General features: G+C 72.3%; 48 protein-coding genes and 3 pseudogenes (1 of these 51 running past the window's edge). 28 read left to right on the top strand and 23 right to left on the bottom strand.

Annotated elements, in window-relative coordinates:
* Positions 1-1068: the 5' portion of a CdaR family transcriptional regulator gene (locus KUM32_RS11160; protein WP_217141689.1), read on the bottom strand. The gene continues 183 nt to the left of window position 1, outside the view; only the first 1068 of its 1251 coding nucleotides appear in the window; the start codon lies at positions 1066-1068; its stop codon lies off the left edge, out of view.
* A 362-nt stretch (positions 1069-1430) separates the two neighbouring features.
* On the opposite strand from KUM32_RS11160, the gene KUM32_RS11155 reads away from it, so the two are divergent.
* On the top strand, positions 1431-4181 hold the full coding sequence (locus KUM32_RS11155) for a LuxR family transcriptional regulator (RefSeq protein WP_217141688.1): 2751 nt from the start codon (positions 1431-1433) through the stop codon (positions 4179-4181).
* A 74-nt stretch (positions 4182-4255) separates the two neighbouring features.
* Here the strand turns inward: KUM32_RS11155 and KUM32_RS11150 are convergent, their stop codons facing one another.
* Positions 4256-4870, bottom strand: a complete 615-nt coding sequence (locus KUM32_RS11150; RefSeq protein WP_217141687.1) for an FMN reductase — start codon at positions 4868-4870, stop codon at positions 4256-4258.
* Positions 4867-5952 carry an LLM class flavin-dependent oxidoreductase gene (locus tag KUM32_RS11145; protein ID WP_217141686.1) on the bottom strand — a complete coding sequence of 362 codons (1086 nt, stop codon included), beginning with the start codon at positions 5950-5952 and terminating at the stop codon, positions 4867-4869. Before KUM32_RS11145 ends, KUM32_RS11150 begins: the two co-directional genes overlap by 4 nt.
* Between KUM32_RS11145 and KUM32_RS43395 the strand changes: the two are divergent.
* Positions 5855-6358: pseudogene (locus KUM32_RS43395) on the top strand (hypothetical protein); the annotation flags it as partial. The gene KUM32_RS11145 and the pseudogene KUM32_RS43395 sit on opposite strands and share 98 nt — an antisense overlap.
* Positions 6359-6552: 194 nt before the next feature.
* Entirely contained in the window at positions 6553-6783 is a 231-nt protein-coding gene (locus tag KUM32_RS44955; RefSeq protein WP_308408639.1) for a DUF397 domain-containing protein, read from the top strand.
* On the opposite strand, the gene KUM32_RS11135 is transcribed toward KUM32_RS44955, so the two are convergent.
* On the bottom strand, positions 6674-8206 hold the full coding sequence (locus tag KUM32_RS11135) for an IucA/IucC family protein (RefSeq protein WP_308408638.1): 1533 nt from the start codon (positions 8204-8206) through the stop codon (positions 6674-6676). The two genes, KUM32_RS44955 and KUM32_RS11135, sit on opposite strands and share 110 nt — an antisense overlap.
* A gap of 102 nt (positions 8207-8308) precedes the next feature.
* Between KUM32_RS11135 and KUM32_RS11130 the strand changes: the two genes are divergently transcribed.
* Positions 8309-9823 carry an IucA/IucC family siderophore biosynthesis protein gene (locus KUM32_RS11130; RefSeq protein WP_217141683.1) on the top strand — a complete coding sequence of 505 codons (1515 nt, stop codon included), beginning with the start codon at positions 8309-8311 and terminating at the stop codon, positions 9821-9823.
* A 49-nt stretch (positions 9824-9872) separates the two neighbouring features.
* Here the strand turns inward: KUM32_RS11130 and KUM32_RS11125 are convergent, their stop codons facing one another.
* A complete protein-coding gene (locus KUM32_RS11125) occupies positions 9873-11324 on the bottom strand; it encodes an amidase (RefSeq protein ID WP_217141682.1) in 1452 nt (483 codons plus the stop codon).
* Positions 11325-11451: 127 nt separating this feature from the next.
* Between KUM32_RS11125 and KUM32_RS11120 the strand changes: the two genes are divergently transcribed.
* The 5 genes from KUM32_RS11120 (at position 11452) to KUM32_RS11100 (ending at position 16774) form a co-directional block, all read left to right on the top strand.
* Positions 11452-12078 (top strand): TetR/AcrR family transcriptional regulator, encoded by a 627-nt coding sequence (locus tag KUM32_RS11120; RefSeq protein ID WP_217141681.1) that lies wholly within the window; start codon positions 11452-11454, stop codon positions 12076-12078.
* Between the two features lie 238 nt (positions 12079-12316).
* Positions 12317-13849, top strand: a complete 1533-nt coding sequence (locus KUM32_RS11115; protein WP_217141680.1) for a hypothetical protein — start codon at positions 12317-12319, stop codon at positions 13847-13849.
* Between the two features lie 40 nt (positions 13850-13889).
* Positions 13890-14627, top strand: coding sequence for an NUDIX hydrolase (locus KUM32_RS11110; protein WP_217141679.1), 738 nt, complete (start codon positions 13890-13892; stop codon positions 14625-14627).
* A 75-nt stretch (positions 14628-14702) separates the two neighbouring features.
* A complete protein-coding gene (locus KUM32_RS11105; RefSeq protein WP_217141678.1) occupies positions 14703-15968 on the top strand; it encodes a VWA domain-containing protein in 1266 nt (421 codons plus the stop codon).
* Positions 15968-16774 carry a hypothetical protein gene (locus KUM32_RS11100; RefSeq protein WP_217141677.1) on the top strand — a complete coding sequence of 269 codons (807 nt, stop codon included), beginning with the start codon at positions 15968-15970 and terminating at the stop codon, positions 16772-16774. The genes KUM32_RS11105 and KUM32_RS11100 overlap by 1 nt, the downstream gene beginning before the upstream one ends.
* A 41-nt stretch (positions 16775-16815) precedes the next feature.
* Here the strand turns inward: KUM32_RS11100 and KUM32_RS11095 are convergent, their stop codons facing one another.
* Entirely contained in the window at positions 16816-17457 is a 642-nt protein-coding gene (locus KUM32_RS11095; protein WP_217141676.1) for a helix-turn-helix domain-containing protein, read from the bottom strand.
* An 87-nt stretch (positions 17458-17544) separates the two neighbouring features.
* On the opposite strand from KUM32_RS11095, the gene KUM32_RS11090 reads away from it, so the two are divergent.
* Positions 17545-18753: a pyridoxal phosphate-dependent aminotransferase gene (locus tag KUM32_RS11090; RefSeq protein WP_217141675.1), complete on the top strand. Its 1209-nt coding sequence runs from the start codon at positions 17545-17547 to the stop codon at positions 18751-18753.
* Positions 18754-18790: 37 nt separating this feature from the next.
* On the opposite strand, the gene KUM32_RS11085 is transcribed toward KUM32_RS11090, so the two are convergent.
* The gene (locus tag KUM32_RS11085) at positions 18791-19270 is read right to left on the bottom strand and encodes an ATP-binding protein (protein WP_217141674.1); all 480 of its coding nucleotides are present in this window, start codon (positions 19268-19270) and stop codon (positions 18791-18793) included.
* A 157-nt stretch (positions 19271-19427) separates the two neighbouring features.
* Between KUM32_RS11085 and KUM32_RS11080 the strand changes: the two genes are divergently transcribed.
* Both KUM32_RS11080 and KUM32_RS11075 read left to right on the top strand, forming a co-directional pair.
* Positions 19428-20282, top strand: a complete 855-nt coding sequence (locus tag KUM32_RS11080) for a helix-turn-helix transcriptional regulator (RefSeq protein WP_308408637.1) — start codon at positions 19428-19430, stop codon at positions 20280-20282.
* Positions 20282-20485, top strand: a complete 204-nt coding sequence (locus tag KUM32_RS11075; RefSeq protein ID WP_217141673.1) for a DUF397 domain-containing protein — start codon at positions 20282-20284, stop codon at positions 20483-20485. Before KUM32_RS11080 ends, KUM32_RS11075 begins: the two co-directional genes overlap by 1 nt.
* 67 nt (positions 20486-20552) lie before the next feature.
* On the opposite strand, the gene KUM32_RS11070 is transcribed toward KUM32_RS11075, so the two are convergent.
* Both KUM32_RS11070 and KUM32_RS43385 read right to left on the bottom strand, forming a co-directional pair.
* Positions 20553-21161, bottom strand: a complete 609-nt coding sequence (locus KUM32_RS11070; protein ID WP_374227501.1) for a DUF4291 domain-containing protein — start codon at positions 21159-21161, stop codon at positions 20553-20555.
* A 40-nt stretch (positions 21162-21201) separates the two neighbouring features.
* A pseudogene (locus KUM32_RS43385) lies at positions 21202-21620 on the bottom strand (transposase); the annotation flags it as partial.
* Between the two features lie 249 nt (positions 21621-21869).
* Between KUM32_RS43385 and KUM32_RS11065 the strand changes: the two are divergent.
* The 7 genes from KUM32_RS11065 to KUM32_RS11035 all read left to right on the top strand — a co-directional run bounded on the left by KUM32_RS11065 (position 21870) and on the right by KUM32_RS11035 (position 27441).
* Positions 21870-22952, top strand: coding sequence for a hypothetical protein (locus KUM32_RS11065; protein WP_217141672.1), 1083 nt, complete (start codon positions 21870-21872; stop codon positions 22950-22952).
* 202 nt (positions 22953-23154) lie between these two features.
* Positions 23155-23814, top strand: coding sequence for a 1,4-alpha-glucan branching protein (locus tag KUM32_RS11060; protein ID WP_217141671.1), 660 nt, complete (start codon positions 23155-23157; stop codon positions 23812-23814).
* Between the two features lie 146 nt (positions 23815-23960).
* Positions 23961-24788 carry a hypothetical protein gene (locus tag KUM32_RS11055; RefSeq protein ID WP_254405371.1) on the top strand — a complete coding sequence of 276 codons (828 nt, stop codon included), beginning with the start codon at positions 23961-23963 and terminating at the stop codon, positions 24786-24788.
* Positions 24789-25110: 322 nt separating this feature from the next.
* Complete coding sequence (locus KUM32_RS11050; RefSeq protein ID WP_217141670.1) at positions 25111-25710, top strand: histidine phosphatase family protein; 600 nt, start codon at positions 25111-25113, stop codon at positions 25708-25710.
* Positions 25711-25747: 37 nt separating this feature from the next.
* Entirely contained in the window at positions 25748-26401 is a 654-nt protein-coding gene (locus tag KUM32_RS11045; RefSeq protein WP_217141669.1) for a hypothetical protein, read from the top strand.
* Positions 26402-26454: 53 nt separating this feature from the next.
* On the top strand, positions 26455-26877 hold the full coding sequence (locus KUM32_RS11040; RefSeq protein WP_217141668.1) for a thioesterase family protein: 423 nt from the start codon (positions 26455-26457) through the stop codon (positions 26875-26877).
* A gap of 204 nt (positions 26878-27081) precedes the next feature.
* Positions 27082-27441 carry a hypothetical protein gene (locus tag KUM32_RS11035; protein WP_308408636.1) on the top strand — a complete coding sequence of 120 codons (360 nt, stop codon included), beginning with the start codon at positions 27082-27084 and terminating at the stop codon, positions 27439-27441.
* Positions 27442-27514: 73 nt separating this feature from the next.
* Here the strand turns inward: KUM32_RS11035 and KUM32_RS11030 are convergent, their stop codons facing one another.
* The 8 genes from KUM32_RS11030 to KUM32_RS10995 form a co-directional block, all read right to left on the bottom strand.
* A complete protein-coding gene (locus tag KUM32_RS11030) occupies positions 27515-28903 on the bottom strand; it encodes a nucleobase:cation symporter-2 family protein (RefSeq protein WP_217141667.1) in 1389 nt (462 codons plus the stop codon).
* Positions 28904-29184: 281 nt separating this feature from the next.
* Positions 29185-30573, bottom strand: coding sequence for an 8-oxoguanine deaminase (locus tag KUM32_RS11025; protein ID WP_217141666.1), 1389 nt, complete (start codon positions 30571-30573; stop codon positions 29185-29187).
* Positions 30574-30643: 70 nt separating this feature from the next.
* Complete coding sequence (locus tag KUM32_RS11020) at positions 30644-32056, bottom strand: nucleobase:cation symporter-2 family protein (RefSeq protein WP_217141665.1); 1413 nt, start codon at positions 32054-32056, stop codon at positions 30644-30646.
* Positions 32057-32119: 63 nt separating this feature from the next.
* Positions 32120-33055 carry a factor-independent urate hydroxylase gene (gene pucL / locus KUM32_RS11015; RefSeq protein WP_217141664.1) on the bottom strand — a complete coding sequence of 312 codons (936 nt, stop codon included), beginning with the start codon at positions 33053-33055 and terminating at the stop codon, positions 32120-32122.
* Positions 33056-33062: 7 nt separating this feature from the next.
* The gene (uraH, locus tag KUM32_RS11010; protein WP_217141663.1) at positions 33063-33464 is read right to left on the bottom strand and encodes a hydroxyisourate hydrolase; all 402 of its coding nucleotides are present in this window, start codon (positions 33462-33464) and stop codon (positions 33063-33065) included.
* Between the two features lie 2 nt (positions 33465-33466).
* Positions 33467-33976 carry a 2-oxo-4-hydroxy-4-carboxy-5-ureidoimidazoline decarboxylase gene (uraD, locus tag KUM32_RS11005; RefSeq protein WP_217141662.1) on the bottom strand — a complete coding sequence of 170 codons (510 nt, stop codon included), beginning with the start codon at positions 33974-33976 and terminating at the stop codon, positions 33467-33469.
* A gap of 170 nt (positions 33977-34146) precedes the next feature.
* The gene (locus KUM32_RS11000) at positions 34147-34515 is read right to left on the bottom strand and encodes a helix-turn-helix domain-containing protein (protein WP_217141661.1); all 369 of its coding nucleotides are present in this window, start codon (positions 34513-34515) and stop codon (positions 34147-34149) included.
* Positions 34512-34763: a thiamine-binding protein gene (locus KUM32_RS10995; protein ID WP_217141660.1), complete on the bottom strand. Its 252-nt coding sequence runs from the start codon at positions 34761-34763 to the stop codon at positions 34512-34514. The genes KUM32_RS11000 and KUM32_RS10995 overlap by 4 nt, the downstream gene beginning before the upstream one ends.
* A 139-nt stretch (positions 34764-34902) precedes the next feature.
* Here KUM32_RS10995 and KUM32_RS10990 point away from each other — a divergent pair, with 139 nt between their 5' ends.
* From KUM32_RS10990 to KUM32_RS10970, 5 genes are all read left to right on the top strand, one after another.
* Entirely contained in the window at positions 34903-35760 is an 858-nt protein-coding gene (locus KUM32_RS10990) for a TIM barrel protein (protein ID WP_217141659.1), read from the top strand.
* 39 nt (positions 35761-35799) lie between these two features.
* The gene (locus KUM32_RS10985; RefSeq protein WP_217141658.1) at positions 35800-36690 is read left to right on the top strand and encodes a 2-hydroxy-3-oxopropionate reductase; all 891 of its coding nucleotides are present in this window, start codon (positions 35800-35802) and stop codon (positions 36688-36690) included.
* A 176-nt stretch (positions 36691-36866) separates the two neighbouring features.
* Complete coding sequence (locus KUM32_RS10980) at positions 36867-38345, top strand: catalase (RefSeq protein ID WP_217141657.1); 1479 nt, start codon at positions 36867-36869, stop codon at positions 38343-38345.
* A gap of 509 nt (positions 38346-38854) precedes the next feature.
* Entirely contained in the window at positions 38855-39112 is a 258-nt protein-coding gene (locus KUM32_RS10975) for a hypothetical protein (RefSeq protein WP_217141656.1), read from the top strand.
* A 66-nt stretch (positions 39113-39178) separates the two neighbouring features.
* Positions 39179-39793, top strand: a complete 615-nt coding sequence (locus KUM32_RS10970) for a TIGR04222 domain-containing membrane protein (RefSeq protein ID WP_217141655.1) — start codon at positions 39179-39181, stop codon at positions 39791-39793.
* Positions 39794-39871: 78 nt separating this feature from the next.
* On the opposite strand, the gene gcl is transcribed toward KUM32_RS10970, so the two are convergent.
* The 3 genes from gcl to KUM32_RS10955 all read right to left on the bottom strand — a co-directional run bounded on the left by gcl (position 39872) and on the right by KUM32_RS10955 (position 44733).
* Positions 39872-41656, bottom strand: a complete 1785-nt coding sequence (gene gcl / locus KUM32_RS10965; protein ID WP_217141654.1) for a glyoxylate carboligase — start codon at positions 41654-41656, stop codon at positions 39872-39874.
* Positions 41657-41926: 270 nt separating this feature from the next.
* A complete protein-coding gene (locus KUM32_RS10960; protein ID WP_217141653.1) occupies positions 41927-44140 on the bottom strand; it encodes a trypsin-like serine protease in 2214 nt (737 codons plus the stop codon).
* A gap of 50 nt (positions 44141-44190) precedes the next feature.
* Positions 44191-44733 carry a hypothetical protein gene (locus KUM32_RS10955; RefSeq protein WP_254405369.1) on the bottom strand — a complete coding sequence of 181 codons (543 nt, stop codon included), beginning with the start codon at positions 44731-44733 and terminating at the stop codon, positions 44191-44193.
* 665 nt (positions 44734-45398) lie between these two features.
* On the opposite strand from KUM32_RS10955, the gene KUM32_RS10950 reads away from it, so the two are divergent.
* On the top strand, positions 45399-48812 hold the full coding sequence (locus tag KUM32_RS10950) for an ALF repeat-containing protein (protein WP_308408635.1): 3414 nt from the start codon (positions 45399-45401) through the stop codon (positions 48810-48812).
* A gap of 241 nt (positions 48813-49053) precedes the next feature.
* Here KUM32_RS10950 and KUM32_RS10945 read toward each other — a convergent pair whose 3' ends face one another.
* Complete coding sequence (locus KUM32_RS10945; protein ID WP_217141652.1) at positions 49054-50727, bottom strand: AMP-binding protein; 1674 nt, start codon at positions 50725-50727, stop codon at positions 49054-49056.
* Between the two features lie 260 nt (positions 50728-50987).
* On the opposite strand from KUM32_RS10945, the gene KUM32_RS10940 reads away from it, so the two are divergent.
* The 3 genes and pseudogenes from KUM32_RS10940 (at position 50988) to KUM32_RS43380 (ending at position 55523) form a co-directional block, all read left to right on the top strand.
* Positions 50988-53855 carry an AAA family ATPase gene (locus tag KUM32_RS10940; RefSeq protein WP_217141651.1) on the top strand — a complete coding sequence of 956 codons (2868 nt, stop codon included), beginning with the start codon at positions 50988-50990 and terminating at the stop codon, positions 53853-53855.
* Between the two features lie 501 nt (positions 53856-54356).
* On the top strand, positions 54357-55250 hold the full coding sequence (locus KUM32_RS10935; RefSeq protein ID WP_217141650.1) for a polysaccharide pyruvyl transferase family protein: 894 nt from the start codon (positions 54357-54359) through the stop codon (positions 55248-55250).
* Positions 55250-55523, top strand: a pseudogene (locus KUM32_RS43380) (DUF3040 domain-containing protein). Before KUM32_RS10935 ends, KUM32_RS43380 begins: the two are co-directional and overlap by 1 nt.
* 64 nt (positions 55524-55587) lie before the next feature.
* Here the strand turns inward: KUM32_RS43380 and KUM32_RS10925 are convergent.
* On the bottom strand, positions 55588-56484 hold the full coding sequence (locus KUM32_RS10925; protein ID WP_217141648.1) for a glycosyltransferase family 2 protein: 897 nt from the start codon (positions 56482-56484) through the stop codon (positions 55588-55590).
* Positions 56481-57527, bottom strand: coding sequence for a glycosyltransferase family 2 protein (locus KUM32_RS10920; RefSeq protein WP_217141647.1), 1047 nt, complete (start codon positions 57525-57527; stop codon positions 56481-56483). The genes KUM32_RS10925 and KUM32_RS10920 overlap by 4 nt, the downstream gene beginning before the upstream one ends.
* Between the last annotated feature and the right edge of the window lie 144 nt (positions 57528-57671).

Here is a 57671-nt window from a genome sequence, read left to right as displayed (position 1 = left end):
GGCGTTCTCGAGGAAGCACCGCAGCGTGTCCCGCAGCCGGGGGCCGCCATGGGCCTCGGTCAGGGTGCGCAGCGGCTTCGGGATCAGCGACTCGTTCAGGGCGTGCTCCGGTAGTTGCAGGAGCACGGCGAACTCTCCCAGCTCCGCCCAGTCGCCCACGCCCTTCAAGGCCGGCAGCCGACGCCCCGCACGGATCGCGACGAGTGCCTGCTCGTACGAGGTCCACGCGTCGGCCAGACCGGTCTGGAGGCCGCCGACGCCGACCACAGCGGGGGACGACTCGTCGAGGAAGGTGCTGAGTGTCTCGATGACACGTCTGGACTGCTCGCCGAGTTCGTTCGGGTCCGGGGGCCGGTCGCACACCTGGAGCAGGATCGCGCGGTCCTGCTCGATCGCCATGATGCCGTGCGCCGAACGCGTCTGCAGGAACCCTCCGACCGCGCCCCGGAGGGCTACCTCGATCTGCCCCGGAGGCTCCTGGCCCCGGGACACCTGGACGACGCTGACCACGGTGTACGGCGTGTCCCTCAACAGCCCACTGTCCAGTGCCCGCTGTCGCGCCGCGTCGCGCGCTGCCGGGCTGCCGCCGAGCAGTTCGAGCAGCAGGTCGCGCGCCTCGCTCTCCTCGGTGTCGGCCGCGAGGTGCTCCGCGTACATCTGCGCGGTCATGGGGCGGACCGCCCGCGCGACGACCTCCCTCTCCTGATCGGTCAGTACCTGTTGGGGCACGACGATCATCATCAGGCCGAGGAGGTGGCCGCGCTCCCGAAGCGGCACGACATAGCGGGGCAGCAGCCCGACATCGTCCCGGCCGTCGATGAAACCAGGCTTGGACCACTGGGCCACGCCCTGCGCGAGGACGTACCGGATGACCTCCCCGTCGGCGCGGCCCTGCAGCAGCGCGCGGACGCGCACGGGGTCCTCGTCGCCGAAGTGCCGGCTCGTGCAGATCATTCTGACCAGCGGGTCGTTGATCGCCACGGACCGGCCGAGTTCCTCCGCGAGTTCGTCGACGAGCCCCTGGAGCGCCTCACTGCCGGGGCGGGCTCGCTGGAACCGTTCGGTCATGCGGAGAACCTCTCCCCAGGCGAGCGGTCCCCCTTGCCCGGCGGCTTCACGACCACGTACCCGTCCTCGTCGCCTCGGCGGGCGGGCACCGCGGCAGTGGTGAGCGGGTTGCCGGCGAAGCCGTCTTCATCGGGTGGCGGTGCGCCTGGCGTCATGGTTCCGGCCTTTCAAACATGCAAGCACTTACGGCTCCAGCCTGGGACCGGCCCGTGTCCGGGGCATCGGCACGATGACTGCGAAGTGACTGTGGTCGTGGGGCTCGGCGTCCGCCGGGCTCCCACCGCGAGCGCCCCCGCTCTCGACATACGGCGCACATACAATGTTTTCGCTGCTCATACGCACTGAGGCCTGGGGGTCATCGGATGTCAGGCCACGATCTGTTCGGCAGGGACAAGGAGCTCGCCGCTCTGGACGCGCTCGTCGACGGGCTGCCCGAGGGCGGCAGAGCGCTCGTGGTCCGCGGTGCTCCCGGCATCGGCAAGTCCGCGCTTCTGTCCCGGGCCGAGCGGCGGGCAGAGAGCTCGGGAGTCACCGTGCTCACCGCGTCCGGGGTGGAGACCGAAACCCATCTGCCCTTCGCCGGGCTGTACGAACTGACGCGGACGATGCTGGACCGAGTTCCGGATCTGCCACCGGCGCAGGCGGAGGCGCTGCTCGGGGCCTTCGGAATGGCCGAGCCACCCCCCGCCGGACATACCCCGCAGCTCTTTCTGATCGCCCTGGCCACGCTCAACCTGCTCGGCGAGGCAGCGAGCCAAAGGCCCGTGCTGCTGGTCGTCGACGACGCGCAGTGGCTCGACTCGCCGACCATGGACGTTCTCCTGTTCATCGCCCGGCGGCTCGGGACCGAACCCCTGGGCATGCTGTTCGGCGTCCGCGACGGGCACGCGACCCCCCTGGACGCCCTCGCGCTGAGCGAGCTCCGGCTCCACCCTCTCACCACGACCGATGCCGGGGCCCTCCTGGACGCCACGCGGCCGCAGCTGGAACCGCCGCTCCGGCACCGGGTGCTCGACGCGGCCGCGGGGAACCCTCTGGCGCTCATGGAACTGCCCGCCGCGCTGCGCGAGCGGGGAGCCCCGGCCGAGGCCCTGACCTCCTCGGCCATTCCCCTCACCTCGAGACTCGAGAAGGCATTCGCGTCCCGGCTGCGCGACCTGCCGGTCGACACGCGGAACGTGCTGCTCGTCGCGGCCTCCGACGACGAAGGCGCGCTGGGCGAGGTCCTCGCGGCCGGTTCGGTCCTGGCGGGCTCCGACGTCTCTCCGGAAGCCTTGTCTCCCGCGGTGGAGATCGGCCTGGTCACGGCGGACGAACACCGGATCCGGTTCTGCCACCCCCTCGTGCGGTCGGCGATCCTGCAGACCGCCTCGCTCGCCGAACGCCTCGCGGCGCACGGCGCGCTGGCCGCGGTCCTGGACGGTCAGTCCGACCGTCGGACCTGGCACAGGGCCGCGGCCAGCGGTCGGCACGACGAATCCGTCGCCGTGGAACTGGACGAGACAGCCGCCAGAGCAGAGGCACGAGGCGCGCCGGCCGTGGCCCTGGCGGCCCTGGAGCGGTCCATCGCACTCGGCGACATCCCGTCGCGCAAGGGAAGGCGCCTGCTCAAGGCGGCGGAACTGGCCCTCGAACTCGGCAGGACGGATCAGGCCGCGACCCTTCTCCATCTGGCAGCACCGCTGAAGCTCGACGTACTGGAGCGGGCCCGCGCGGTGCTGCTGCGCGAGGGACTCGAAGTCGATGTGTCGAACAGCATCCCGCGTCTGCGCCTCCTCATCGCCACGGCGGAGGATGCGGCAGACTCCGGTGATCCCGAACTCGCACTGCGGCTTCTGCGCGTGGCAGCGCGACGATGCTGGTGGGCCGATCCGGGGCGCGCCCTGCGCGAGAGTGTCGTGGCCGCGGCCGAGCGGCTGCCCGTTCCGGAGCTGCACCCCGATCTGGTGTTCATCCTGGCCGCCGCCACCCCGCTCGAGCGCGGCGCGACGGTGATCGAACGGTTCGAGCGCCTGGAGTGCGAGGGCGGCTACGACGCCCTCGCCGCCGCCACGCTCGGTACGGCGGCCACGACGATGGGTGGCTACGACCATGCGGCGGGATTCCTCCGTCACGCGGCGGCCGGCCTGCGGGCCCAGGGACGGCTGGGGCTGCTCGCCCAGGCCCTGGTGTCCCTGTCGCACACGTCGGCGCACATCGTGGACTGGGAATCGGGCCTGCCGAGCGTGGCCGAGGCCCTGCGGCTCGCGGAGGAGAACGCCCAGCCCCGCTGGGTCACCGGTGCACTCGTCGCGAAAGCCCACCTCTCGGCGGTGCTCGGGGACCTGGAGACGGCGCAGACCGCCATCGAACAGGCTGAACGCCACATACTCTCCGTGTCGAACTCCTCCAACCTCGCCTTCATCCAGATCGCGCGAGGCATGATCGGACTCGCGGCCGGCCGTCACGCCGAGGCGTTCGCCTGCGTGTGGCGGGTCTTCGACGCCACGGACCCCGCGCATCATCCGTATCTCCAGACCGTCGCCATCCCGGTGCTCGCGGAGGCCGCTGTGAGCGACGAGGACAGGGCCCTGGCGCGCGACGCCCTCGGCCGGCTCGACGCGTCGGCCGCGGCCGCGACGGCTCGGATGATCAGGGCGAACCTGGGGTTCGCGCATGCCCTCCTGGCCGGCGACGAGGACGCGGAGGCGTCGTTCCGGTCGGCGCTCGACCTGGATCTGTCCCGGGATCCCTTCACACGGGCCCGCCTTCTGCTCGCCTACGGCGCCTGGCTGCGGCGTAGGCGCCGGGTGATGGAGTCCCGGGCGCCCCTGCGGATCGCCAGGGAGACCTTCGCCTCGTTGGGGGCGCGACCGTGGCACGAACGCGCCTGCCAGGAACTCCGCTCGGCGGGCGAGGGGGGCACGCAGACGATGCCCACGGACTGGGATCTGCTCACGCCGCAGGAACTGCAGATCGCGCAGCTGGCCGCGACGGGGCTCTCCAACCGGGAGATAGGCCAGCAGCTCTTCCTCTCCCACCGCACCGTCGGAGCGCATCTCTACCGGATCTATCCGAAGCTGGGGATCACCTCCCGCGGCCAGCTGCGGGAGAAGCTCCAGCCTGCCAGATGAGAGCGTTCGAGCACGCAGAGTCCCGGGCCGGTCGGTGGATCCGCGTCCCGGTTCTGTGGCTCTCCGGGGCCGCCTCAGTCGAAACGCAGGTCGGAGAGCTGCCGTTCGAGCGCGGTGACGTCGTCCTCGGGCGTCTCGTCGACCGGGCGGGCGGCCATGAGGGCGGACAGCTCGCCTGCCGCCCGCCGGATGCGCGCGGGCAGCCCCTCGGTGTACTCGTCGCCACCGGACCCCCAGTCCTCGGACGCCGCGTACACCGCTGTGGGGACGACCGTGGCGCGCAGATACGCGAAGAGCGGGCGCAGCGCGTGTTCCAGGACCAGGGAGTGGCGGGCCGTACCGCCCGTGGCCGCGACGAGGACCGGTTTCCCGGTGAGGGCGTCCGGGTCGATCAGGTCGAAGAAGGACTTGAACAGCCCGCTGTAGGAGGCGGTGAACACGGGGGTCACGGCGATCAGGCCGTGGGCGCCCGTCACCGCCTCGATCGCGGCGGCCAGCCGGGGGGACGGGAAGCCGGTCACGAGGTTGTTGGCGACGGCGACGGCCACTTCACGCAGCTCGACGACCTCGGTCTCGACGTCGTGGCCTTGAGCGGCGAGTTCGCCACGGGCCGACTCGGCAAGGCGGTCGGCCAGCAGGCGTGTCGAGGACGGGGTGCTCAGCCCCGCGGACACGGCGACGAGCTTCATGCGGCGGGCACCTCCTGGACGGCTCGCAGGGACCGGTGGGTGGGCGCGTCCGGCACGGCGGCGCCGCGGCCGATCGCGAACTCCTTCCGCAGCACGGGCACGACCTCTTCGCCGAGGATGTCGAGCTGTTCCAGGACGGTCTTCAGCGGCAGTCCTGCGTGGTCCATCAGGAACAGCTGCCGCTGGTAGTCGCCGACGACCGTGCGGAAGGACAGCGTCCGCTCGATGACCTCCTGGGGAGAGCCCACCGTCAGCGGAGTCTGCTCGGTGAACTCCTCCAGCGAGGGCCCGTGCCCGTACACGGGCGCGTTGTCGAAGTACGGGCGGAACTCCCGCACGGCGTCCTGCGAGTTCTTCCGCATGAACACCTGCCCGCCGAGGCCGACGATGGCCTCCTCGGGCCGGCCGTGACCGTGGAAGGCGTACCGCCGCCGGTACAGCTGGACCATCTGCCTCGTGTGATCGGCGGGCCAGAAGATGTTGTTGTGGAAGAAGCCGTCGCCGTAGAAGGCGGCCTGCTCGGCGATCTCCGGCGAGCGGATCGATCCGTGCCACACGAACGGCGGTATGCCGTCCAGCGGACGGGGCGTGGACGTGAACCCCTGCAGGGGTGTGCGGAACGTGCCCTCCCAGTCGACGACGTCCTCGCGCCACAGCCGACGCACCAGCGCGTAGTTCTCCTTGGCGAGGTTGATGCCCTGCCGGATGTCCTGGCCGAACCACGGGTACACCGGGCCGGTGTTGCCGCGCCCCATCATCAGGTCGACCCGGCCGTCGGCCAGGTGCTGGAGCATCGCGTAGTCCTCGGCGATCTTCACCGGGTCGTTGGTGGTGATCAGCGTCGTGGCGGTGGAAAGGATCAGCTTCTCGGTACGGGCGGCGATGTAGCCCAGCATCGTGGTCGGCGACGACGGCACGAACGGCGGGTTGTGGTGCTCACCGGTCGCGAAGACGTCCAGGCCGACCTCCTCGGCCTTCAGCGCGATGGCGACCATCGCCTTGATCCGTTCCTGCTCCGACGGGGTACGGCCGTTGGTCGGGTCGGGGGTCACGTCCCCCACCGAGAAAATACCGAACTGCATGGGTGCCTCGTTCCGGCGACTGTGTAGGTGCCGGAAATGTAGGCATCGGCCGGGCGGTCGTCGTGCCTGTCCGCGCAGAGGAGCTTGCCCGTCAGCGTCCTCTCCCGGCCGGCGTGGGGGCCGCAGCCCGCGCGACCGCACGTGCGCGGCATGGACACGCGACTGCCCGACCGGAATTCCGGTCGGGCAGTCGGAGTCGTCGGACAGCCTGACGGCATTCGGCGAGGTCGTCAAGGCGTTCCGGCGGTGGCCCCGCTTCGAGGCGGAGGCGGTGAGCCTCGGCTTCATCGGGGAACAGGCAGTTCTGGAACGACACACCGGCGGCGAGGAGGTGACACGGGAACTGTACGACCATCTGCTGGACATCATCGAGCGGCACCGGAGCGTGGAGTTCCAGCTGTTGCCACTGCGGCGGCCGGTGCATGCGGCTCTGGATGGGCCCATGCAGTTGGCCGAGACGCCGACAATCGGTGGTGTGCGTATGCGGAGGGCCAGGAGAACGGTCGGCTCATCACCACCTCGCAGGAGATCAGTCACCTCCACCAGCGCTATGCCTGGAGAAGCACTCACGGCAGCGGAAGTCAGGGCGACTGCGTCGAGGTGGCGACCTGCCCCGAGACCGTCCACGTCCGCGACTCGAAGGCACCGCAGGACGCGCAACTCGCCGTCTCCCCGGCGGCGTGGACCCGTTTCCTCAGGTACACCGCCGCACCGCCGAACCTCACACCCCCAGCAGCGGATTGGCCAGCGGCCGGTAGCGCGCCGCCGCGCCGTCCGCGCCGGTCCAGCGGAGCAGGAGGTTGGTCTTGGCGGGGAGGGCCGGGGCGGTGAGGAGGGCCGGGATCTCGGGCAGGTCGTGGCGGGCCAGGGCGGCGCGGGCGGCGGGCCAGGGGGCGAAGCCCGGGTGGTGCTCGGTGAGGGCGCCGGCGATCTCCAGCAGGTGGTTGACGACCAGGCAGTACACGAGCCGTTCCCAGCCGGCCGTGCGGGGCGTGTCCGGGAGGAGTTTGACGCCCTCGGCGTCCCGGAACAGGGCCTGGACCGGGGTGCCGTCCGCGTCCACGGCGACCAGCGTGTTCTGCAGGTGCGCCTCCAGGACGACGCCGTCGTCCGCGAAGGCGGTCAGCACGGGCGGGACGACGGCGGCGAGGTACGCCTCCCACCAGGCCGCCGGGTCCGTGGTGGCCGCCAGCGGGTTGTCCGGGAAGCCCTCCACGAGCGCGGCGGCGAGGAGAGGGGTCGCGCCGGGCAGGGCGCGGTCCCGCAGTCCGTCGCGGACGACGACGGCCAGTTCCTCGAAGGCGAAGTCCGCGGTGCGGTAGCCCCGGTCGCCGAGCCAGGTGGCCGGGGACCCGATGGCGTCGAAGGCCTCGGTGACCGCCGTGTCGGTGCGGCGCAGTTTCAGCAGGTCGTGGCGCCACAGGCGGCGGATGTCGTTGGTGATGCGCACGTCGAGGCTGAACTTCAGGAACAGGTCGTGCCCCGGAAGGTACTCGGGGGCGTACACCGTGCGGATCGCGGCGGTCGGCCAGGTGGGGAAGGCGGTCGTGCCCAGCCGGACGAGGCGGCCGTCGGCGAAGGCGGGGGCCAGGGCGGTCGCCGTCAGGTCGAGCTGCCAGGGGTGGGCCGGGAGCAGCCGGTAGCCGGGCGGGGCGTCGCCGAGGGCGTCCAGGGCGGCGGTGTCGCCCTCCTCGACGACCGTGTCCGCGCGCACGGCGAGCAGCGTCAGCGGGAAGCGGGCGTACGCCTCGGGCGCGTACGGCAGCCAGCCGGCGTGCGGGCCGCCGCCGCGCGCCTTGGGGGCGGGGTGGTGGGTGTGGCCGGTGAGAAGGGACTGCTCGGAGCGCAGATACGGGTCCTCGGGCGGGGTCGCACGCGCGCGTGCCGTCAGCAGCGCGGCCACCGCGTCCCGGCTGTCGGTCATCTCGGTGGGCAGTTCGTGGTTGGTCAGGCCGGTGTGCCGGCGCAGTTCCTCGGCGACCAGTTTCACCAGTTCGGTGTGGCCGACGCGGTGCCAGTCGCCGTCCGCCGCCCGGACCTCCGGCTCGGCGGGCCGCCGGCCCCCGCGCACGCGCAGCAGTCGGCCGCCGGGCAGCCGGTACACCGGCCGTTCGCCGGGGCCCGGCAGCGGTTCGGCCACCTCCCGCAGCAGGCAGTTCAGCAGCGGCACCGCCGCGCAGGCGTCGGCATGATCGGCGACGTCGTCCTGGAGGGCGGCGTCGGTGGGCGGGGGCAGGCGATCCACGCGTTCCACTCGTTCCCTACGGTCGGTCCATGGCGGAGATGGCGGGACGATCAGTATGTCTGTCGTCGCCCCTGCCCCGTGACGTCCCACTCGTACCCGAGGAGCCCGCCCGTGCATCGTCCCCCCAGCGCAGAGGCCGAGGTCGCCGACGAGCTGGCGGCCGTCCGTCCCGGTCTGGTCGCCCGGTTCACGGCCGAGCTGCCCGGTGCCCGTGCGGCCGTGCTGTCCCGGCTGTGGCGTGCGCTCGCCCATGAACCGCTGCCGTGGATCGCGGGCCGGGACTCCGTCCGGGACGGACTCGTCCTGCGCCTGCGGGACGGCCGCCGGCTGACCGGTCCGGCCGCCGACCCGTACCGCACGGACGCCTACGTCCGCGTCGTACGGCTGGACAAGGTGGCCTACGACGATCCGGCGCGGCTGATGGCGGGCCTCGGCGTACCGCACTCGGCGGGGTTCGGCGCCGAACTCGGGCACAGTGTCGCGTCGTTGGCCCTGTCCCGGGCAGGGCGGGAGAATCACCCGGACGAGTGGCCGGACAGCGACTGGGCCTGGGAGCAGCGGGTGGTCGACGGGCACCCGTACCACCCCAACTGCCGTTCCCGGCCGGGCTTCTCGGTGGCGGAGCAGCTCGCGTACGGGCCCGAGCACCAGCCGGTGGTGGGGCTGGGCCTGCTACCGGTGCCGGCGGACGAGTGCCTGGTGACGGGGATGTGGTCACGGGACCTGCGGGACGGGGCGCAGGTGCTGCTCCCGGTGCATCCGTGGCAGGCGGCGCACGTGCTCAAGAGGCCCTGCGAGGAGCGGCTCGCCGGGCATCCGCTGATGTCCCTGCGGACACTCGCCGTCTCCGGCGGGCCGCACGTCAAGACCGCGCTGAGCACCCGGCTGACGTCCTCGGTGCGGGACATCTCGGTCGCCTCGGTCGCCGCGTCGGCGGCCCTGTCGTCCCTCGGGGAGGAGCTGGCGGCGCGCATGGACGGCCTGCTCCACGTGACCCGCACGCTGGGCGCGGCCACCGCCCACTCCCCCGACCTGGCCGCCGTACTGCGTGAGTCGCCGCGGGTGTACGCGAACCCCGGCGAGCACGTGGTGCCGGTGGCCGCGCTGGCGACCACCGGGCTGCCGCGCTCCCCGGCGTGGCTGGCCGCCCTGGCCCGTCTCGCGCTCACCGTCGGACTGCGCGCGCTGGAGCTGGGCGTGGCGCTGGAGGCTCACGGGCAGAACCTCCTCGTCGTGCTCTCCCCGGCGGGCGATCCGCTGCGCCTGGTCTACCGCGACCTGGCCGACATCCGGGTCGGCCCGGCCCGCCTCGCCCGCCACGGCGTCCCGGTCCCCGAGCTGCCCTCCCGGATGGTCACGGACGACGCCACCGTCCTGCGCCGGAAGCTGTTCGGTTCGCTGGTGGGGGGTGCGCTGGCGTCGGTCGCGGGCTCGGCTCCGGTGCTGGGCGCCGCGCTGGAGGAGGCCGTACGGGAGCTGCCGCGCACCGAGGACCTGCGCGCGCTGTGCGCGGCGCCGCTGCCGGTGAAGGCGTTGACGGTGATGCGGCTGGCACCGGACCGTACGGGGGACGTCTGGACCGTGCTGCCGAGTCCGTTGACGGCCGGACTGCCGGCGCCGGGCTGATACCGGGCACGACGGGGGCGGCGGGCCGCGAGGCGGCTGCGCCGGGGGTTCAGGGGCGCGTGGGGTTCCCCGCCCACACCGCCGGGGTCCGGGACGACCACGGGCTCGCCTGTTCGAGTTGTCCGGCGAGGCGGAAGAGGAGGCCTTCGAGCCCGTGACCGGCGGCGAACTGCATGCCGATCGGGAGCCCCGTCCCGGCGTCGGCCGTGACGGGCACGGACATCGCGGGCGTACCCGCCACGTTGAACGCCATGGTGAACGGCGAGCGGTCGTTGAGGCGGTCGATCCAGCCGAGGCCGTCCAGCGCCTCGGCGCCCTCGGCATACGCGCCCAAGGGCATGGGGAGCTCCGGCAGGGTCGGGGTGAGCAGTACGTCGTGGGCGTCGAAGTACCGTGCCAGGCTCCGGGCGACCCGGTTGCGGATCGCGAGGGCGTCGACGAACTGGGCACCGCTGACCCGCTGCCCGTAGTGATAGCCGGCGAGGGTCGCCGGTTCGAGGGTCGTGGTGTCGACGGGCCGCCCGAAGGCGGCGGCCAGCTCGTCGACCGAGGCCGCGAGGTTCACCGTGAACAGGCGGGTGCAGGCCAGGACGAACTCCTCCCAGTCGGCTCCCAGGCCGGCCTCGGCCTCCGCCACCTGGTGGCCGAGGGATTCGAGCAGCCGCACGGTGCGTGCGAGCGCGTCGGCCACGGGTGCGGTGGTGCGGCGTCCGCCCCACCCCTGGGGGAGGACGCCGATCCGCAGCCTGCCCGGGTGGCGGGTGACCTCCTCGGTGTAGGGACGGGACGGCTGCGGGGCGGCATAGGGGTCGCCCGGTTCCGGGCCGCGCATCCGGTCGAGCAGCGCGGCGCTGTCGCGGACGGTGCGGCTGACGCTGCCGTGCACGGCCAGGCCGCTGAAGATCTCGTCGGCGTCGGGGCCCATGGAGATCCGGCCACGGGTGGGCTTCAGCCCGAAGAGGCCGTTGCAGGCGGCGGGTATGCGCAGGGAGCCGGCTGCGTCGGTGGCGTGGGCGATGGGGACCACCCCGGCGGCGACGGCCGCGCCCGCGCCCCCGCTGGATCCGCCCGCGCTCCGCTCCGGGTCCCACGGGTTGCGGGTGGGGCCGTGGAGCGCCGGTTCCGTCGTGATGCTGTAGGCCATCTCCGGTGTGGCGGTACGCCCGATCGTCACGAGGCCGGCGCGGCGGAAGCGCGTCATCAGGGAGGAGTCGGCGCCGGCGACGTGGCCGGCCGCGAGCCGGCTGCCCAGCTCCATCCGCCGGCCGGCCATGGCGACACCGATGTCCTTGATCAGGAAAGGGACCCCGGCCAGCGGTGTGCTGCCGGGGGTGGGCTCGTCGTCGGCCGGCCAGGTCTCCACGACCGCGTTGATCCGCGGACCGACCGCGCGGACGGCCTCACGTGCGGCCGCCTCCAGTTCGGCGGGGGTCACCTCGCCCTTGGCCACCAGTTCCGCGAGCCCGACCGCGTCGAAGGTCACGTACTCGGTCACTCTCACTGTCACTCCCGGGGGGAAGAAAGGTACCGTCGAGTCCCGCACGATACCGATCGGTATCACACGGGACGGATTGGTACCGTAGCAGAGGGCACAGGGCCGCCCGCCGACCGAACGACACGGAGCCGTCATGACATCGACCGCCGGCAGGCCGAGCAGGGTGGCGAAACTGCCGCCCCGCGAGCGCATCCTCGACGCGGCGGAAGAGCTCTTCCAGAGCGAGGGGATCCGACGGGTGGGCGTCCAGGCGATCGCCGAGCGGGCCGAGACCACCAAGATGGCGATCTACCGGCACTTCGAGACCAAGGACGCGCTGGTCGCGGAGTGGCTGCGGATCCTCGCCGCCGACTACCAGGCGGCCTTCGACCGGGTCGAGGCCGAGTACCCCGGCCGCCCCAGGGAGCAGATCCTCGGCGTGGCCCGCTTCATCGCCGAGGGGTTGCCGACCCTCTCGCACCGGGGCTGCCCGTTCATCAACTCCCTCGCCGAGCTGCCCGACCGCTCCCATCCCGCACGGCAGGTGATCGAGAAGCACAAGGCACGGCAGACCCGCAGGCTGGTCGCCCTGTGTGCCGAGGCCGGCCTGCCCGACGCCGAGCAGGCCGCCGCCGAGATCACCTTCGTCCTCGAAGGCGCCCAGGTCAGCATGCAGAACGGCAGCATCGACCGGGTGGGGGACCGGCTGATGAGAATCGTCGAGGACATCGTCGACCGGCACCACTCCTCCCCCGGCACGCCCCGGGTGACCGACCGGTGACCTCCGGCTGACCGCTGCGGGCCCGTGCCCGACCCAGGCGGTCCAGAGGGGGTCACCTCCGGACCGTGACCGCCGATTACCACCTCCGGACCGGGACCTTTGATTACGAGTCACCTTCGGACCGCGACCGTTGATTACGAGTCACCTTCGGTACGGAAAAAGACTCATGGGCCCCGGCGCCGCAGCCCTACGGTGTACCCCCTTGGGGTTACCGGACGTGAGAGTTGCGAGGCGGGACATGACTGACGTCGAGAACAGCGACGGCCTGATGACGCCGATCCGCCCCGATCAGTTGGAGCCGGGGGCGGTGATCGCGCAGTCCCTGGACAACCAGTGGGTACCGGACCAGCTCACGGCGGACATGATCGAACAGGGCAAGTCCCTGGACGAGGTTGCCCGTAGACGCGAGAGGGAGGTGCGAGCCGAGTACTTCCGCAGCCTCATCAACGCGAGCCAGGTCGTGATCAACCGCGCCTACTTCTACAACAACCCCGCCATCAGCTGTGACCTGACGGAGGAGGGCGAGGCCCGCACCGCGCACCGGAACCTCCTCGCCTCGGGCGCCATCGCCCCCTTCCTGCTCAACGAGCGGCACCCGGCCGAGGAGCCGCCCGCTCATCTGCACGTGCGGCGCGAGGGGTTCACCGCCTGGCAGGAGACCCTGGAGGGCATGCCCGCCACCGAGCGCGTGCGCTGTGTGCGCATGGCCTGGGGCGACCCGCACGATGACCGGGAGAACCGGGAACACACCCGGATCCGGCTGTTCCAGCCGTTCACCGAGAAGGTTCAGGGACTGACCGCCAAGAACATCGACGCCCTCGCGTCCCACGTCGGGGTGGCCCCCGAGGACACCGACGCGTTCGCGCGGCGGCTCGGTGAGGTGGTCAGCTACAGCAACGGCCTCAGCGTCCGCCGGCAGCCCGTCGTGCGCAACACCCTGTACGAGGAGTTCGTGTCCGTGCCCGGCACGAACGTCGCCGAGGGGAGATACGACCGGGACAAGCCCTTCGCCAAGGAGATCAAACAGCTCCTCGACCTGATCTACAACGTCAACCTGGCCGACGCGCTGGGGCGTTACCCGCTCACTCCGGCCGACAGCCTGCGGCGCGTGGTGCTGCAGGAGGCCCGCGAGGCCCGGACCACCCCCGGCTTCGTGGACGATCCCGAGCAGTTGCTGACGTTCCTGCGGCGGCAGGCCTTCGCGGCCGTCCAGGACCACCTGACGCCGGCCGCGGTGAACTCGTTGAGCCTGCACGACATATGGCGGCTGCGGCAGACCCCCGTCTGGAACGGCTACATCCGCTCCTTCGAAGCCCTGACCGCCGCTCCGGAACACTTCCACGAGGCCGCCGGGCAGGTCTTCGACCGCTACGTGCGGCTCAACTCGGAGATCCTCAAGCTGGCGCAGGAGCGCAGACAGGCCGGCCCGAACCGCTGGCGCCCCGTCGTGGAGGTCGTCGTCACCCTCACCGCGGGCACTTTCTCGGCCATCAGCGGCTCGGGCCTGTGGGATCTGACCGGCGCGCTCCTGCCGTCCGTGTCCGGGCCGGTGACCGGGTCGGTACAATTGATGCTGCGCAACCGGGAATCCGGGCGGCAGGAACAGAGGTTCGCCCGGGAGATCGCCGCCGTCCGACTGGCGAGTGAGCGAGAATGGCGGCAGTTCCACGACCTGGTGCAGCGCCTGCCCGGTTACCGGGAGGAGGGCGCAGGGTCGTCCGGCAACGCCTCCACCACCACCCAGGACGACGAAGGCCCCGAGTACTACTGACCATCCGCTGGAGTACCGTGCACTGCCTGCGAGGCGCCCGATGAACCGGTACAAGGCCCTGCGCCGGGACGTTCCGGAGTGGTTCCGCAACGACCCCGGAGGGATCGAGATCCTGGCCGATCCACCGCTGGTCCGCAAGGCCCGCCGGTCGGCTGCGCCGAGGGCGCGGCGCGGCCTGCCCGGCTCTCTCTGGGCGGGACTGAGGGCGGTACTGCGGCCGGTCCCGGTGGGCGTGGTGTCGGCCAACCGTTACGTGTGGTATCTGCGCGATCCGGTGCGCTTTCCCGACGGCCGGCTGGGTCTGTACGACCGTCTCCTGCCGCCCCCGGACTCGTCCCCGGGCGTCGTGGTGCTGCCGCTGCTCGGCGAGGAGGCGAAGGTCGTGCTCATCGAGCACTACCGGCACGCGACCCGCAGTCGGCACTGGGAGGTCGTCCGGGGCTTCGGCGACCCGGGCGCGACCGGCGAGGAGAACGTCGCGCGGGAGTTGGAGGAGGAGATCTCCGCGCGCCCCACGACGGTGGTTCCCCTCGGCGAACTCCACCCCGACACCGGTCTGTGCGGGCACCGGGTCGAGCTCTACGCGGCACGGGTCGGGGCGGTCGGTGCGCTGGAGGAGGGTGAGGCGATCAGTCGGGCGGTCGCGGTCACCTCGGCCGAGGCGGAGGCGATGGTGGCCGACGGGAGGATCACCGACGGGTTCACTGTCGCCGTCCTGTACCGGGCCCGACTGGCGGGGTTGTTCACGTCGGCCCCGGACGGCGGAGGTAGGGCCTGACGGTGCGTCCGTGAGGGACCGCCGACGCCACCCGTCGTTTTGGAGCCGGGCGCCCTTGATCAATAGGATCCGCCGATGATCACAAGAACACGGCTGGCGGCGGGTGCCTGTGCCCTGCTCGCCGCGCTGGCGGCCGGGATCGCCCTCCCGGCCGGGGCGGCGGCCGGTGAACCCACGGGTGAGGACGCTCCGAAGGTCGACCTCGTGCTCGACGTCAGCGGCTCGATGCGGACCCGGGACATCGACGGCGGCACCCGCATGGCCGCGGCGAAGCAGGCGTTCAACGAGGTGCTCGACGCCACGCCGGAGGAAGTACAGCTCGGCATCCGGACCCTGGGCGCCGACTACCCCGGCGACGACCGCAGGACGGGCTGCAAGGACACCGCGCAGCTCTACCCGGTCGGCCCGCTGGACCGCACCGAGGCCAAGACGGCGGTGGCGACCCTGTCGCCCACCGGCTGGACCCCGATCGGCCCCGCGCTCCTCAAGGCGGCCGACGACCTCGACGGCGGGAACGGCTCCAAGCGGATCGTGCTGATCAGCGACGGCGAGGACACCTGCGCCCCGCTCGACCCGTGCGAGGTGGCCCGCGAGATCGCCGCCAAGGGCATCGGGCTGACCATCGACACGCTCGGCCTGGTCCCCAACGTCAAGATGCGGCAGCAGCTCAGCTGCATCGCCGAGGCGACCGGCGGCACCTACACCTCGGTCCAGCACACCGACGAACTCACCGACAAGGTCAACCAGTTGGTGGACCAGGCGGCCGACCCGGTGGTGACGCCGGTCGCCACCGAGGGCGCGGCCGCCTGCGCGAAGGCGCCGACGCTGAAGTCGGGGCTGTACACCGACCGCGAGGAGTTCGGGCGGCAGCGCTGGTACCGGGTGGACGTGGAGCCCGGCCAGGAGCTGCGCGCCTCGGTGAGCGTGGCCGCCGACCGCGCCGTGAACCCCTCCTACGGGGTGCTGCTGCGCGCGGTCACCGTGCACGGCCGGGAGATCGTACGCGGTGAGGCGGCGGACCACGGCCGTACGGACGTGATCTCGACGGGGCTGCGCTATCCCAAGGCGGAGAGCGACGAGGAGGACGCCCCGGCCGAGACCGTGTGCCTCCAGGTCACCAACTCCTTCTCCGCCGCCTCAGGGGTGAAGACCACGCCCGGTCTGCCGCTGGAGCTGACGGTCGACGTCGTGGACGGCCCGAGTGACGCCGACGACGTGGCCGCCTTCGGCCTCGGACGCGGCTGGTGGCTGCTCGGCGTGCTGGTGCTCGTCGGCTTCCTCGCCGGTCTGCTGTGGGGCTGGCTGTCGCGCTGGCGGTTCGCGGTCTGGAGGACCAACTGATGCGTGTCACACGAGCACTGGGTGCGGCCGTGGTGCTGCTCGGCCTCGCCGCGGCCCCCGCGGTGGCCGACTCCTCACCCTCCGCGAGCCCGTCGGAGGAGGGCGGTGCGCCGACGTCGGCGGGCACGTCCTTCCGGACGGCGACCGAGATCGAGCAGGGGCAGCGGGCCACGGCGAACGGCTCCGCGGGCGACTACCTGTACTGGTCGTTCCCGGCGGACGCGGGGCAGCGCCCCACCGTCAGGGCCACGGTCGAGCTGCCCGAGACGCACGCCGCCGAGACCTGGCGGATCGACGTCTACGACGGTCTGCGCCGCCGTCAGGCCTGCCAGTGGGGCGCCCAGACCCGCACCGCGGCCGAGGGCACCCCGTCCGTGGAGCTGGCCTGCGTGCTGCGCACGGTGCGCGCCTGGTCGGAGCCGTGGGCGAACGACCCGCTGCCGGGCACGTACTACGTCCGGCTGACGGCGGTGGACCTGCCGACCTCCGACCTCGGTGTCCCGGTCGGCGCCGAGGTCCGGGTGGACTCCAAGGACATCGGCGGGGCGGCGGCGGTGGACGGTTCGCTGTCCGAGCCGCTGGTGCCGGGTGTCGCGGTGAGGTCCGGGAAGGACGAGAACGACGACTCCGAACGCGGTGCCGTGCTGTCCGCGATCGAGCCCGAGGACGGCTGGTCGTCGGGCTGGTGGTCCGACCGGTGGGTGTGGACGGGCGTCGGCGGCGTGCTGGCCGCGCTGGCGGGCGTCGGCGGATACGCGCTGACCCGCGGATCGGGCCGGCCGACGCGGGTACCGCCCGCCGCGTGACGTCCCCTCAGGAGGCCCGCCCCGGCGGGCCTCCTGCCGTTTCACGTCTCCCTGAGCGCCTTGGCCACCGTGCCCTCGCCGGTCACTCCGGCCCGGCCGTCCCGCACCGCCTGCCGCAGATCCAGCTCCCCGCGGCCGAGCGCCGCGCACGTCCCCGCGTCCAGCACGAGCCGGGCGTCGGGCTCCCCGGGCGCGGGGCCGTCGCCGTACACGGGACCTTCGCCCTCCGCACCGGCGTACAGGTGGAACTCCCCCTCGTCCAGCCGGACCTCGACCAGACCCTCCCCCGCCCCGGCCTCCCGCAGGGCCCGCAGCAGGGGCAGCGCGAACCAGTGCGCGCGTACGGCGTCCGTGGGCCGCCGCTCCCCCAGCTCACCCGCGCCCCAGGCGCCCAGCGCCTCCAGCACCGGCAGCAACGCCCGCCCGCGCGGGGTGAGTTCGTAGACGTAGGCCGCGCCGGGAGGGGGCAGCCGGCGCCGGGTCGTCAGCCCTTCGCGCTCCATGTCCTTCAGCCGCGAGGCGAGTACGTCCGTGCTGACGCCGGGCAGGTCGGCGTGCAGGTCGGTGTAGCGCCGCGGACCGGCCAGGAGCTCGCGGACGATCAGCAGGGTCCAGCGGTCACCGACGGCGTCGAGCGCGCGGGCGGCGGAACAGTACTGGTCGTAGCTTCGGCGAGGTGACATGCGACGCAGTGTAGACACGTTGTTGGACTTTCCAAGCTCTCACTTGGTAAAACCAAGCAACACCAGATACCGGAGGGGAAGCGGCGCATGGAGTTCCGGCAGTCGAACAAGCTCAGCGAGGTCTGCTACGAGATCCGCGGCCCGGTGATAGAGCACGCCAACGCGCTGGAGGAGGCGGGGCACAGCGTGCTGCGCCTGAACACCGGCAACCCGGCCGCCTTCGGTTTCGAGGCGCCGGAGGAGATCCTCCAGGACATGATCCGCATGCTGCCGCAGGCGCACGGCTACACGGACTCGCGCGGCGTCCTCTCCGCCCGCAGGGCCGTCGCCCAGCGCTACCAGGCGCTCGGCCTGGAGGTCGGCGTGGACGACGTCTTCCTCGGCAACGGCGTCTCCGAGCTGGTCTCCATGGCCGTACAGGCCCTGCTGGAGGACGGTGACGAGGTCCTGATCCCCGCCCCCGACTTCCCCCTCTGGACGGCGGTGACCACCCTCGCCGGCGGCAAGGCGGTGCACTACCTCTGCGACGAGCAGGCGGACTGGTACCCGGACCTGGCCGACATGGAGTCCAAGATCACCGACCGCACCAAGGCGGTGGTGATCATCAACCCGAACAACCCGACGGGCGCGGTCTACCCGAAGGACATCCTCGAGGGCATCCTCGACCTGGCCCGCCGCCACGGACTGATGGTCTTCGCCGACGAGATCTACGACCAGATCCTGTACGACGACGCCGTCCACCACTCGGTCGCGTCCCTCGCCCCCGACCTGGTGGTCCTCACCTTCTGCGGCCTGTCCAAGACGTACCGGGTGGCGGGCTTCCGCTCCGGCTGGCTGGTGGTGACGGGCCCGAAGCAGCATGCGAAGGACTACCTGGAGGGCCTGACCATGCTCGCCTCCATGCGCCTGTGCGCCAACGCGCCCGCACAGTACGCCATCCAGGCGGCGCTCGGCGGCCGCCAGTCGATCCGCGAGCTGACGGCGCCGGGCGGGCGACTGCGCGAACAGCGCGACGTGGCCTGGGAGAAGCTGAACGAGATCCCCGGCGTCTCGTGCGTGAAGCCGAAGGGCGCGCTGTACGCCTTCCCCCGCATCGACCCGAAGGTCCACAAGATCCACGACGACGAGAAGTTCGTCCTGGACCTGCTCCTGCGCGAGAAGATCCAGGTCGTCCAGGGCACGGGTTTCAACTGGCCTTCCCCCGACCACTTCCGCATCCTCACCCTCCCCTACGCGGACGACCTGGAGGCGGCGATCGGACGGATCGGACGGTTCCTGAGCGGATACCGGCAGTAGGGCCGCACCGGCGGGCACGACGCCGCCCGCGCATCCGTCACGCGAGAGCGACCTCGCACCAGACGGTCTTGGTGTACGGGTCCCCGCAGGTCGTTCCCCAGTGGGTGGCCAGAGCCTCGACGAGGAGGAGACCACGGCCGGACTCCGCGTCGACCGAGAGCGGTTCGAGGGTTCCGGGTGCGGGAGGGCGGCGGTCGGGGCGGGGGTCAGTGACTTCGACACGGACCGTGGGGGTGCCTTCCGGGTAAAGGGTGAGGCGGAGCCGGAAGTCACGCCCTCTCACCCGGCCGTGCAGCGCAGCGTTGTTGGCGAGTTCGGCGACCAGCAGCGCGGTCGTGCGGTTCGGCTCGGAGCCGTACGGCCAGCCCCAGGTGTCGAGTTGCCGGGCCGCGAGGTGCCGGGCCAGTCGGGCGCCTCTGCGGGTGGCCGATAGACGGATGGTGAAGTGACCGGTGGGGGCCGTGGGTCCGGCGGGGTCGGCATGCGACGCGGTCCGGTGGTCAATCTCGGCGTTCATGTCACTCAGCGTGGCCATCCGCCCCTACGCTGAACAGCACCATCGGCGGTACGCGGCGTCGCTGTCCGGTCACTGTACGGGGCTGTCCGGTCTGCGACGAGTGACGTCCTGCGCCGGTGCGGAGTTGGGCACGGGTGGCGTGTGGAGGTGTCAGGTCGTGACAGGGCAGAGGTCGCAATCCATCGACGGGGCGGAACCGTACGGAGGGGACGACGAGTCGGCAGCCGTGCTGCGGACAGTCGGCAAGGTCATCAAGATGTGCCGGGAGCGGGCGGGGATGACCCAGGCCGAGCTGGGGACGGCGATCGGCTACAGCGAGGAGCAGGTGTCCTCCGTGGAGCGGGGGCGGCGGGCGCCGAAGGCGCAGTTCCTGGAGGCGGCGGACCAGGCGCTCGGGGCGGGTGGGATGGTCGTCGGGCTGCGGAAGGACGTGGAGGAGGCCCGGTACCCGAAGAAGGTGCGGGATCTGGCGAAGCTGGAGGCGGAGGCGGTCGAGCTGTGTGCCTACGCCAACACAGTCATCCACGGCTTGCTTCAGACGCCGGAGTACGCACGGGCGCTGTACGGCATGCGCCGCCCGCTCTTCTCCGATGATGAGCTGGAACGCCTCGTCGCAGCACGGATGTCCCGTCAGAAAGTCTTCGACCAGCAGCCGGCTCCGATCTTCAGCTTTGTCCAGGAAGAGGTGACGCTGCGCCGCCCGCTCCAGGGCAGAATGGTGATGCGGAAGCAGCTCGAACGTCTGTTGGAGGTCGGCCAACTGCGGAACGTAGAGATCCAGGTGATGCCGACGAACCGCGAGGACCACGCCGGTCTCGCGGGGTCGCTCCAGTTGCTGAAGCTCATGGCGGGCGACACGGTGGGGCACAACGAGGTCCAGCTCACCAGCCGCCTGATCTCCAACCACCAGGAGGTCCAGGTCCTTGAGATCCGCTATGGAATCATCCGTTCCCAGGCTCTCACGCCCAGTGAGTCCAGGGCCTTCATCGAAAAAGTGCTGGGAGAGACATGATGACCAACCCTTCAGCGGGGACCGGCTCCGAGCTGATGTGGTTCAAGAGCAGCTACAGCACGAACGACGGCCCGGAGTGTGTCGAGGTCGCCTTCGCCCCTGTCACCGTCCACGTACGGGACTCGAAGGACGTCCAGCGCTCACCGCTTGCCTTCGGACCGCAGCAGTGGGCCGCCTTCGTCTCCTACGCCGCCGATCACTGACGCACGACACAGCTCCGGCCCAGCGTCCGGCCACGCGCTGGGCGCGGGGAGCGGCTTGGACGTCATCTCAATTGGTTGAAATGCCTACCTGCAGGTGAGTCATAACCTCATCGCTCACGGGATAGGGACGTTCATTCGGCAGGAGTTGCTGGGCGATGTCGAGCTCTCCGCCTTGTACATGGGTGTGGATCACACGGGCCAGCGGTGTGACATCGGTGATGGAAACGATCCATTCGTCGGCATAGAGACGTGCGGCTTCACCAACGAGGCCGAGTTGCAATGACCGATGGGGAAGGGGCTGAAGATGCAGGTCGCGTTCGGGGTCCCATTGCACGCGGGCAGGGGCCCGCTTCAGCTGGCGTCTCCAGGTGCTGCGGTCGGTGTGGAGTCCGTGCTCATAGTGGGACAGGCATGCGTGCCGCAGTGCCCACTCGAAGCCTTCCCGGGTGATCTCGACGGCGAGTACGTGTTCCTGACCTTCCTTGGTGCCCCACCCGCAGCGGTACATCATCCACAGGAATGACGGCTTGATCCACGTCATCCGGTCCCGCTGCCACACTGCCGGGAATCGGCCGTGCCGGGCCGCCGTCAGACCGATCTCCGGAGAGTATGCCTGGTAGACGGTGATCGTGGAGTCCGTGTGAAGGGCTCGGATCTGATACTTGGGTTCTGTCACTGGATCAGGGTGATCACACCGCTTCACGTGCGCCATCGAATTACCGAGGCGGGAAGCCACCGAGTCTGCGGTAGCAGATGACGGTGCAGGCGATGCTTGTGAAGGCGAGGAAGTGGTCGGCCTCGCGTTCGTGGCGTCGGTGGCGCCGACGACAGCCGGCGTGCCAGGCCATGGTGCGTTCGATAGTCCAGCGGTGGCGGCCCAGCCGCTGCGAGGACTCGACACCCTCGCGGGCGATGCGGTGGGTGATATCGCGCTCGTGTAACCATCGCCGCAGTGGAAGTAGTCGTAACCCTTGTCGCCGTGGAGCTTGCCGGGCTTGCGTCGTCGGCGTCCGCGGCGGGACCGGCTCGGTGGTATGCCCTTTACCAGCGGAATCAGGGCCTGGCTGTCGTGCAGGTTCGCCGCCGAGATCCCGACAAGCCGAGTTCGTCGAGGACCAGGCGGGAGGTGGATGCGTCAACGACGGCGTGATCGCGTGGACTTGGGCGGCATTCCTGACGGCTACGACACCGGCCCACTGGGTCCCACTGCCACTCGTACAGGGGGCTGACCTGGGGCTTCTCTGGGTCTCGCATAGGATGCGGTCTTTTCGCATCCAGCGCGAATCACAGAGAGTGGTGAATCGGTCGTCTCCGCCTCCGCTGTGACGTCCACGATGCGCCAGTCCTCCGGCGGATCCGGATCATCATGCGGCAAGGAGAGTCCATGCGCCTGTCCAGCTACCTCAGGAAGGCCGCCATAGGCGCGGCGGCGATACCCCTCCTCGGCGGGTGCACGGGGGAACGGGGCACGGGCGGGGCCGTGGAGCGTGCCGCGGAGAGGCCTGCCTCCTGGACGGACCTGCCGGTGCGGACCGGCGCACGGGACGTCGTCCACACGGACACCGACCACCAGTCGTACAAGGTCAGGATCACGGTCAAGAGCCTGGTCCGGGGTTCGAAGGAGGACATGCGGGGGGCGCGCGTGGACGAGGAACTGAAGGGCATGGTTCCCCACTACCTCACCTTCAAGGTCACCAACACCGGCCGGAAGGAAATCCCCGCCGCCCATATGGCGGACAGCAACCTCGCCCTGAACGGCATCGACTGGACGCGCGGGGAGGAGGTCTACGTCAGCGGCGGCAGGCCGGGCGGGGGCGACCTGCCCTGCGCGGACACCGCGCCGAAGACGCTGGCGCCCGGCGACTCGTACGACACCTGCGTGACCTACGCGTTGCCCGAAGGCGTCGGCGTGCTGTCGCTGGCGTACAACGACGACGGCTACCTCGACGAGGGCGGGGCGGTCGCCACCTGGCCCGTCGAGGGCGGCCTTGAAGCGGCGTCCGCAGAGCTGGCGGAGCCGGGCGACGTCGTCCGCGTCCGGTGGGACGCCCGCGAGGACGGCGTCCTCGAACTGCCCGCCACGCTGGTTTCCGTACGCCGGGGCAGCGCGGCTGACCTCGCGGGCCTGGACCTCGACCTCAACGAGAACGAGCGACGCGGCGTCCCGTACTACGTGTCGATCACCTACACCAACACCGGGCCGAAAGACCTCTACGCCGACCAAGCCGACCGCGTCCGCCTGCTCACCGAGGGCGGTCGGCAGATAGAGGGGAAGACCCCCTTCGTCCTCGACACGAAGATCCCCGGCTGTCCCTCCGACTGGGTCGCCCGGATGGTCCCGCCGGGCGACAGCGTGACGGAGTGCAGCATCCACATGGTGACGGACGACGACGACAAGCCGTTCGCGGTGGGGTTCGCGGAGGCGGGCCGGCCGGGACTGGTGGGTTGGCGGGCCCCCTTCCACTGAGGCGACCGGGTCAACCGGCCGACGCCGTGCTGCGGGACCACATCGCCGATCTGCCCCCGTTCCGCCCGGTGTCCGGCGCTTGTATGCCGTCGCCCTCCCCGGCGGACGGCCGTGGAGGGCGACGGTGACCACCTGACACATCGCCCCGGCGGATGCGAAGGTGTAAGGGCTCGCACCGACTCACTCGGAGGAATCCTTCGGCATGGCCGTCATCCACCACACCGTGCTCAAGCCGACCAAGCTGGAACTGCTCGCCTCCTGGCTGCCTTCCCGTCCGTGGTACCGCGGTGGCACGGACGAGCCCGCGTTGGCCAAGGCCGGCGGCTTCCGGCTGGACGACCCGCAGGGCGAGGTCGGGATCGAGTTCATCGTGGTCACCGATGCCTCCGGGCCTCACCCGGCCACCTACCTGGTGCCGCTCAGCTATCGCGGTGCCCCGCTCGACGGGGCGGAGCACGCGCTCGTCGGCACCATGGAGCACGGCGTGTTGGGGAAGCGCTGGGCCTATGACGGCTGCCACGACCCTGTACTGGTCGCGCAGCTCGTGGCCCTCGCGGAAGGGCGGGCGCAGGCCCAGGATCAGGACGTCAGCGACGTCCCCGACCGGGACGTCGTCGTCTCCCCCAACGGTGCGGGCTCCGACTTCGCGGACTTCACCGTCACCGATGATCAGGAAGGCACCGGGCTGGCCACACCGGACGGAGCAACCCTCCGTCTGCACCGGGTCCTGCGGCCCGGCCCGGACGGGCCGTCCCTCACTCCGCCGGGGGCCGTCGGCCACATCACCGGCTCCTGGCAGACGCAGGACGGTGCACGCGTCCGGGGCGTGTTCGCCGTCTCGTACGCCGGCAGCCGGGCGTAGGTCGGTAGGTCTTGCCCGGGCGATCACGTTCGGAGCCATGTGGTGAGGGCTGTGGCGGTGGTGGTGACGAGGGGGACGAAACGGCGTATGCCGTATCCGGGTGGCCACGTCCTGTGCTGTGCCGTTCGTCCACGGTCCGGCATGGCATGATCACCGTTCGCCTGCCGCCCCGCACGCTGTTCGCCACGGTGTCGATGGCGATCCGTCGCTGCGGCCGTCAGCAGTTCCGCGTTCCCGATAAGCGCTTTCCGTACCCACCGCCGTCTGTGATCATTGGTGGCGTGAACGGTCCTGCGCGTATCAGTACGCTCGCCCTGAGGCATGCACTGCCGCATCCTCTCGCGACAGAGCAGTGGGCGCAGGTGCGCCCGCTGATCGACGGCCGGGATGTGCTCGGGGAGATCCACCCCGGAGGGGTGGCGAGCTGCTCACGCCGCGAGTGGTTCGGGCCGGCTGAGGAGTGGCCGCTGGCGGCGCTGGAGGAACCTCGCCAGGTCGAGCTGTCCAACAACGACTGCTACACCGGCTGCTGCGGAGGCACTTTTGTCACCATCCACCGCCAGGGTGACCGGGTGGTGTGGTCGTCCTGGCGGAACACCAACGACATCCGGGTGCCTGTTCCCGCGGATGTCCACTTCGACGCGGCTCAGTACGACGCCGAACTGGCACGTGCCGTTGCGGACACCAGCTGGGAAGAGCCCGTGGACACCGTTGCCCGGCTGGTGACCCAGGAGCTCGCGGACAGCAACTGGTTCGAACGGTGGGATTGCGTCATGGACCGGGTGGAGCTCGAGCGGGAGGTGCCCGAAGGGGTGGAGGTGTACTTCAGCCGTCGTCGGGATGCAGGGGCGCACCGCTCCGACTTCTGCTTCGACCTGCCTGTCACCCGGCACGAACCGGCCGGGGAACAGGCCCGGCGGATCATCGCTCTGATCACAGCCGGCGACCCCCGCGAGACCGCCGAACCGCTATGACGTGCTCCCTGGCCCAAAGTCCAGGGAGTCCGGCCTGGGTCGGTCGTCCGACCCTCACAGCACCTCGTCGTCCCGACCTTTTCGTTCGCCTTGGCCTCCGCGACCGATGAACTGGAGGAGGCACTGGCCGGGTACTCGGGGGTGATCGTGCTGGTCACCCACGGCCGCACTACGGAGCATCTCGGCCCTCGTCCTCTTTGCTCGTGTGAGGCCGAGAAGGGCGGGGGCGAGGGCGCGGGTCGGTCGCGGTGGAGTGGGCCGGGGCGCGGCGGCGGTCGCCGTATGAACGGTGACGGCGGGGAGTGGCCCGTAGCCTGGGGGTATGGGTGATCTTTTTCTGGTCCGGCACGGTGAGACCGAGTGGTCGCGGTCCGGACGGCACACCGGGCTGACGGACGTTCCGCTGACCGAGCACGGGCGGGAGCAGGCGCGGAGTCTGGTGCCGTTGATCCGGTCGCACCGGATCGGGGCCGCGTTCGTCAGTCCGTTCCAGCGGGCCCGCGAGACGGCCGAGCTGATCGGCTTGCAGGACGTGCGGATCGAGCCGGACCTGCACGAGTGGGACTACGGCGGGTACGAGGGGATCACGACGGTCGAGATCCACCGGACGCGGCCGGACTGGTTCCTGTTCACGGACGGGGTCGCGCCCGGGCCGCCGGAGCATCCCGGGGAGACGCCGGAGCAGGTCGGTGAGCGGGCCGACCGGGTGCTGGCCCGGGTGGAGGCCGCGTTCGCCAACACCGAGGGATGTGTGGTGCTGGTGGCACACGGGCACTTCCTGCGGGTGCTGACCGCGCGGCACCTGGGGCTTCCGCCGGCGGACGGGGCGCTGTTCCAGTTGGGGACGGGCACGCTGTGCCGGCTGAGTACCGAGCACGCGCGGCCGGTGATCGCCGCGTGGAATGTCAGACCCCCGTCGTAGTCTTCGAAGGCGTGACCGGTGAGGGAGGGAGGACGCCGTGGCACTGTCGCCGACCGCCGCGCAGCGGCGCGTGATCGCCGCCGCCGACCCGGTGACCGGACGCCTGAGGGGCCCGGAGTCTCAGCTCGCGGCGCTGGTGAAGCGGGGGCTCGCCTTCCGGCATCCGCGTCCGCCGCACGACCACTTCCTGACGCCGGCCGGGCATCGGATACGGGAGGCCCCCGACGCGCCGGACGCGGCCGCCGCGCCGGTGTCCCCCGCGTCCCCCGCACCCGACGCCGGGGGCGTGTTCGCCGCGCGGGTGGGCGGGGAGGAGGCCGTGCCGGGCGATGCGGGGCCCGCCCGGCTGCGTGAGGTGCGCAGCGCCTGGCAGGGGCTGCTGGAGCTGCGCCGGATGACACATCCCGACGGGAGCACGGACCGGCCCTGCGGATGGGAGCGGACGCATCTCGTACGGGCCGCCGCGCTCGCCCTGGAGGCGGCCGGGCACCGTCCGGCGGGACCGGGCGGCGACGACGGGTACCGGGTGCGCGCGACACCGCAACCGGAGGCCGTCGCCGTGTACGAGCCGGACGGCACCGCCCTGCGGGGCTGTGCGGCGACGCTGGAGCGGGCGGGGTGGCAGGTCGGGGAGCACACCGAGCCGCGCACGCGGGCCCGTTACCTGCTCGCCTCCCCTCGGAAGGTGTGACTCCTCCATGTCAAGATCGACCGGTCAGACGTCGACGACGAGAGGCGGCAGCGGTGAGCGAGCCGTTTTCCGTGCCCGTGACGGTGCGCGGGTACGAGACCGATACGCAGGGCCACCTGAACCAGGCCGTGTACCTGAACTTCGCCGAGCACGCCCGCTGGTCGCTGCTCCAGGCGGCCGGTGTCCGGCAGGCGGACCTGGTGGCCCGGGGGGTCGGGCCCGTGGCCCTGGAGACGACGCTCCGCTTCCGGCGGGAGCTGCTCGCCGGTGACGAGGTCGAGGTGACGTGCGCCTTCGAGTGGGGTGAGGGGAAGACGTTCCGGATGCGGCAGACCATCCGCAAGGCGGACGGCACCGTGGCGGCCGAGATAGACGCGGTCGGCGGGCTCATGGACCTGCGCGAGCGCAGGCTGGTGGCCGATCCGCGGCAGCGTTTCAAGGAACTGGCCTCTCAGCCAGGGATGTTCGGCCTGTGATGACCGGCCCGGCGAGGTCGGCAAGGCCGGCCGATGATCGGTGTCGTGGGCGGCGGAAACGCGGCGGTTCGGGTTAACCGGCGAACTAATGCCCCCATATGCATCGCTATACGTGCGTGTCAGCATGAATCGTCTCCGAAACAGCTCAGGGACAGCCACTGAGGGGAACACGCGATGCACGCACGTCAGAGGATGGTTCGGTCGGTGACCAGCACGCGGCGACGGTTGACGACGGTCGCGGTGGCACTCGCCGGAACATGCGCGTTCGGCCTGGTGACGGCGGTACCGGCGAGCGCCGAGGTGTCGACCAAGTGCGGCACCTACATCTGCGTCAACACCGCGCACCAGGGCAAGGACTACGTCCAGGACATCACCGTCACGACGAGGGACGGACTGACCGGAACGCTGCGTGGTTTCGTGCGTGACTACGCGAAGAGCAAGGCCGGGGTGTCGAAGGCGCGGTTCACCGTCAACCGCGAGTTCAGCGGAGAGCCGCTGCTCGTCTGCGGTGGCCTGGACCGCGGTGGCCGCGTCATCGAGAACACCTGCGTGGCGCTGTCCTGAGTCCCGTTGACGCCGGGCCGGTGCCTCTCCACGAGTGGAGAGGCACCGGCCCGTCCGCGTCAGGCCCTCGGGGTCACGACGTGACCGCCGCCCGGGACGCCCCGGTGATCTCCTCCCCCGCCTCCATCGGGTGGGTCACGTCCTCGGCGTCCCGTTCCCGGCCGCCGATGTGGTTGAAGACCAGGTTGAGCAGGACGGCGGCCACGCAGCCCGTCGAGATGCCCGAGTCGAGGATGATCTTCGCGTTCTCCGGGAACGCGTGGTAGAACTCCGGCGCCGCGATCGGGATGATGCCGACGGCCAGGGAGACCGCCACGATCAGGACGTTGTTGTCCTTGTCCAGGCTCGCCCGGACCAGGGTCTGGATGCCGCTGGCCGCGACCGAGCCGAACAGCACCACGCCGGCGCCGCCGAGCACGGGGCGCGGCACGACGGCGATGAGCGAGGCCGCCATGGGACACAGGCCCATCAGCACCAGGAAGCCACCTCCCACGGCGACGACATAGCGGCTGCGGATCCTGGTCATCGCGACCAGGCCGATGTTCTGTGCGAAGGCGCTGCACATGAAGCCGTTGAAGAGCGGGCTGATCGCCGAGCCGAGGGTGTCGGCGCGCAGCCCGGCCGCGATGGTCTTCTCGTCCGCCTTGCGGTCCACGATCTCGCCGAGGGCGAGCATGTCGGCGGTGGACTCGGTCATCGAGACGATCATCACCACGCACATGGAGAGGATCGCGGCGACCTGGAACTGCGGGGCGCCGAAGTGGAACGGCGTCGGGAAGCCGACGACGTCCGCGTCCGCGACCGGCCCGAAGTCCGTGACGCCGAACGGGATCGCGATGAGCGTGCCCGCGACCAGGCCGAGCAGCACCGCGATCTGCTTCACGAAGCCGCGGGTGAAGCGGCGCAGGAGGAGGACCACCACGAGGGTGATCCCCGCCAGACCCAGGTTGGTCGCCGATCCGTAGTCGTCGGCCGTGGGGCTGGGGCCCTGCGCCCACCCGAAGGCCACGGGCAGCAGGGAGATGCCGATCAGGGTGATCACCGTGCCGGTGACGACCGGCGGGAAGAAGCGGATCGCCTTGCTGAAGAAGGGGGCCGCGAAGAAGCCGAGGAGGCCGGCGACGATGACCGCGCCGAAGATGATCGGCAGCGCGTCGGACTTGTCGTCGGTGGAGGCGACGACCGCGGTCATGGGGGCGACGCCGGCGAAGGTGACGCCGTTGACGAAGGGGAGGCGGGCTCCGATCTTCCAGATGCCGAGGGTCTGCAGGAAGGTGGCGAGGCCGGCGGTGAACAGGCAGGCGCCGGTGAGGAAGGTGAGTTCGGTGGCGGAGAGGCCGATGGCCGCGCCGACGATCAGGGGCGGGGCGACGACTCCGGCGTACATCGCGGCCACGTGCTGCAGGCCGGTCGTCGCCATCTTGAGTGGCGGGAGTTTCTCGTCAACAGGGTGGTCGGCCACGGCGGCGTTCCTCCGGTCGGTTACACGTCTGCTCTGACGCGGGTGTCAGGGAGGTGGTGCTGGTGGTCGTGCGGGACCGGGACGGACCCCGTTCGGGAGACGGGGACCGCTCCGGGGGCGTGCGCAGGGCACGCACGCCCCGGAGACGGCCACCGTGGACCCCGCTCGGGTCCACGGCTACCGGCCGGGAGCCGTCCCTCCCGGCCGGAGATCAGTGGTGTTCAGTTGTTCAGTTGTGCGGTGTGCGGGTGTGGCCGCCGGCGGGCCGTCTGTCCGGCCGGTCAGCCCTGCGCGGCGATCCTCGCCAGTCGCCGCGCCTCGTCGCGCGCGGAGCGGGCGACGGCGTCCTCGTCGACGGTGAGCAGCCGGCCGTTCTCGACGATCTGGCGGCCGTTCACGAAGGACGCCGTGACCGGTGCGGCGGCGCCGAGGACCAGGGCGGCCACCGGGTCGGCGATCGAGGAGTGGGCGAGGGTGTCCATCCGCCACAGCACCAGGTCGGCCAGCTTGCCCGCCTCCAGGGAGCCGGTCTCGGCGGCGCGGCCCAGGACCCGGGCCCCGCCGTAGGTGCCGAGGCGCAGCGCCGTGCGGGCGTTCAGCGCGGCCTCACGGTGGGCGCCGAGACGGTTGACGAGCAGGGCGTTGCGCAGCTCGGTGTGGAGTTCACCGGACTCGTTGGAGGCGGTGCCGTCGACACCGAGGCCGACGGGGACGCCGGCGGCGAGCATGTCGGGGACGCGGGCGATGCCGGCGGCCAGTCGCGCGTTGGAGGACGGGCAGTGGGCGACGCCGGTCCCCGTGCGGGCGAAGGCGGCGATGTCGGAGTCGTTCATGTGGACGCAGTGCGCCATCCACACGTCCTCGCCGAGCCAGCCGGTGGACTCGAAGTAGTCGGTCGGGCCCATGCCGAACAGCTCGTGACAGAACTTCTCCTCCTCCACGGTCTCCGAGCCGTGGGTGTGCAGCCGTACGCCGAGACGGCGGGCCAGCTCGGCGCCCTGGCGCATCAGTTCGGTGGAGACGGAGAACGGGGAGCAGGGAGCGACGGCGACCTGGGTCATCGCGTCGAAGGAGGCGTCGTGGTGTTCCCGGACGGTGGCCTCGGTGGCGGCGAGCGCGCCGTCCAGGCTCTCCACGGCGAAGTCCGGCGGCAGCCCGCCGTCCGACTCGCCGCGGTCCATGGAGCCCCGGGCGAGGGTGAGGCGGACACCCGTCTCGCGGGCGGCGCGGATGATCGCGCCGGACAGGTCGCCGGAGCCGTGCGGGTGGACGTAGTGGTGGTCCATGGCGGTGGTGACGCCGCCGCGGGCCATCATCGCCAGCGATCCCCGGGCCGCCGCGTACACCATGGGCTCGTCGATGCGCGCCCAGGTCGGGTACAGCGCGACCAGCCAGTCGAACAGGTTGTGGTCGGTGGCCAGGCCCCGGGTGATCCACTGGTAGAAGTGGTGGTGGGTGTTGACCAGTCCGGGGGTGGCGAGGTGGCCGGTCGCGTCGATGCGGCGTACGACGTTCTCCAGGCCCTGGGGTGCCTGCCCCGCGCCGACGGACTCGATCCGGTTGCCGGCGAGGACGAGGTGTCCCGAGGCGTACTCGGTGTCGTCCGCGTCGACGGTCGCGACGGCGCAGTTCTCGATGACGGTGCGCTCGGCTGCCGATGATGCTGCCATGCTGCTTCCTTGTCTTCAGTGAGGCCCGGGGCGGGGAGTCGAGTACCCACGGGGAGGGCACGGCAGGACCCTAGGAGGATTTGAGTGCCGGAACCGTGCCGCGGCTCCGGGTGCCGAGATGGTGGAAGAACAGGTTGAGCGAGACCGCGACGAGCGCGCCGGCGCTGATGCCGGAGCCGAGCACGGTCTGCGCCCAGGCCGGGAAGTCGGCGTAGAAGGTCGGCGAGGCCAGCGGGATGATGCCCGCGCCGAGCGCCACGGCGACCAGGATGATGTTGGAGCTGTCGTCCAGTCCGGCCTCGGACAGGGTGCGGATGCCGCTGACGGCGATGGAGCCGAAGAGCACGATGCCCGCGCCGCCGAGGACCGGCATCGGGACCAGGGAGACGACCGCGCCGAGGACCGGGAAGGCGCCGAGGACCAGCAGGGTGGCGCCGGCGACGGCGACGACGTAGCGGCTGCGCACCCGGGTGAGGGAGACGACGCCGACGTTCTGGGCGAAGGCGGAGGTGGGGAAGCCGCCGAAGACGGGGCCGACGAGGGTGGCGAGGCCGTCGGTGCGCAGGCCCCGGGTGATGACCCCGGCGTCGGCTCGGCGGTCGCAGATCTCGCCGAGGGCGAGCATGCCGGCGGACGACTCGGTCATCAGGACCAGCATCACGATGCAGAGCGACAGGATGGCCGCGGGCTGGAACTCCGGGGCGCCGAAGGCGAAGGGCGCGGGCAGCGCGGCGACCGGCGCGGACTTCAGGGCGCTGAAGTCGGCCATGCCGGCCGGGATGGCGACCAGGGTGCCGACGAGCAGGCCGAGGAGCAGGGCGACCTGCTTGACGAAGCCCCTGCCGAAGCGCTGGATGACGAGGATGACGGCGAGGGTGAACGCGGCGAGCGCGAGGTTGCGCAGGGAGCCGAAGTCGGCGGCGGCCTTGTCGCCGCCCTGCGCCCAGCCGACCGGGACCGGCATCAGCGTGACGCCGATCAGGGTGATGACCACGCCGGTGACCAGGGGCGGGAAGAAGCGGAGCAGGCGGCCGAAGAACGGGCCGACGGCCAGGCAGAAGCCACCGGCGACCATCACCGCGCCGTAGACGGCGGGGAGTTGGCTGCCGGCGCCGTTCGTCTCGGCGATGGCGAGGATGGGCGCGATGCCGGCCGAGGAGGCGGCGTTGACGAAGGGCAGGCGGTTGCCGACGAAGCCCTTGACGCCGAGGGTCTGGAGCAGGGTGGCGACGCCCGCGATGAGCAGGCTCGCGGCGATCAGCCGGGTGCGGCCCTCCAGGTCGAGTCCGCAGGCCTGGCCGATGATGAGCGGAGGAGTGACGACGCCCGCGTACATGGCGGCGATGTGCTGGAGCGCGGCGGGGACGAGCCGCGAGGGGTGGAGCTTCTCGTCGACCGGGTGCACGGACGTGACGGCGTCCTCGGTGTGCACCGGCGGGGTGGGGCCCGGGCCTGTGACGGGCCCTTTCGCAGGCAGTGCCATTTCGTTCCCTCCGGTGTGGCGCGCCCCCGGGGCCGTCGGCCGGCCGGGGGCGCGCTTGCCGCGTCAGAGGTTGGTCATGTCGACCGGGATGAGTTGCTCGGCGCCGTCGCGCAGGATGGTGGCCTCGATCAGGCCGTAGGGCCGGTCGGCGGCGTAGTAGACGGCGCCGTCCTTGGCCTCGTTGTCGATCCCGAAGGGCGACAGGTCCGAGCGGAAGTGGTGCTTGTTGGGCATCGAGAAGCGGATCTCGTCGACCTCGTCGCGGGAGTTGAGCACCCGCACACCCATCTCGAAGAGGGTCTGCTGGAGCGAGTACGAGTAGGTCTCGGCGAACGCCTGGAGCGCGTGCTTGCGCACCCCGGTGTACGAGCGGTCCCAGTCGGGGGCGTGCGAGTCGATGCCGTCCCAGTTGTGCCGCCACCAGGTGGAGACGGTGGTGGCGAGGATGCGGTCGTGGTCCTCCTGGAGGGTGGTGTACTTGTCCTTCAGGAAGCCGAAGAACTCGGAGTTGGTCGAGTTCAGGACGGTCAGGTCCTTGAATCCGGAGAGCACCTGGATACCGTGGCCGTCGTAGGTGATCTGCGCGACGCGGGTCTCCTGGCCCTTGCGGACGAAGGAGTGGGCGATCTCGTCGGAGCCGACGAAGCGGGCGCCGCCCTTCGAGGTCTCGATCCGCTCCCAGGCGTACTCCTCGATGCGGATGCGGGCCCGGTGGATGGGATCGTTGTTGTCCACGAAGTGGCGGGCGAGCTTGACGCCGAGGTCCTCGGCGCTCGCGATCCCGTGCTCCTTGGCGAAGGCGAACACCGTGTTCTTGGTGGTGTCGGTCGGCAGGACGTTCTCGTTGGAGCCGCTGCGGTGGACCTCCTCCATGTCACCGGAGAGGGCGACGGAGACGTTCAGGTCCTTGATGTGGTGCGTGTCGCCGTCACGCGTGATCTTGACAACGCGGTTCTCTGCCTTGCCGTACTGGTTCTGTCCCAGGACGAAGCGGGTCATGTGTCGGTCAGCTCCCTCGGTAAACGGAGTAGCCGAACGGGTTGAGCAGCAGCGGAACGTGGTAGTGCTCGCCGGGCACCACCGCGAAGGTGATGGTGACCTCGGGGAAGAACACGGGCCGGCCGTTCTCGCTGTCCCGGAGCGCGGGGGCGTCCTGCTGGGCCGCGGCTTGTTTCTTGGCGAAGTACGTCTCGGTGTCGAAGTCGAGGCGTACGTGGGTCGTGCCCTCCGGCAGTGCCGGGAGGTCCTTGCACCGCCCGTCGGCGTCGGTCGCGGAGCCGCCGAGCGTCCGCCAGTCCGTGCCGCGCCCGGATCGGGCGGCGAGCCGGACGGCGACGTCCTCGGCGGGGCGGCCGGCGCTGGTGTCCAGGATGTGGGTGGACACGGAGGCGGTGGTGCTCGTGCTCATGGTCAGGCGTCCTGTTCGACGAGTCGGGTCAGGCGGATGCGGTTGATCTTCCCCAGTTCGGTGCGGACGATCTCCCGCTCCTGCTCGGGCGAGTGGCCGATCCGCTCCAGAGCCGCGTCGCGCATCTGCTCGCCGGTCCGGCCGGTGGCGCAGATGAGGAACACGTGGCCGAACTTCTCCTGGTAGGCCAGGTTGAGTTCGAGCATCTCCGCCTTGAGTTCCTCGGCGGCACCGGCCATTCCCGCCTGCTCGCGGGAGGAGGTCGGGTCACCCGGCTCGGGGCGGCCGATCGGCGGATGCCCTGCCATCGCCTCGGCGAGGTCCGCCGCCGTCAGCTCGGCCATGGCGGCGTCACTGGCGGCGTACAGGTCCTCGGGGGTGGCGAAGGGGCGGGCGGCGAGCAGTTGCCGGGCCCACGCCGTGGAGGCACACACCTCGTGGAGTCCGGCGAGCGCCGCGGTCTCCTCGAGAGCGTTGAATCGGGCCAGGCCCGACGCGGAATCAGACGTCACGGGAGCCTCCGTGGCCTTGTGCTGGACGGGCGTGCCGATAGCTAACGCCCTCCGAAACAACGCGTCAACACTTTGTTGAAAATTCGGAGTGACAAAAGCCGCCGCCCGGTTACCGGGCGGCGGCTCGCCGTTCAGGAAGGTGTGGCCGGCCGGACGACGGCCCGCCCGCGTCAGGTGCCCTTCTCGCGGTTGAGGTAGTTGTAGACGGTGAAGCGGCTGACGCCGAGGGCGCCCGCGACGGTCTCCACGCCGTGCCGCACGGAGAAGGCGCCGCGCGCCTCCAGGGTGCGCACGACCTCCTGCTTGGCCCTGCGGTCCAGGTCGGCCAGCGGCCTGCCGTGCCGGCGCTCCATCGCGGCGAGGATGTGGTCCAGGGAGTCGGCGAGTTGCGGCAGGCGTACGGCGACGACGTCGGCGCCCTCCCAGGAGAGCACGACGTCGTCCTGACCCGCCTCGTCCGGCGGGAGCATCTCGCCGCCGATGGCGTCGACCAGGGGCTTCACCGCGGCGATGAAGGACTCCTCCCCGACGCCGCTCACCGCTCGCCCTCGCCGACCACGTTGACCTGGAGCGAGATCCGGGTGGCGCCCGCCTCCAGGGACCGGCGCAGCAGCGCGTCCACGGCGGTGAGCACCGCGTCGGCGCCCCCCTCGGCGGTGTTGCCGAACGGACCCACGTCGACCTCGTCCAGCTCCGCGGCCTCGACGACCTCACGGGCGACCACCGCGTGCGCGGGCGCCTCGTCCAGGTCGAAGGGTTCGGTCGTGAACTCCACTCTCAATCGCACCCGGTCAACCTAACGCGCGGTGACGGTTTCCGCCGACCCCTCTTGACAACGGCCGAGCTCCGGCGGCAGTCTTCCATCAAACAGAAACGAACTTCCGTAATGCGGAACAATCATCGAACGGAAGGGAGCGCGGCACCCGATGCCAGGTTTCGTGTCGAGCACCGCCGCAGACCAGCGCTTCAACGTCAACCTGTCGATCCTCTTCACGGAACTCCCGCTCCTGGAGCGCCCGGCGGCGGCCGCCGCGGCCGGCTTCACCGCGGTCGAGCTGTGGTGGCCCTGGATCGACTCGCCCACCCCCGGGCGGTCCGAGCTCGACGCCCTGAAGAAGGCCATCGAGGACGCGGACGTGCGGCTGACGGGCCTGAACTTCTACGCCGGGCGGCTGCCGGGCCCCGACCGCGGCGCCCTGTCGGTCCCGGGCGAGGAGTCGGACCGGTTCCGCGCCAACATCGACGTGGCCGCCGGCTTCGCGCAGTCGCTGGGCTGCACCGCGCTCAACGCCCTGTACGGCAACCGCGTCGAGGGCGTGGACCCGGCGGAGCAGGACGCGCTCGCGCTGGAGAACCTGGTCCTCGCCGCCCGCGCGGCCGACCGGATCGGCGCCTCGCTGCTGATCGAGGCTCTCAACAGGCCCGAGTCACCGCTGTACCCGCTGGTGTCGGCGCCGGCCGCCGTCGCGGTCGTCGACCAGGTCAACGAGGCCACCGGACTCGGCAACGCCAGGTTCCTCATGGACCTCTACCACCTGTCCATGAACGGCGAGGACCTGCCGCAGGTGATCGACGCGTACGCCGCGAAGACCGGCCACGTGCAGATCGCCGACAACCCCGGCCGCGGCGCTCCCGGCACGGGCTCGCTCCCGCTGGAGGAGCTGCTCGGCCTGCTGAAGAAGGCCGGCTACGACGGCTGGGTCGGCCTGGAGTACAAGCCGGGCGACCGGCCGAGCGCCGAAGCCTTCGACTGGCTGCCCGCCGAGGCCCGCGCGGCCCGCTGAGCGCCATCCCGCAGAGAACTCCCCAGAGAGGCACGCATCATGAGCACGCTCCCCAAGGTCGCATGGATCGGCCTCGGCATCATGGGCTCCCCCATGTCCGAGAACCTGATCAAGGCGGGATACCAGGTCACCGGCTTCACGCTGGAGCGGGAGAAGCTGGACCGCCTGGCCGCCGCCGGTGGCACCGCGGCCGGCTCGATCGCCGAGGCGGTGCGCGACGCCGACGTCGTCGTCACCATGGTGCCCGCGTCCCCGCAGGTCGAGGCCATCGCCTACGGCCCCGACGGCATCCTGGAGAACGCGCGGCCCGGCACGCTGCTGATCGACATGTCCTCGATCACCCCGCAGACCTCCGTCGACCTCGCGAAGGCGGCGAAGGACAAGGGCATCCGCGTCCTGGACGCCCCGGTGTCCGGCGGCGAGGCCGGCGCCGTCGAGGCCGTGCTGTCCATCATGGCCGGCGGGGAGCAGGCCGACTTCGACGAGGCCAGGCCGCTGTTCGAGGCGCTGGGCAAGACCATCGTGCTGTGCGGTCCGCACGGCTCGGGCCAGACCGTGAAGGCCGCCAACCAGCTCATCGTCGCCGTGAACATCCAGGCGTGCGCCGAGGCCGTGGTCTTCCTGGAGAAGTCGGGCGTGGACCTCGGGGCCGCCCTCGACGTCCTGGGCGGCGGCCTCGCGGGCTCGACCGTGCTGACGCGGAAGAAGGACAACTTCCTCGCCCGCGACTTCAAACCGGGCTTCCGCATCGACCTGCACCACAAGGACATGGGCATCGTCACCGACGCCGCCCGCAACGTCGGGGCCGCGCTGCCGGTCGGCGCCGTGGTCGCCCAGCTGATCGCGTCCCTGCGCGCCCAGGGCGACGGCGGACTGGACCACTCGGCCCTGCTGCGGGCCGTGGAGCGCCTGTCCGGCGCCCGGGTCTGACGTCCGTCCGCACCAGACCTCCGGGTGGCGCCGCCGCTGACACCTGTCCTGTCGCGCCCGAGCGGCGGCGCCGCCCGGAACCAACGTCAACAAACTGTTGACGTGCCCCCGCCCCAAACCTAGGCTCCACGAAGCGGAAACCAGTTTCCGCTGACCCCTCGCACGGAAGGTCCCCGATGTCGCAGCGCGTGCTCACGACGCGGACTCTCACCACGGAGTCCGGCGCCCCGGTCGCAGACAACCAGAACTCCGCCTCCGCCGGCGTCGGCGGCCCGCTCCTGATCCAGGACCAGCACCTCCTGGAGAAGCTCGCCCGCTTCAACCGCGAGCGCATCCCGGAGCGCGTGGTGCACGCCCGCGGCTCCGGCGCCTACGGCCACTTCGAGGTGACCGACGACGTCACCGACTACACGCACGCCGACTTCCTGAGCACCGTCGGCAAGCGCACCGAGGTGTTCCTGCGCTTCTCCACCGTGGCCGACTCCCTCGGCGGCGCGGACGCGGTCCGGGACCCGCGCGGCTTCGCGGTGAAGTTCTACACCGCGGAGGGCAACTACGACCTCGTCGGGAACAACACCCCGGTCTTCTTCATCAAGGACCCCGTCAAGTTCCCCGACTTCATCCACTCGCAGAAGCGCGACCCGTTCACGGGACGCCAGGAGCCGGACAACGTCTGGGACTTCTGGGCGCACTCCCCCGAGGCCACGCACCAGGTGACCTGGCTGATGGGCGACCGCGGCATCCCGGCGTCGTACCGCCACATGAACGGCTACGGCTCCCACACCTACCAGTGGACGAACGCCAGGGGCGAGTCCTTCTTCGTCAAGTACCACTTCAAGACCGACCAGGGCATCCGCTGCCTGACCGCCGAGCAGGCCCGGGAGATCGCGGGCCAGGACCCGACCTCGCACCAGACGGACCTGGTGCAGGCGATCGAGCGGGGCGTGCACCCGTCCTGGACGCTGCACGTGCAGCTCATGCCGGTGGCCGAGGCGGCGAACTACCGCTTCAACCCGTTCGACGTGACCAAGGTGTGGCCGCACGCCGACCACCCGCTGCGCCGCGTGGGCCGGCTGGTGCTGGACCGCAACCCGGACAACGTCTTCGCCGAGGTCGAGCAGGCCGCGTTCTCCCCGAACAACTTCGTTCCGGGCATCGGCCCCTCCCCCGACAAGATGCTCCAGGGCCGCCTGTTCGCCTACGCGGACGCGCACCGCTACCGCCTGGGCGTCAACCACACCCAGCTCGCGGTGAACGCCCCGAAGGCCGTGCCCGGCGGCGCGGACAACTACGGCCGCGACGGCTTCATGGCCACCAACTCCCAGGGCCGTGACGCCAAGAACTACGAGCCGAACTCCTACGACGGCCCGGTCGAGACCGGCCGCCCGCTGGCCGCCCCGCTCGCGGTCTCCGGTCACACCGGCACCCACGAGGCGCCGCAGCACACCAAGGACGACCACTTCTTCCAGGCCGGTGAGCTGTACCGCCTGATGTCCGAGGACGAGAAGGAGCGTCTGGTCGCCAACATCGCCGGCGGACTGTCCCAGGTCTCCCGCGAGGACGTGATCCAGAAGAACCTCGCCCACTTCCACGCCGCCGACCCGGAGTACGGCAAGCGCGTGGAGGAGGCGGTCCGCGCCCTGCGCGAGGACTGACCCACCAGCTCGCGCACGGGACCCGGCGGGGAGGCCGGGACCGTGTGCGCGGCCTGCGAAGGCACCGGAGCGGCCCGGATGAGGGGTGGCCGCCCGGGGCCCGCGCGGGCAGGACGAGGACCGCGGCGGCCTGCGAGCCAGTGCGGTGGTGAAGGGCCAGGGAAGCTCCTCCTACGACCTGAGGGGAGGAGGATCCCGGCCCGTCGCACCGCCGCGGTCCCGGCCACCCCCCGCCTCTTCGAGCATCTCGGACGAGGCGCCCGAGGACCCGTCCGGCGGCGCGAACGACCTGTCGCGCCCAGCCTCGCGCCGCCGGACGGACACCATGTGCACCACCTTCACCGGCCGAGGAGCGCCGGATGCGGACGATCCCGCATCCGGCGCTCCTCGGCGTCCTCGGGTACGGAACGCGTCCGGCGCCCCTCGCGTCCGCCGGGGTGCGGGTCGCACCGGTGCTTCCCCGCGTCCGCCGGGGTGCGGATTCCCGGCCCGCGCAGCAGCCTGAAGTCATGGCACCTCCCACCACACCCCCACCGGAGCATCCGCACATCGTGGTCCACGCCCCGGCACTCGACGGCTCCCGCCGGGTCACCTCCGGCGAGGAGACGCTCGGCGTCGCCTCGCACGTCGACGACGTCGCCGAGCTGCTGCGGCTGGCCGACCTGTACGTGACCGACGTCGAGGGGAGCGAGCTGGTCGAGTGGCAGGGCGGCGGCCCGGACGAGTGGCCGGGTCTGCACGAACCCCACGAGCACCAGGGGGGCTGAGCGCGCGTAGGCACCCCCGGCAGCGGGCACAACCCCGGCAACACGGGGGCACACGGGGGTGGTGTCATGGACGACGACACGTTGGCCTGGCTCGAACCGCACGAGGTCGCGCTGCTGCGCGGCGGCCCCCGCGCCGCCGTGACGGTCGCCGTGGTGGACCTGTACATGCGCGGCGCCGTCGAGGCCGGCCCGCCGGGCACCGTACGGGCCCTGCCGTCGGCGCCGGGCACGGGCGCGACCCCACTGCCGAACCTGGCGGAAGTGGTGCGGTGGCGCCTGGACGAGCCCCTCGGCATCCGCAAGCTGACCCGGGACCCGGACGTCCGCCTGGCGGTGGCCCTGATGCGGATCCCGCTGGCGGAGGACGGCTTGCTGCGCTGGCCGCTGCTCGGTCCGACCCGTGCCGCCCGCCGCCGGGTGCGGGCCCTGCAGGAGCTGCACCCGCTGCCCACGAGCCGACGCGGTCTGACCGCCGACGACAGACTGCTCGCCGTCGCGCTGCACGGCGAGGCCGCCCTGCGCGTCCTCCTGCCCGGCTTCGCCCTCCGGGCCGGGCTCATCGAGCGGGCGGAGGTGGCGGACACGGCCCTCCCGAAGCGCTCCCCGCACGGTGGCGCGGACGGCTCGGCAGGCGGCACGGCGTACTACTGCGGCGGCGGGTGCGGCGGCGGCTCCGAGTGAGCGCGGGCCGCGGCGGAGCACGCGCGGGAGCGGCCCGCTCCCCCGGGAACGGGCCGCTCTCGACGCGGTGCGCCGGGGTCAGGCCTTCAGCGTCCGGATCGCCGTCGGGGCGTGTCCCGGCTCGGTGGCCAGTTCCTCGAACTCCACGACGTCGCTGATGTCGTTGGTGCCCGACATGGAGATGTTGGTGACGCGCTCCAGGATCGCCTCGACGACGACCGGTACCTGGTGCTCGGCGGCCAGCTTCTTGGCCTGCTCCAGGGCCGCGCCCAGCTCGCCGGGGTCGGTCACCCGGATCGCCTTGCAGCCCAGGCCCTCGGCGACCTTGACGTGGTCGACGCCGTAGACGCCCAGCTCGGGCGAGTTGATGTTCTCGAACTCCAGCCTGACCTGGAAGTCGATGTCGAACGCCCGCTGCGCCTGGCGGATCAGGCCCAGGTAGGAGTTGTTGACCAGGACGTGCACGTACGGGATCTTGTGCTGCGCGCCGACGGCCAGTTCCTCGATCATGAACTGGAAGTCGTAGTCGCCGGAGAGTGCCACGACCTGGGCCTCGGGGTCGGCCTTGGCGACGCCGAGCGCGGCGGGCACGGTCCAGCCGAGGGGGCCGGCCTGACCGCAGTTGATCCAGTGCCGCGGGCGGTAGACGTGCAGCATCTGGGCGCCGGCGATCTGCGAGAGGCCGATGGTGGAGACGTACCGCGTCTGTGGGCCGAAGGCCTTGTTCATCTCCTCGTAGACGCGCTGCGGCTTGATCGGGACGTCGTCGAAGTGCGTACGGCGCTGGAGGGTGGCCCTGCGCTCCTGGGCGGAGGCGGCCCACGCGGAACGGTCGGGCAGCCCGCCGGCCGCCTTCAGCTCCTTCGCGACCTCGACGAACAGCTCCAGGGCCGCCTTCGCGTCGGAGGCGATGCCGTAATCCGGGGCGAAGATCTTGCCGATCTGGGTGGGCTCGACGTCGACGTGGACGAACGTGCGGCCGGCGGTGTAGACGTCCAGCCTGCCGGTGTGGCGGTTGGCCCAGCGGTTGCCGATGCCGAGGACGAAGTCGGACTCCAGGAAGGTCGCGTTGCCGTAGCGGTGCGAGGTCTGGAGACCGACCATGCCGGCGTTCAGCTCGTGGTCGTCGGGCAGCAGGCCCCAGCCCATCAGGGTCGGGACGACCGGGGTGCCGGTCAGCTCGGCGAACTCCACGAGGAGGTCGGCGGCGTCGGCGTTGATGACACCGCCGCCGGCCACGATCAGCGGGCGCTCGGCGGCGTTGAGCATGCCGATCGCCTTCTCGATCTGGGCGCGGGTCGCGGCCGGCTTGTAGACCGGGAGCGGCTCGTAGGTCTCGGGGTCGAACTCGATCTCCGTCATCTGGACGTCGATCGGCAGGTCGATCAGGACCGGGCCGGGGCGACCGGAGCGCATGAGGTGGAACGCCTGCTGGAAGACGCCGGGGACCTGCGCCGCCTCCAGGACGGTGACGGCCATCTTGGTGACCGGCTTGGCGATGGAGGCGATGTCGACGGCCTGGAAGTCCTCCTTGTGGATCACCGCGGTCGGCGCCTGACCCGTGATGCACAGGATCGGGATCGAGTCGCCGATCGCGGAGTAGAGGCCGGTGATCATGTCGGTGCCGGCCGGACCGGAGGTGCCGATGCAGACGCCGATGTTGCCCGGACGGGTGCGGGTGTAGCCCTCGGCCATGTGCGAGGCACCCTCGACGTGGCGGGCGAGGGTGTGGTGGACGCCGCCGGAGGCCTTCAGCGCCGCGTAGAAGGGGTTGATCGCCGCGCCCGGCACACCGAACGCGTCGGTGACGCCCTCGCGCTTGAGGATCTCAACTGCCGCTCGGGCAGCGGTCATACGAGCCATCGAGTACTCCTGCCTCGGCTGTCGGATTCGCACGCCCGTCGCGCCCCGCGGTGAGCAATTCCGTATAGCGAAAGTTACTTTCTACGATCTGGAAGTAATGTAGGGGGGTGCCCGGGGGTCGTCAAGACATGGACGGGGCAGGACGCGGGCAGGCGGGAGGACGGCGAGGGGCACGTCCGTGCGCGGGCCCGGCCACCCGGCCACCCGGGAACGCGGGAGGGGGGCACCCGGTGGTTACCGGGTGCCCCCCTCGGGGACGGGTGGGACGGACTACCGCGCAGCGTGGCCGAAGCGGTCCCCGCTCGCGGGGAGGCCGCCCTGGCCCGGCTGGTAGGTGGTGACCGGGGCGGTCGGCTGACCGAGGGTCACGTTGGACATCGGCAGGGCGTACAGGGTGCCGTAGGAGCTCGGGCCGTCGGGCATGCCGACGTACAGCTGGGTGCCGGTGAAGTGCAGGCTGGAGCCCAGGCGGTGGTTGGCCCCCGGGGCGCCGGGGATGCCGTCGCCGTCGCCGGCCTCGATCCACTTGTCGTTGGCACCGGGCGCGCCGAGGAGCGAGAAGACGTGGACCGCGCCCGACTTGGCCGCCGTGCCGACGGCCTCGTCCGGGACGCCGACGGCCAGCTTCATCGTGGCCGCGGTGCTGACCGCGCGCGGCGCGGTGTTGACGGCGGTCACGGTCGCGCCGAAGTGGTCACCGGCCTCCGAGGTGCCGGAGACGTCGTCGTCGGCGGTGCCGGAGGAGATGCCGTAGAGCTGGGTGTAGGTGCCCGAGGCGGTGACGCGGAAGGTCAGGACACTACCCGTCTGCGCCTTCTGGACGTCGTTGACGGCCAGGGCCTCGCCCGGGGCGCCGACCGCGAGGATCGACTCGGTTGCGGCCGCCGCGCCCGACGGGCGGTAGGGGGCCAGGGCCAGGGAGGCAGCGAAGCGGTCGTCGGCCTCGGCGCCGCCGGAGACCGTGTCCAGGTCCTGGTCGAGGCCGAACAGCGGGGTGGGCCGCTTCTCGGAGTTCAGCTTGTGGGAGAAGACCGCGAGGTTGCCGGCCGCGTCGTCGCCGCCGATGTTCTCGTTCGGGGCGCCGATGGCGAGGTGGTTGGCGTCGGCCGCGAGCACGGAACCGAAGCCGTCGTTCGCCTCGACCGCGCCCGGCACGTCCAGCCTGTCCTGGTGGACGGAGACGTTGGTGCCGCCGCGCACGTACAGCGCCTCGCCGGCCTTGGCGGCGTCGCCGAGGCCCTCGCCCGGCACACCGATGACCAGGAAGGGCTCACCGGCGGCGGTGGTGCCGGCGGCCAGGGCCTGGCCCAGGAGGTCACCGGCCTCCGGGGTGGAGGCGGCCAGGGAGCCGTTGCCGGCGCCCTGCTGGAAGTGGGTGTTCTTGGTGGCGCCGGTGCCGATGCCGCCGGGGGCGCCGTGCAGGACGTCGGCCATGCCCGCGTCGTCGGCCTCGCCCAGCTTCTCACCCGGGGTACCGACGACCAGGTCGGTGCAGCCGTCCTCGTCGTAGTCGACGGTGGCGATGGCCTGGCCGAAGTTGTCGCTCGCCTCGGCGCCGCCCGGCACCCAGTCGATGTCCTGGTTGATCTCGGCGGTGCCCTTCCCGCCGCCGTACACGACCCGCACGAGACCGGCCTTGGCGTCGCCGCCGACCGTCGCGGCGGGGTCGGCGACGGCGATGTCCTCGACGCCGTCGCAGTTGAAGTCGGTGACGCGGTTGGCGCCCGCCTTGGACGCGACCCAGGAGGCCAGGTCGTCGACGCGGGTGACGACACCGGCGGTGCGGGTCTCGGCCGCGTCGATGCCGAAGCAGCCGGCCTGGTAGGAGCGGCTGGCGAGCGCGGCCAGCTGTGCGGTGCCGTTCACGGTGCGGACCAGCGGGCCGCCGGTGTCGCCCATGCAGGCGGCCACGCCGTCCTTGCCGGTGACGGTCGCGGTGGTGGCGTCGGAGGCGTCGACCGAGAAGGTGCCGGTGTGCAGGTTCAGCGGCGCCCACTCGGTCTTGCTGCGGCCGTAGCCGGCGAGGGTCAGCTGCTCGCCCGCGGTGGGGGCCGTCGTGCCCAGGGCGATCGGGGTGACGCCGGCGACCGGGCGGTTCAGCCGGGCCAGGACCACGTCGCGGTCGGCGCGGGGCACGAGTTCCACGACCGTGCGGACCGCACCGGCGGTGCTCGTGAGGTCGCTGCGGCCGATGGTCGCGGTGGTCTTCTTCTGCGGCTTGCCCGCGGGGACCGCGAGGCTCGAGGCGGGGTCGTCGGCGAAGCAACTGGCGGCGGTGAGCAGCCACTCGACGTCGACCAGGACGCCGGAGCAGCCGCGGTCGTGGTCGCCGACGACGATCCGCGCCGCGTAGGCGTGGGTGGTGTCGGAGGCGGCGGAGGCGGGGCCCGTCACGGCGGCGGCGGGGACGGCGGTCAGCACGGCCGGTCCCGCGGCCAGTGCTGCGGCCAGTGCGGTCAGCCGCACGGCTCTGGTGTGTCGCATCAGTGTGTTCCTCGGGTGGAAGATCCGGTTCTGGGGCGTTCGGCTGGGCGCTACTTGGAGGTCCTGATCTCCACGAGCAGGTGCTCACGGCCCTGCTCGTCCGCGCTCTCGCCCACCGGGGTCCAGGTGTTCTTCTCGATGTCGAAGGACTTCTCCTCGTCCCCGACCGTCATCTCGACCTGGGTGGCGTAGTCGTTGCCCTTGACGATGTAGACGGCCGGGATCTCCAGGGTCAGCCAGCCCGAGTCACCGACCGTCCTGAAGCAGATCGTCTCCGCGTTCCGCCGGGCCATGACCTGCAGCAGGCCGGTACCGCTGCCGCAGTCGGCCAGCGTGATGTGCCCGTCACCGCGCTTGAGGACGATGCCCCGCTCCGCGAGGATCTTGTCCGCCTGCGGATAGTTGAAGTCCTCCACCGCGTAGCCGGGAGCCTCGTCCGCCACCGCCACCGCCGGGCTGTCGGCCCCGCCCTGGGTCCCGGACGCCAGCGCGGCCCACGCCAGGGCGCCGGCGACTGCCGCCGCACCCAGGGCGCGCGCGATGAGCGTCTTCTTCCGGCGCGGCTTCGCCGCACCATCGACGTGTGCCTTCATACCATCCCTTTACTTGATTCACGTGTGACCGGACACCACATCCGGCCCCTGCGGGACCGTGGGCCCCGCGAAGCGCACGCCCCCACCGCCATCGCCCGCGGCGCCCCGCCGGACCGGGACCCCGGGTGAACACCACGCACCGCGAGCCCGCGCGGCCGGACACGGCTCCACGGGCCACGCGTTGACGGGTCTACCTGCATGTCCCCACGATCCGGCCGATGGGGCCGCACGGGGCCGGGAACCGGCCCCGACGGGAGCGGGGTTCCCGCGTGCCGACGGAAAACGCCGGGCGCGTCGAATCACTTGACGAAGACGCCCGCAATTCGATGCGATCCCCCAATCCCGGCGACAACGCGACCGCTCCACAATGGCTTCGGCGTCACCGCCCTCGTCCGGAAAGCATCGCTTCCGGAACTCACAGCTCCGCTGGGCCTGTCCATGTCACCTCCACCCGACCCCCCTTGTCCACTGGTGGAACTGGAGCAAAAGGGACGAAACTTGAAGGATTCGCGTGAGATCTGTCACCTGTTGCAAAGGTTGCACGACCCAAGGTGAAGAACCTGTGCAGATCAGCGGCCTTTATTCGCAATACGACTGACTGTCTGTCAACTCACGTTTTCCCCAATTGCTTTCCCCTTCGAAGCGCGTTGGAATAGTCCCGCCTATTGCGCACATTCGCTGTCAACAACACCGACGACGAGGACAACTCACTTATGCAGACGATGTTCTGGAGTCGCAGACGCCTCCTCGGCGCGGTCGCCGCCGCGACCGCCGTGGCCGCCGGCCCCCTGCCGCTCGCGTCCCCGGTCCGTGCCGCCACCGCGGAGGACGCGGCGGGTGACGCGCTCGCCCTGCCCGACACCGACCGGGCGAAGGTGGTCAGGGCGTGGCTGACGGGCGGCCGGGCCACCAAGGCCGCCGCGGCCTACGTGCTCCACGGCACCGACGCCGAGGTCCACACGTTCCTCACCGAGACGCTCCCGAAGGTCACGGTGGAGGACAACCGCGTCGCCATCGCCAGGAGCCTCGTCCGGGCCGGCAAGGGCACCCGCCGCGAGGCGGTCGCCGCTCTCGACAACGGCGACGCCGCCATCGCCGCCTTCCTGCGGGAGGGCCACAAGCCGGCCCTGCTGGAGGACCTGAGCGTGGCGACCTCCATCGTGTCGGCCACGGGCACCAAGGCCGTCCGGCGGGAGGCCTCCGCCGCGCTGGACGCCGGCACCCAGCAGGCTCTCGAGGGGTTCCTCCTCGACGGCCAGTACGACGCCGCCCTGGAGGACGCGCGCGTCCAGGTCTCCACCATGCTGGTCAGCGCCGGGCCCGAGGTGCGCAAGTACGCGGAACGCGCCCTGAGCGGAACGGCGTCGGACATCCAGTGGTTCCTCGACACCGGCCAGCACATCGCCCGCGCCCGGGACCAGGAGGCGGCGACCATCGCGGAACTCGTCGCGGTGGTCGAGCGGGAGGGCAAGCGCGCCCAGGCCGAGACCGACCTGGCCGTCGAGGCCTCCGAGCGGGCCCAGGCCGCCGCCCAGAAGGCCAAGGAGGCCGCCGAGAAGGCCGCCGCCGAGGCCGCGGCGGCCCAGCAGGACGTGCAGAAGTCCGCCGCGGCAGCCCGCAAGGCCGCGAACGCCGCGAAGGGCGCGGCGAACGCCGCCCGCGACGCCATCAGCGCCTCCAACGCGGCCGTGACCGCCTCCCGCCGCGCCTCGTACGCCGCCACGGCGGCCTCCCACGCCGCCGCGGCGGCCGGCAACGCCGCCTCCCGCGCCTACAACGCGGCCATCGCCGCCTCCAAGGACGCCTCCAGGACGGCGGCGGCCAAGAACGCCGCCGTCGCCGCCCGTGACGCGGCGGCCAAGGCCCAGTCCGCGGCCAAGGCGGCCGACTACGCCGCGGCCGCCACCGCCCAGTCCGTCAACGCCGGCATCGCCGCCGCGGGCGCCGCCCGCAACTCCGCCGCCGCCGCCCAGGCCGCCGCGCAGGCCGCCGCGTCCGCCGGTGCCGCCCAGTCCGAGGCGGCCGAGGCCAAGCGCCAGGCGGCCATCGCGACGGCCGCCGCCAACCGCGCCACCAACGCCGCATCCACCGCGCAGGCCCTCGCCAACACGGCCGCCTCCGCGGCGCGCACGGCGCGCGACGCCGCCAACTCCGCCGCCGCGCACGCCCTGAAGTCGGCCGACGCCGCCGACGAGGCCGTGAAGAACGCGGGCAAGGCCATCGACTACGCCAACAAGTCCACCGCGCACGCCGCCGAGGCCGTCAAGGCCGCCGACACCGCCACCAAGGCCGTGACCGACGCCATGGCGGTGGAGCAGGCGGCCCGGGAGGCGGAGCTGGCCCGCCTGGAGCAGGACAAGCTGCAGGGCATCGACGAGGCCCGCCTGATGGCCCGGATCGAGGCCGAGGACGAGGCCGAGTACGAGAACAAGCGCACCCAGGACGCCCAGACCGAGCAGGAACTCAAGGACCTGATCGCCTCGGCCGAGAAGGCCCTGTGGGAGACCGGCGACCTGGCGCTCGCCGCCACGCTGGGCCGCAAGGCCGCCACCGGGCTGCTGAACGCGAAGGGCGCGTGGACGCGGCAGGCGGCGCAGTTCGCGCTGGCCGGCAACGACGAGGACGTGCTCTCCTGGGTGGACCTCGACCGGTCCCTGGCCAAGAACCAGGACGACCGGGAGACCGTCCTGTACCTCGCGCAGATATCCAGCCCCGCCATCGCGGAGGCCGCCCACGCCGCCCTCCAGAGCTCCAGCTCGACGGCGGTGGGCGACTTCCTCACCTCCGGGGTCATCCGGGCGTCCCAGGACGACAACAAGGTCCAGATCGGCCGCATCCTCAACGACAAGCCGGGCAAGGCCGTCACCAAGGCCGCCAACGACGCGCTCGACGCGAACACCCCGGAGGCGTACCAGGAGTTCTTCAACCGCACCTACCCGGCCGCGGTGCGGGAGGACGACGCGGTGGCCACCTCGACGGCGATCGCCACCGGGGGCGAGTACGTGAAGGCGTACGCGGAGGTGGCCCTGGAGGGCCCCACCTGGATGCGCCGGAACTTCGTCCAGCACGTGCAGTACACGGCGGCGCAGCTCGACCACGACTCCGCCACCCATGTCTCCGCGATCCGCGGGGCGATCGCCGCCGCAGCCAAGATCGCCTACCAGGCGCAGAAGGACGCGGCGGAGGCGTCGAAGGCGGCCGCCGACGCCCGCAACGCCGCCGACAAGGCGAAGGAGTGGGCCGACAAGGCGATCGACGCGGCGAGCAAGGCGGACAACTACTCCCAGCAGGCCAAGGACAACGCGGCCGCCGCCGACCGCTCCGCGGCGGCCGCCCAGACCTCGGCGAACCAGGCCAGGACGGCGGCCGCGACCGCGCGCCAGGCGTCCCGGTCGGCGAACTACTCCGCGAACAGGGCCATCGACGCGGCCCGATCGGCACTTCAGTCCTCCTACAGCGCCCAGGCGTCCGCCGCCGCCGCCCGCCAGTCCGAGCTCCAGGCGGGCCGGGACAAGGCCGCGGCCGCCGCCGCGGCCAGCCAGGCGCACCGGATCGTCGCGCAGAAGCGCCAGGCCGAGATCGCCGAGGCCGCCCGCGAGGCCGCCGAGAAGGCCAGGCAGGAGCGGGAGCAGGGCCGGAACCCGGCCGACAGCGACACCCACGACGACGTCCACCCCGACGGGACCGGCTCCGGCTCGGGAGGGGAGGACTGGTGGTCGGACGCCGGCTGGTGGGCCGACGCCGCCAACAAGGTCAGCGTCGCCTCGGGCCTGATCGCCGCCGGCCTCGGCGCGGCCAGTCTCGTCTTCCCCCCGCTCGCGGCGGGCGCGGCGTTCTTCGGCTGGGTGTCGCTGGGCGCCGGAGCACTGGGCGCCCTCTTCACCGGCATCGAACACGGCTTCGCCAGCGGGGAGTTCGTCTCCTCCGTGGGCAACGCCGCCCTCAACCTGGCCACCTTCGGCCGGGGCAAGGTGGCGAAGCCGATCGTGAAGAAGGTCGCTCCCGTGGTCAACAAGGTCGCGGAAGAGGGCAAGGAACTGGTGTCCTCGGTGGCCGGCGGCCTGTCGAACCTCTGGTGACCGGCCCCGGCCACCCGCCACGCGACGGGTGACGCCCCCGCCCCGCCGATGACCGGCGGGGCGGTCCCGTGACGACGGCCGCGGCACGTTCCCCTTCGCCCAGTGGGCCGGCCGCCTCGCGGCACGCCCGCGGTTCCTCCAGGGTGAGCGGACCGGCGGCGGTCGCGCGGTCGAGGCCGGTACCGACGGTGTCGCCGAGCAGGGGGGGTCGTGCCGGTGCCGTGGGCGCAGGAGAGCGCGGTCACCGGAAGTCGTCCTCGTGGTACTCGTCCTGCGAGCCGGCCGCGGTGGCCTCGCGCAGTTCGATGCGGCGGATCTTGCCGGAGACGGTCTTGGGCAGCTCGCCGAACTCCAGGCGGCGGATGCGCTTGTACGGGGCCAGGACCTCGCGGGAGTGCTCGAAGAGGACCTTCGCGGTGTCCGGGCCCGGCTCCCAGCCCGCCGCCAGGACGACGTACGCCTTCGGCACCGCGAGCCGCAGCTCGTCGGGGGCCGGCACGACCGCCGCCTCGGCGACCGCCTCGTGTTCCAGCAGGGCGCTCTCCAGCTCGAAGGGACTGATCTTGTAGTCGCTGGCCTTGAACACGTCGTCGGCCCGCCCCACGTAGGTGAGGTAGCCGTCGGCGTCGCGGGCGCCGATGTCGCCGGTGCGGTAGTAGCCGCCGGCCATCGCCTCGGCCGTGCGGTCGGGGTCGCCGTGGTAGCCGGTCATCAGGCCGACGGGGCGGTCGGCCAGGTCGAGGGCGATCTCGCCCTCGTCGGCGCCGGGGGCGCCGGTGACCGGGTCGAGGAGTTCGACGCGGTAGCCGGGGCTGGGGCGGCCCATGGAGCCGGTCTTGAGGACCTGGCCGGGGCTGTTGGAGACCTGGACGGCGGTCTCGGTCTGTCCGAAGCCGTCCCGGATGGTCACGCCCCAGGTGCGGCGGACCTGTTCGATCACCTCGGGGTTCAGCGGCTCGCCGGCGGCCACGGCCTCGCGCGGCGGGGTGGCGAGGCGGGTCAGGTCGGCCTGGATGAGCATCCGCCACACGGTCGGCGGGGCGCAGAAGGTGGTCACCTCGGCCCTGTCCATCTCGGCCAGCAGGCGGGGCGCGTCGAACCGCGCGTAGTTGTACAGGAAGACGGTCGCCTCGGCGTTCCACGGCGCGAACAGGTTCGACCAGGCGTGCTTGGCCCAGCCGGGTGAGGAGATGTTCAGGTGGACGTCGCCGGGTTTCAGGCCGATCCAGTACATGGTCGCCAGGTGGCCGACGGGGTACGAGAGGTGGGTGTGCTCCACCAGCTTGGGCCGGGCCGTCGTGCCCGAGGTGAAGTACAGCATCAGCGGGTCGTCCGCGGCGGTCGGGCCGTCGGGGGTGAAGGCGTCGGAGGCCGTGTACACGTCCTCGTACGGCCGCCAGCCGGCCGCCGTCGTGCCGCCGGCCGCGATGCGCGTGTAGTCGCCGGGCACCTCGGCGAACTTGCCAGTGTCCTCGGCGCGCACGATCACGTGTCCCACCCGGCCGCGGTCGACGCGGTCGCGCAGGTCGGCGGGGCCGAGCAGCGGGGTGGCCGGGATGACGACGGCGCGCAGCTTCATCGCGGCGAGTGCGGTCTCCCACAGCTCGACCTGGTTGCCGAGCATGACGAGGATGCGGTCCTCGGGGCCGACGCCCCACTCCCGCAGCCGGTTCGCCACGCGGTGGGAGCGGGCGGACATCTCGGCGAAGGAGACCCGGACCTCGGAGCCGTCCTCCTCGACGATGTGCAGCGCGGTGCGCTCGTTGCCCTCGGCGATGACGTCGAACCAGTCCAGCGCCCAGTTGAAGTGCTCGGGGCGGGGCCAGGTGAAGCCCTCGTAGGCGGCGGTGTAGTCGTCGCGGTGTTCCAGCAGGAAGTCCCGTGCGCTGCGGAACAGCTCCGTGGCCGTCGTCATGTGTCCTCCTTCGTGCCGGACCTCGCCGGGCGGCTCTGCCATCGTGTCGTCCGTGACCCGGATCTCACCACCCTTTCCCGCAGACTGACCCGAAGACCGGGCGGAGGCGAGTCCTGTCGCCGGGTCTCGTGCCGCGGGCGGCTCGCCGCCGTGCGCCGTCGCCGACCGGTGCGCCCGGCCGCTCCGTTCCCGTCGCCCGTACGTCAGTGGCCCGTTGCCTAATATTGGCCCGCACACGACACACGGAGGGGGCGGTCACCGTGCGAGGGGACTTCGCGGAGTCTGCCGGCTGCCGCTCCGACGTGGTCATCGGACGGGAGGAGTCGTTCGGCGCGGCGCGTGACCAGCTCGCCCGGGGCGGCAGCGTGTTGCTGCACGGGCCCGCCGGGATCGGGAAGTCGACCGTGCTGCGGGCCCTGGCCGCGGAGTACGCGCGCACCGCGCGGACGGTGTTGCGCTGTTCGGCCACCGAGTCGGAGTCGCATCTCCCCTTCCTCGCCCTCGCCGACCTGCTGGGGCTGGTCCTGGACGAGGTGTCGCACGCGCTGCCCGCCGCCCAGCGCACCGCGCTGGAGTCGGCGCTCACCGGCCGCGGGGAGTCCACGCTCCAGCGTGACGGGCTGGCGCTGCGTCTGGCCGTGCTCTCCGCGCTGCGCGCGCTCGCCGCCGCAGGTCCGGTCCTCGTCGTCGCCGACGACCTCCAGTGGCTCGACCCGGCCAGCGCCGAACTCCTCGGCTTCGCCGCCCGCCGTCTGGGCGACACCCCGGTACGGCTGCTGTGCGCGGTGCGGACCGAGGGGCCGGAGACGGAGGGCGCGGAGTACGACCGTCATCTGCGCGCGTCGCCGCCGGACACGCGTCCGGTCCGGCTCGGCCCGCTGACCCGGCCGCAGGTGTCGACGCTGCTCGACGAACGCGGCTACGGGGACCTCCCCCGTTCCACGGTCCGCGACATCCACCGCACCAGCGGCGGCAACCCGCTGTTCGCCCTGGAGCTGGGCCGGGCGCTCGCCGAGAGCCCCACCCCGCCCAGGCCCGGCGAGCCGCTGCCGGTGCCGACCTCGCTGCGCGCCCTGGTCCTCTCCCGCCTGGAGATGCTGTCGGGCGAGGCGCGCCGCACTCTCCTGGTGGCCAGCGCGGGCGCCCGTCCCACGCCGGCCCTGCTGCACGCGGCCGGCCGGGAGAACGCCGAGGCCGAGACCGCCCGGGCGGCCGAGCTGGGGTTGCTGGCGACCGACCCGGAGGGCCCGGCCGTCCGGTTCGCGCATCCGCTGATCTCGGCCGCGCTGTACGCCGAGGCCCCGGCCCCGGAGCGGCGGGCCGCGCACGCCGCGCTGTCCACGGCGGCGTCCGATCCGATCGAGCGGGCCCGGCACCTGGCCCTGGCCACCACGGGGGCCGATCCGGAGGTGGCGGCCCGGCTGGCCGGGGCCGCCGCGCTGGCCCGGGACCGCGGGGCGCCGTCGGTGGCCGCCTCGCTGGGTCTGCTCTCGGCCCGGCACACCCCGGCGGGCAGCGCCCCGGGGCCGGACGAGCGCCGGCTCCAGGCCGCCGAGGACGCGATCACCGCCGGCGAGGCGGACCTCGCCCGGGACATCGCCCGCGAGGTGCTGACCCGGGCCGGCACGCCGGGTGAGCGGGTACGGGCGTGGATGGTGGTGATCGAGGCGGCGGGGCAGGCCATCGGCGAGGTCGACGACGTGTTCCCGCAGGCCCTGGCCGACGCGGGCGACGACCCCCGGCTGCTCGCCCTGGTCCACTACCAGCTGGCCTGGCGTTCTCTGGTGGTGCAGGGAGACTTCGCGCAGGGCCGTCAGGAGGCCGCGCACGCGGCCCGGCTGGCGGCGCGGGCCGGGGACCGGCGTGCCGAGCTGCTCGCGCTGGCGTTCCAGGCGCAGGCCGAGACGCTGATGGGGCATCCGGACGCCCCGGCGACCATCCAGCGGGCGCTCCAGGAGCCGCAGGATCCGCGGGTGGCGTGCCATCACAACGGGGCCATCTCGAGCCGTTTCCGGTGGCTGGTGATGAGCGACCGGCTGGACGAGGCGCGGACCACCGCCACCACCCTGCTGCGCGAGGTCCGGCGGCGCGGCATGGCCGAGAGCGAGGTCCACTACCTGCGTTTCCTCGCCGAGACCGAGCTGCACTCCGGGCACTGCGGCCGGGCCCTGGAACTCGCCCGGGAGTCCCTGACGCTGGCCCGGGACGCGGGCATCGCCGAAGGGGCGGGCGCGATGCAGGCCGCGCTCGCGGAGGCCGCCGGCGGTGACGTGCGGCGGGCGCTCGCGCTGGCGCGGGAGGCGGTGCGGCGAGCCGAGGAGGACGGTGACGCCGTCTACCTCTCGCGCACCCTGGCCGCGCTCGGCCACGCCCATCTGGTGGCGGGCGACGCGGGGGCCGCCGTGCGGGTGCTGCGCCGGGTGCGGGAGTTGGAGGCCGGGGCGGGCATCACCGACCCGGCGCGCGGCCGGTGGCAGGGCGACCTCGCCGAGGCACTGGTGCGGATCGGGGAGCCGTCCGAGGCGCAGGACGTCATCGAGGTCACCCGCGCCCACGCGCTGCGGCTGGGCCGCGAGAGCGTGCTGGCCGTGCTGGACCGGGCCGAGGCACAGGTGCGGGCGGCGCGGGGCGAACACCGGTCGGCCGTCGCGCGGTTGACGTCGGCGCGGGCACGGCTGGCCGGGCTCGGCTACGGTCTGGAGGAGGCGCGGGCCGTCTTCGCGCTGGCGGCGCTGCACGCCTCACGGTCCGGGCGGGCGCCGGTGTCCGCGTCGTACGACGAGGCCGCGCGGCTGTTCCGGCGGTGCCGGGCGCTGCCCTGGCTGCGGCAGGTGGAGGAGGCCGTCGCGGCGCGGGCGGACGAAGCGGTCCCGGGGCGGGCCGCCGTGGCGGACCCTCCGGCGGGTTCTTCGGCGGGGCCTTCGGCCGGTCCCCTGGCGGGTCTCGCCTCGATGGAGCGCCGGGTGGCCGCGCTCGTCATGGAGGGCGCGACCAACCGGGAGATCGCCGCGCGCCTGTTCGTGAGCGTCAAGACGGTCGAGGCGACGCTGACCCGGGCCTACCGCAAGCTCGGGATCCGGTCCCGGGTGGACCTCGTCAGACTGGCGGCGGGCCGGGCACCCGAGTGACCCCGGACGGGTTTGCCGGGGGCCGACCGAGGGTTTTCCCTGCCCGGCTTGGCTAGGGGGTTCCCTCATTGGGAGGCCGGTGCCGCCGGTCCTACCGTGAGGACGTGCCGCTCGCCCGGGCATACGGGGGTCTGTCCCGGGACCCCCGTGCCGGCGAGGGGCCGTGCGCGGACCGGCGGGATTCCTGAGTACGCCTCAGGCGCAAGACCAGGGGGCGTTGCGAGCCACCACGAGCGGCCCGCAACGCCCCCTCTCCATGCCGGGTTCCCACCGGGCGGCGCCGCCCGTCAGTCCCGTACGGTCCCGAAGCGGACGTCGTACGCGGTACCCGGGTGCATCGTCGCCGGCATCCGCTCCCCTTCGGCCGCGACCTCGTCGTGGCGGCCCGCCCGGCCACGGCCCGCCGTCGAGCCGGTGGCCGGGCGGGGACCGGCCGTCCGGGATTGGGGCGTCGGCGGCAGGGCACCCGGGGGCACTGTGCACGGTCGAGACAGGATCCTGGTGACCGGCTGGTTCAGCTTCCTGCACGGGGAGGCGACCGCCGGGGACGTGCTGGCGCTGCGGCGGGTGGAGGCGGTGCTGCGGGGCGCGGGGCTCGCGTACGACGTCGTGTGGAGCCCCGGGTTCCGGTCGGACGGGCACCACTTCGCGGACGTGGACCCGGCAGCGTACTCGCGTCTGGTGTTCGTGTGCGGGCCGGTGCACGGGCCGCAGGTCGAGGAGCTGCACCGGCGGTTCGCGCACTGCGTGCGGGTCGCCGTCGGCGTGTCCGTCGTGGACCCCGGCTCGCCGGCCGTCACCGGCTTCCACCGGGTGCTCGCCCGGGACGCCGCCGGCACCGGGCCGACCCTGGACCTCGCGGCCCGCGCGCCCGCGCTGCCCGCCCGGCCGGTGGTCGGCGTGGTCCTCACCCACGGGCAGCACGAGTACGGGGGGCAGCGGCGGCACGAGGAGGTCGCCGCGGAGCTGACGCGCTGGCTGGCCGCCAAGGACTGCGCACGTCTGGAGCTGGAGACCCGGCTCGACGCGCACGACTGGCGGCTGTGCGGCACGCCGGCCCAGTTGGAGTCCGTCCTGGCCCGGCTGGACCTGGTCGTCACCGACCGGCTGCACGGAATGGTCCTGGCGCTGCGGGCCGGGGTCCCGGCGCTGGCGGTGGACCCGGTCGCGGGCGGTGCCAAGGTGTCGGCGCAGGCCCGCGCCTGCGGCTGGCCGGCGCTGGTGGCCGCCGAGCGGCTGGAGGAGGGGCTGCTGGAGCACTGGTGGCACTGGTGCCTGGCCTGCGGCGGGCGGGACGAGGCCGCGCGGATCGGCGCCGGGTTCCGGGCGGTGGACGCGGCCGGGGACGCCGCGGACGGTCTCGTGGCGGCCTTGGGGGCGGGGCCGGCCGGTTAGTGTCCCTCGGCCGACTCCCTGACCAGGAGCAGCGCATGCTCGACGAGGTCGAACGGGCGCTGCGCCGCGACCGCCGGCTGGGCCGGCGGCTGGGCCGGCGGCTGCGCACGCTCCGCCTGGGCCGCCGCCCCGATGCTGCTCGCCCTGTCGGTCACCCTGCTGGTGACCGGCGTCGTCACGTCCGAGCCCGGCGTGATCCGGGCCTTCGCCGCGGTGTGGCCGGTGACGCTGTTCGCGGTGTTCCGGCTGTCGTGCCGGTGGACTCGGCAGTAGGCGGCGGAGTGTCTCGCGGCCGACCCCACGTCCCCTCGGCGCGGGGTCGGCCAGTGCGGTGGGATCAGCCCGTGTAGCTGCGGGCCGTCGACCCGCGCTGGGCGGGTTCCAGTGAGCGCAGGCGTGCCTCGACCTCCGGCGGCAGCACCCGGCGTTCGCGCAGGACCCACGGCAGGGCGGCCGTCGCCTCGGCGAAGGCGCGCAGGGACGCGGTGTCGCGGGGGACGGTGCGGGCCAGGTGGAGGGTGCGGCGCAGGGCGGGGCCGGCCGGGCGGCGCAGCCAGGTGAACCACAGGGTGTTGCGGATGCCGTGCGCCCGCCTGAGCGTCGGGTCCCGGACCACCGAGGGACGGTGATGGATCGTCAGGTCGTCCGCGTAGGTCAGCCACCAGCCGTTCGCCGCCATGTCGGCGGCGAGCAGTTCCTCCTCGCCGCCGAGCCACAGCCGGGGGTGGAAGCCGCCCGCGGCCCGGAAGGCGTCGGCGCGCAGGACGGTCGCGGCGGCCAGGAAGGAGCCGAGGGCCGGGCCGGGGAGCCAGTCCGGGCGGGGTACGGGCGAGTCGCGCAGTTCCGCGATGATCGGGTCCTCGGTGCCGTCCGGTTCGACGACGATGCGGGCGGTGACCGAGCCGACCGCCGGGTACCGGTCGAGCAGGTCGGCCGCCCCCGACAGCGAGCCCGGCGCCCACCAGGAGTCGTCGTCGCAGAAGGCGACGTAGGGCGTGCGGACCCGGCGGACCGCGAGGTTGCGGCCGACGGCGCCGAGGTTGCGGCCGGGGCGCAGGAGCCGTACCCGCGGGTGGTGGTGGGCGACGGCGGAGGCGGTGCCGTCGGTGGAGGCGTTGTCGGTGACGATCACCGCGGGTTTTTCCGGGAGTTCGGCGAGGCGGTCCAGGGTGTGCAGGAGTTCGGGGCGCCGGTTGTGGGTGATGACGACGACGGTGGTGCGGGGGTCGGTCACGGCGTCGCTCCGTTCACGCGGTCGTTCGTGTCCTGCGTGTCCTGCGCGTCGTGCGCGTCGTGCGCGTCCTGCGCGTCCTGCGCGTCCTGCGCGTCGTCGTTCGCGCGCTCGTGCGCGTCGCCGTTCGTGTCGTCCAGGAGGCGGGCGGCGCGCTCCACGTGGGGCGGCAGCGGCCTGCGGGCGCGCAGGGCGGCGGGCAGGCGGGTGAGCGTCTCGCGCAGGGCGCGCCGGGCGTGCGGGTCGTGGCGGGCGTCCGCGGCGAGGGCGCGGGTGCGGGCCAGCGCGTGTGGCAGGGGGCGGCGCAGCCAGGCGGTGAGGAGTTCGTTGCGGCGCACGACGGCCGGGCGGCCGGCCCGGGGGCCGGGGGCCGGGTGGTGGTGGGCGACCACGTCGGGGCAGTGCGTGACGCCCCAGCCGCGGGCGGCGAGATCGTAGGCGAGGAGGGTCTCCTCGGCGCCGAAGAAGAGCAGGGGGTGGTAGCCGCCCGCGTCGAGGTAGGCGGTGCGGCGGGCGACGGCGGCGCAGCCGAGGAAGCCGAGCACCTGGGTGCCGGGCAGGTCGGTGGCCGGGCCGAGGGGGGAGTGGGCGAGCAGGTCGTCGAGCGGGTCCGGGTCGTCGGAGGGGCCGACGAGGGTGCGGGCGGAGAGCAGGCCCAGCCGGGGGTGCTCGTCGAAGTACCGGGCCGCGGTGGCGAGGGCGCCGGGTGCCCACCAGGAGTCGTCATCGCTGAACGCCACGTACGGGGTATCCAGCGCGCGGACGCCGTGGGTGCGGGCGAGGGCGCCCCGGTTGAACGGCAGGGAGAGGACGCGGACCCGCGGGAAGTCGCGGGCCAGCATGGCGCGGGTGTCGTCGGTGGAGGCGTTGTCGACGACGAGGATCTCGGGCCGCTCGGGCAGGGCGAGCAGGTTCCGCACGGTGACGGCGAGGCTCGCGGAGCGGTCGCGGGTGGCGATGACGACGCCGACGGGGGCTGGTTTCGTGCGGTCGGGGTGCGGCCGTTCGCGGGTGGCCGGCAGGCCGTGGCCGGTGCCGTGGTTCATGGTGCCTCTCCAGGTGCGTCCAGGGCCTCGAGTGCGCACAGGACCTCTTCGGTGCCGATCCGCAGCAGCGCGGGGTCGGTCCGGTGGCCGTGCGGGTCGCCGTCCGGGCCGGGGTACCACAGGGCGCGGTGGCGGGGGTGGGCC

Source organism: Streptomyces sp. AC627_RSS907 (assembly GCF_019049165.1).
The sequence above is the reverse complement of the archived record's forward strand: the minus strand, read 5'-3'. Positions and strand labels throughout refer to the sequence as shown.

What these genes read in the sequence shown, in the direction of transcription:
- KUM32_RS11155 (WP_217141688.1), top strand. Translation starts at nt 1,431, where the DNA reads ATGTCAGGCCACGATCTGTTCGGCAGGGACAAGGAGCTCGCCGCTCTG.
- KUM32_RS11150 (WP_217141687.1), bottom strand. Translation starts at nt 4,870, where the DNA reads ATGAAGCTCGTCGCCGTGTCCGCGGGGCTGAGCACCCCGTCCTCGACA.
- KUM32_RS11145 (WP_217141686.1), bottom strand. Translation starts at nt 5,952, where the DNA reads ATGCAGTTCGGTATTTTCTCGGTGGGGGACGTGACCCCCGACCCGACC.
- KUM32_RS11120 (WP_217141681.1), top strand. Translation starts at nt 11,452, where the DNA reads ATGACATCGACCGCCGGCAGGCCGAGCAGGGTGGCGAAACTGCCGCCC.
- KUM32_RS11115 (WP_217141680.1), top strand. Translation starts at nt 12,317, where the DNA reads ATGACTGACGTCGAGAACAGCGACGGCCTGATGACGCCGATCCGCCCC.
- KUM32_RS11110 (WP_217141679.1), top strand. Translation starts at nt 13,890, where the DNA reads ATGAACCGGTACAAGGCCCTGCGCCGGGACGTTCCGGAGTGGTTCCGC.
- KUM32_RS11105 (WP_217141678.1), top strand. Translation starts at nt 14,703, where the DNA reads ATGATCACAAGAACACGGCTGGCGGCGGGTGCCTGTGCCCTGCTCGCC.
- KUM32_RS11100 (WP_217141677.1), top strand. Translation starts at nt 15,968, where the DNA reads ATGCGTGTCACACGAGCACTGGGTGCGGCCGTGGTGCTGCTCGGCCTC.
- KUM32_RS11095 (WP_217141676.1), bottom strand. Translation starts at nt 17,457, where the DNA reads ATGTCACCTCGCCGAAGCTACGACCAGTACTGTTCCGCCGCCCGCGCG.
- KUM32_RS11090 (WP_217141675.1), top strand. Translation starts at nt 17,545, where the DNA reads ATGGAGTTCCGGCAGTCGAACAAGCTCAGCGAGGTCTGCTACGAGATC.
- KUM32_RS11085 (WP_217141674.1), bottom strand. Translation starts at nt 19,270, where the DNA reads ATGAACGCCGAGATTGACCACCGGACCGCGTCGCATGCCGACCCCGCC.
- KUM32_RS11075 (WP_217141673.1), top strand. Translation starts at nt 20,282, where the DNA reads ATGACCAACCCTTCAGCGGGGACCGGCTCCGAGCTGATGTGGTTCAAG.
- KUM32_RS11065 (WP_217141672.1), top strand. Translation starts at nt 21,870, where the DNA reads ATGCGCCTGTCCAGCTACCTCAGGAAGGCCGCCATAGGCGCGGCGGCG.
- KUM32_RS11060 (WP_217141671.1), top strand. Translation starts at nt 23,155, where the DNA reads ATGGCCGTCATCCACCACACCGTGCTCAAGCCGACCAAGCTGGAACTG.
- KUM32_RS11055 (WP_254405371.1), top strand. Translation starts at nt 23,961, where the DNA reads ATGATCACCGTTCGCCTGCCGCCCCGCACGCTGTTCGCCACGGTGTCG.
- KUM32_RS11050 (WP_217141670.1), top strand. Translation starts at nt 25,111, where the DNA reads ATGGGTGATCTTTTTCTGGTCCGGCACGGTGAGACCGAGTGGTCGCGG.
- KUM32_RS11025 (WP_217141666.1), bottom strand. Translation starts at nt 30,573, where the DNA reads ATGGCAGCATCATCGGCAGCCGAGCGCACCGTCATCGAGAACTGCGCC.
- KUM32_RS11020 (WP_217141665.1), bottom strand. Translation starts at nt 32,056, where the DNA reads ATGGCACTGCCTGCGAAAGGGCCCGTCACAGGCCCGGGCCCCACCCCG.
- pucL (WP_217141664.1), bottom strand. Translation starts at nt 33,055, where the DNA reads ATGACCCGCTTCGTCCTGGGACAGAACCAGTACGGCAAGGCAGAGAAC.
- uraH (WP_217141663.1), bottom strand. Translation starts at nt 33,464, where the DNA reads ATGAGCACGAGCACCACCGCCTCCGTGTCCACCCACATCCTGGACACC.
- KUM32_RS10990 (WP_217141659.1), top strand. Translation starts at nt 34,903, where the DNA reads ATGCCAGGTTTCGTGTCGAGCACCGCCGCAGACCAGCGCTTCAACGTC.
- KUM32_RS10985 (WP_217141658.1), top strand. Translation starts at nt 35,800, where the DNA reads ATGAGCACGCTCCCCAAGGTCGCATGGATCGGCCTCGGCATCATGGGC.
- KUM32_RS10980 (WP_217141657.1), top strand. Translation starts at nt 36,867, where the DNA reads ATGTCGCAGCGCGTGCTCACGACGCGGACTCTCACCACGGAGTCCGGC.
- KUM32_RS10975 (WP_217141656.1), top strand. Translation starts at nt 38,855, where the DNA reads ATGGCACCTCCCACCACACCCCCACCGGAGCATCCGCACATCGTGGTC.
- KUM32_RS10970 (WP_217141655.1), top strand. Translation starts at nt 39,179, where the DNA reads ATGGACGACGACACGTTGGCCTGGCTCGAACCGCACGAGGTCGCGCTG.
- gcl (WP_217141654.1), bottom strand. Translation starts at nt 41,656, where the DNA reads ATGGCTCGTATGACCGCTGCCCGAGCGGCAGTTGAGATCCTCAAGCGC.
- KUM32_RS10960 (WP_217141653.1), bottom strand. Translation starts at nt 44,140, where the DNA reads ATGCGACACACCAGAGCCGTGCGGCTGACCGCACTGGCCGCAGCACTG.
- KUM32_RS10955 (WP_254405369.1), bottom strand. Translation starts at nt 44,733, where the DNA reads ATGAAGGCACACGTCGATGGTGCGGCGAAGCCGCGCCGGAAGAAGACG.
- KUM32_RS10945 (WP_217141652.1), bottom strand. Translation starts at nt 50,727, where the DNA reads ATGACGACGGCCACGGAGCTGTTCCGCAGCGCACGGGACTTCCTGCTG.
- KUM32_RS10920 (WP_217141647.1), bottom strand. Translation starts at nt 57,527, where the DNA reads ATGAACCACGGCACCGGCCACGGCCTGCCGGCCACCCGCGAACGGCCG.